The following is a 57,431-nucleotide window of genomic DNA, read 5'->3' as shown; positions in this document are numbered from 1 at the left end:
ATGGAATTCATCGGCAATACCGTTACCACCGTGCATGTCACGGGCAACGCGGGCAATGTCCAAAGCCTTGCCACAGTTATTGCGCTTGATCAATGAAATCATTTCCGGCGCAGCGCGGTCTTCATCCATCAAACGACCCACGCGCAATGAAGCTTGTAGACCTAAAGCGATTTCGGTTTGCATATTCGCCAATTTCAATTGTATCAATTGGTTGGCAGCCAAAGGCTTACCGAATTGTTTGCGGTCCAATGTGTATTGACGTGCGGCAAACCAGCAAGCCTCAGCCGCACCCATCGCGCCCCAAGAAATGCCGTAACGGGCTTTGTTCAAGCAACCGAATGGGCCTTTTAAGCCACGGATGTCTGGGAACGCATTTTCTTCAGGCACAAACACTTCATCCATCACGATTTCGCCAGTCACAGAGGCGCGCAATGAGAATTTGCCGTGGATTTTCGGCGCAGACAAACCTTTCATGCCTTTGTCCAAGATGAAACCGCGGATTTCACCTTCGTCGTCTTTGGCCCAAACCACGAACACATCGGCCACTGGGCTGTTGGTAATCCACATTTTGGTACCCGACAAAGAATAGCCACCGGCCACTTTTTTGGCGCGGGTTTGCATGCCTGCTGGATCAGAACCGGCATTAGGCTCGGTCAAACCGAAACAACCGATGAATTCACCGCTGGCCAATTTTGGCAAGTATTTTTCTTTTTGCGCTTCAGTACCGTAAGCGTAAATAGGATGCATTACCAAGCTGGATTGCACACTCATGGCAGAGCGGTAACCTGAATCCACGCGCTCAATCGCACGACCGATCAAGCCGTAAGCCACACTAGACATACCCGCACAACCGTAACCATCAATGGTCACTCCCAAGAAACCCATTTCGCCCAATTGACGCATGATGTTCACGTCAAAATGCTCATTGCGGTTGGCTTCTAAAATGCCAGGCATCAATTCGTTTTGGAAGAAATCATTGGCACTGTCAAATACCATGCGTTCTTCTTCGGTCAATTGATCTTGCAACAAAAATGGATCTTCCCAGTTAAATGGTGCGCGTGTTTGTCCCATGTTTACCACTCCTCAAATCGTTATGCTGAATTATTGATGTTCTGCAAAACATGTTTCGCTTAACGGAATTATGTTCTACAATATGAAACTATTGTAACAAAAAAATCGGAGTTGTCCAGTGCTGGATTCACTTTTACATGCGATTACCTATGCCGAAGAACACGATGACAAGCAATTTGTCACCGCCTTGGCGCGCGGCATCAGTTTGATGGCGGCTTTTGACGATGAAATGCGCCCTTTAACCCACCAATTACTGTGTGAAAAAACCGGCTTACCCAAAGCCACTGTATCACGCCTTTTGTATACCTTGATGAAATTGGATTTCATACGCCAATTGGGCAATGAATACTATCTCGGTGCCAATTGCTTCAAACTCAGCCACACCGCCGAAGAAAAACGCCAATTTGTGCGCCGCGCCACCCCTTTAATGGTGGAATTTGCGCAAAAACATCAGGTATCGGTGAGTTTGGCTACCGAACGCAGCGGCAAAATGTATTATTTGCAAAGCATACGCAGCCCTGCCAAATTAACCGTGCAATTGAGCATCGGTTCTGAAGTACCGATTTGCAGTACCGCCATAGGCCGCGCATACTTCACCCATCAGACTGCTGCCGAGCAACAGCGCATCATGCAACAGCTGAATTTACCAGCAGCGCAAATCGCACAAGAATGGCAATTGTTTGAAGAAGCCAAAGGCTTTTATGAGGAACACGGCTATACCGTATCTGATGGCGAATTCAGCAGCGAGATTACCGCGATTGCCGTGCCCGTGTGGGACAGTTTTGAAAAATACTATGCTTATTCTCTCAATGCCAGCGTGCCCAGAGCATTGATTACCGAACAAAGCTTGGTGAAATCGACGCTAAAATCCTTGCAACAACTGGCGCAAGCGCTGGCGAAGATTTGAAAATCCATTCAAGCAATAAAAAACCCGCCGAAAGGCGGGTTTTTTTTAAATCAGTATGCTGATTATTTAGCAGCAGAAGCTGAAGATGCAGCAGCTGGAGCTGAAGCAGCAGGTGCAGAAGCAGCAGGAGCAGAAGCGGCTGGAGCAGCAGGTGCTGACGCAGCAGGTGCAGACGCAGCAGGAGCTGACGCAGCAGGAGCTGACGCAGCAGAAGCAGCAGCAGGAGCTTGTTCACCACCACAAGCAGCCAAGAACAAAGACATTACGGCAGCAGCCAACAATGATTTTTTCATTTCATTAAACCTTAATTAAAATTAAATACAACTGTGTTAAAAGTTAAAAAGTTGTTTTGTTCACACATTATTTATTGCTAATGCTGTGCTAAAACCACCTTTTAATTCCTTGCTTTCGAATTGAGATGCATTATGCACCAGAGTTTTTAACATTGCAATTTACCCAAAACTGCCAAAAACCCACCCTTAACAAATTTAATCATTAATATCACTCTGACTTCACATAAGCCTCACACAAGCCACATACAGGCTGAATTTTGCTTACTTTTTAAGCAAACCATCACACATGTCTCACACAGCCTCCGCAAATTATTTCAAAATAGCCACAACATCTACTGGTAAGTGCTGTGACAATTTTGCAACAAGCCTTATTAACAGGCCAAATAGCGTCACGCAGCCCATAAACCGCCTATCGCCACGATAAAAATTTTCGCCGACACAGGTGTGTGCTTCCTTTATAATGGTGGCCAATATTCAATAATCATCAGAGATGCCCCATGCCTATCCAAAAAAACGATGTTGTCAGCTTGCAATATGAGATGTACGACGCCGACAACCAATTAATTGACAAAACCGAACAAGCCATCAGCTATTTGCACGGCGGCTATGACGGCATCTTCCCCTTGGTTGAAGAAGCTTTGCATGGCAAAAATGCCGGTGATGTGGTCGATGTGACTTTAACCCCTGACGATGCCTTCGGTGAACAAGACGAAGAGTTGATTCGCATCGAAGACTTGGAAGCCTTCCCTGTCGATGTCGAAGTGGGCATGATGTTTGAAGCCGATGATCCTGAAAGCGGCGATGTGTTGATTTACCGCGTTACTGAAATTGCCGATGGCAAAGCCGTGGTTGATGCCAACCACCCATTGGCCGGCATGCGCTTGCGTTTTAAAGCCACAGTGACCGACATCCGCCCTGCCACACACGAAGAAATTGAACATGGTCATGCCCACGGTGAGCACGACCACCATCATTAATACACTCATTGGTCGCTAAGCATAAGCGGCCTGTAAAGTATTTCTCCAACCCGTTTTCCCGCAAAACGGGTTTTTCATTTCAAAATTCAGAACATTTATCCAAACAAGATTTCATTTTTCGGAACATTTTCGTTTAATTACCGAAATCAAGACAAGGCTTGCCAAGCTTGCTAGACTCCAGTCCTGTATCCAAATACCCCTAAGTATTATTGATCGTCTACATCAACAGGAGTCAGTACATGGCACAATACCAACAAGCAGCACAATTGCAAGTAGATGAAATTTTGTATCAATTCATCGAACAAACCTTGATTCCCAACCACGCTCATGTGGAATCTGCCAGCTTCTGGCAAGGCTTCAGTGACTTGGTGCACGAATTGGCACCTGTGAACAAAGCCTTATTGGAAAAGCGCGATGTCATCCAAGCCAAAATGGATGAGTGGTGCAAACAACACCCAGGCGCGATTCAAGACCAAACCGCTTACCAAGCCTTCTTAAAAGAAATCGGTTACTTGGTCGAAGCGCCTGCTGACTTCAGCATCGCCACCCAAAACGTCGACGTGGAAATTTCCGAACAAGCAGGCCCACAATTGGTGGTACCAATTAACAATGCCCGTTATGCCATCAATGCTGCCAATGCTCGTTGGGGCAGCTTGTACGATGCTTTGTACGGCACCAATGCCATCAATCAAGACGGCGACTTGGCCGCTGGCCGCGAATACAACAGCAAACGCGGCGCCGCGGTGATTGAATTTGCGCGCAACTTCTTGGACCAAGCCATTCCTTTAAGCACAGGTTCACACAAAGACACCACTGCTTACGCGATTGTGAACGGTGAAGTGGAAGCGACTTTGCAAGACGGCTCTAAAGCTGCGTTGCAAAACCCAGCTTTGTTTGTCGGTTACACCGGTGATACTGCCACTCCTGCTTCATTGTTGTTCTTGCACAATGGCTTGCATTTTGATGTGGTCATCGACAAAACCAGCGCCATTGGTGCGCAAGATCCTGCTGGCATCAAAGACGTGATCATGGAAGCGGCTTTGTCTACCATCATGGACTGTGAAGACTCTGTGGCTGCAGTAGATGGCGAAGACAAAACCTTGGTATACCAAAACTGGTTTGGTTTGATGCAAGGCACTTTGGCCGAAGAAATCAGCAAAGGCGGCAAAACCTTTACCCGTCGCATGAATGCCGACCGTGTTTACACTGGCAAAGATGGCCAAAGCTTCAAATTACCGGGTCGTTCATTGTTGTTCATCCGCAATGTCGGTCATTTGATGACCACTCCAGCGATTTTGGACAAAAACGGCAATGAAATTCCTGAAGGCATCATGGACTGTGTGATGACGGCTTTGATTGCCCATTACGACTTGAGCCGCGGTGAAAACACCAACAGCCGCACTGGTTCGGTTTACATTGTGAAACCGAAGATGCACGGTCCTGAAGAAGTGGCGTTTGCCAACCGCTTGTTTGGCGCCGCCGAGAAATTGGTGAACCTGCCTGCCAATACCTTGAAAATGGGCATCATGGACGAAGAGCGCCGCACTTCTGCCAACTTGAAAGCCTGTATCGCCCAAGCGCAAGAGCGCGTGGTGTTCATCAACACCGGTTTCTTAGACCGCACTGGTGATGAAATGCACACCTCTATGTACCAAGGCGCGGTATTGCGCAAAGGCGACATCAAAAACACCGGTTGGATTAAGGCTTACGAAACCCGCAACGTGCAAATCGGCTTGGCCTGTGGCTTGGCTGGCAAAGCCCAAATCGGTAAAGGCATGTGGGCGATGCCTGACTTGATGGCCGAAATGTTGGAACAAAAAATTGGCCATCCTAAATCTGGCGCCACCACCGCTTGGGTACCATCACCTACTGGCGCGACTTTGCATGCATTGCACTACCACCAAGTGAATGTGTTTGAGGTGCAAAAACAAATCTTGGCAGCGCCACAAGCGTCATTGTTAGACGAATTGTTAACGCCGCCGTTGGCTGAAAACACCGATTGGTCTGCGGCTGACAAACAGCAAGAGTTGGACAACAACTGCCAAGGCATTTTGGGCTATGTGGTGCGTTGGGTTGAGCAAGGCGTGGGCTGTTCTAAAGTACCAGACATCCACAACATTGGCTTGATGGAAGACCGCGCCACCTTGCGCATTTCCAGCCAACACATTGCCAACTGGTTGGTACACGGCATCGTGACCGAAGCCGAAGTGCGTGCCACCTTGGAACGCATGGCGGCAGTGGTCGACAAACAAAACGAAGGCGATGCGGAATACACGCCTATGGTCGGTCGTTTTGACACCTCACCTGCCTTCTTGGCAGCGTGCGACTTGGTATTCAAAGGCACTGCACAGCCAAATGGCTATACCGAGCCTTTGTTACACCACTGGCGCCAAGTAGCCAAAGCACAATAAGCCACGCCTTATTCACAGATAAACACACACATTTGGCAGCGGCCTGTAACATTTACAGGCCGCTTTTTTTTATTTTCACACCACAGGTGTTAGAATTGCTGTGACTTGTTTAGCATATTGGGTCATAAGCCTGTGTGCGACAGCTGCTCCCCCTCACCTCACAAGGAATGCCATGTCAATTGATGCCAACGCACTGATGAACCATTTGCTTAGCAGTTTTGAACACAACACCCCGCCAGAAGGTGGTTGGTACATCGAAGCCGCACTGCGCAAATTGCCTTGGAATCAGCGTTTCAACAGCTTAAAAGCCATCGATGCCTTGATCACTTCACACCGCAAACAGCGCGCCATCACCGATGCGCAAGCATTTTTGGCCGATACCGACAAGCGCAATACCTTATTGTTGTTGGCGGCGTATTTGGGCAAGGTATTGCAACACAGTACCGGTTCACGAGCGACTTGGCATTACCATGCCGATTTTGTCGCCGCCAATCCAGCCGAACACCAACACATTGCCCACTCCTTCAATACCGCTTTGGTGTTGAAACTGGGTGAGCAATGGGTGCTGCCCGTGAGTTTATTGTGTGACCAATTCTTCGATGCCCATGCCCAACAAAGCATCAGCCACCACATCGAAAACATCATCCACCGTGAGCAATATTTCCAAAGCCAAGACCACACCGAATCCATGCACTTATTGCTGCAAATGGTGGCACACCACGCTCACCTACCTGGTGGTTTGGCCCATGCTGAAATATTGGCCACGCAAGAATGGGACTACTCGATTTTCAGTCTAGACCGCTTGGATGCGGTATTGCAGCAAGTGCGCAGCAGCACAACATTTCAGGCCGATACGTGGATTAAAGACAGCAGCGAAGCCAATTTCCTGATGTGGGCCAGCAGTTATTTGGCTGCCACCATTGCCAATATCGCCCAAGCGCCGCTGCGCTGGTGGGGGCATGCCGACACCGAAAAACTGATGCAGCAAGATTTGCCGGAATCCTTGGCCTCCAGCCGCGTCGCCCAAATCGACCAAACCCTGTATTTTGTCATGGGCTACATCAGCGATTATTTGCTTGGCCTTAACGACAAATCCACCAGCCAATACGGCCAATTTGTGTTGGCACAATTGCATAATTTCCCACAAACGCCGTTAAAAGCGCAGACCAAAATGGCACCGAATGTGCCCGCCTTGTGGAAAAATGCCATGATCAATGCCGGCCAAACCGCGGCGCACATGTTCCACCAATTGATCAATAACCCACAACAACAAGCGCTGCTATTGCCGACTTTGTTTGATGGCGGCTTGTTTGTGCAAGCGCTGGACAATGGTGAAACCGTAGAACAGCATTGGCACAACAATCCCAACCAGCGCGCGTATTTGAGCTTGGCCTATGAAGCAGACGCTTTTTTTGCCACCCAGCGCATGGATGCCATCCAAATCGATACCATGGTTGACGATGGTACCGGCAATGAATTCGCCATGGGCATTACTGTGCCGTATTATGCGCACCACGATTACCGCGGCTTCCAAATCCTGCGCCCTTATTTCACCCAATTGCCGGCAGAACAGCGCCACGACTGGGAAAGCTTGGGAGAGTATTTCTTCAACGGTGTGCAACAATTTGAGCAAGCACAAGCGCCGTTCTGGAAAGGCTATTACAGCGGTGTTTTGGTCAGCTAAGTGCTGACTGCGTGTGAATATCTGAATATCAAGCGGCCTGTAATTACTTACAGGCCGCTTTTTTAGGTATTGAGGCGAATATAGTCTTATCTTAAGCTACATGATTATTGCAAATACGATGCAGCAAGCCGTTCAGGGGTGTGGTCTCACTGTACAGAGCATTCCTACCTGCTCACCAGCTTGAGCCCATTTAATCATCCTATTTTGCAAGCTGTTGATGCTCAGAAAGCGGCCTGTAAACTGTTACGGGCCGCTATTGAGGTATTTGCAATAATTAAGAGCCATTATCTCTAAGCTAGCAAGCTGCAATGGTTTGTCACAAGGTTGCTTACTTGTCCTATTGGATGGCAGCGAAATTGCATTCCCTGCACTGGCTTTAACACATTCAACAAGCGGATTATGCAAGTCGCTCATGGCCATATAGCGACCTGTAACAGTTTACAGGCCGATATATAGCTGTATTTACAAACACATAAACATATCTTCTGAATCCACGATGCCTCTATGGCACGACACCAAAACGCGCTCGGGTACGGTCTTGGTTGATACACATCTTGCTTACTCGTTCCAAAACCTTGCCCTATTTATATTGAGTTTGCCCAAGCCAGCCACATAAAAAAGCGGCCTGTAAACATTTACAGGCCGCTTGATACGCTCACTCACGCCAGTTACACGTCTTTGGCTTGAGGTTTGATTTTGTCTTCTGACAAAGCCAAGGCCTCAATTTCCGCGTCGCTCAAGGTTTTATCCGCTTGTGACATCACTTCCGACACCGATGCATCAATCACCACTTCGCGTTCTTGTGCTTCCATTTCGCTGGCCGGCGTGTCCACATCTGCGCTAAGGTCATCAGTATTCAGCGTGACCTTAGGCATGGCCGCTTTTTGCTGCACCGAGCGAGGCACTTCGTCACCATGCACCGCTTCAACTTGGAACTCGTCCAATTCTTGCGCTTCCATTTCACTGGCAGGTGTGTAAGCCGTGGTTGGATTAGCAGCGCCTTCAGGTTGCAGCGCAGCCGCCACCATTTGCGCGGCAATTTGGTCTTCGGCCTGTGCTTGCACATTGGCGTCAACGCGGATCAAATCAATGATTTTCTCAGCCACCACATCGTGGAAGTAAATCACGTCGGTCGCGCCCGCTTCGAGCAGCATTTTTTGCTCTTCCTCGTTTTGTGCGCGCGCAATGATGCGCAGATGCGGATTCAATTGCAGCGCTTGTTTGATGATTTCCACCGCTTCGATGGTGTCGCTGATGGTGACTATCAAGTCGCGGGCGTGTTCCACATACACCGCTTCCAACATGCCTTCGGTCAGCGCATGGCCATAAGCGACAGGCACACCTTCAAAACGCAATTGTGTTGCCACTTCCAAACGGCTTTCCTGCACCAACACGGTTTGCCCTTGTGCCAACAAGGCTTGCAAGACTTTTTTACCGATGACACCATAGCCGATTAACACGCTGTGGTGGTGCGTGGTCGGTACCACCACCATGTCTTCGTCTTCAAACACAATCGACAAAGGCTTGATGGGCGCGGCCACTTTGGCACGCGGTTTGGCATCCAACACCGGGCTGGCGCCATCATCATTGGCATCGGCCTCTGCGCCCACAGCCGCAGGTGCGGCATGGCTTTCATGCGCAGGCACACGGTTTTTCTTCTCTTTGTACTTGTTCAAAGCCACAAACAAGAACGGATTCAAAATAATCGAAATCATGGCTGCGGCCAAAATGGCATCGTTTTGTGCCGGCTCCAAAATCTTGTAGCTCAAGCCCAAAGAGGCAATCATGAACGAAAACTCACCGATTTGCGCCAAAGACACCGCAATGGTCAAAGCGGTAGTTTTCGGATAACCAAACAGCTTCACAATCATGTAAGCCGCCAAAGACTTGCCGACGATGATGATGAATAAGGTGGTCAATACCAACACGATGCCAGAGGCCGTGGTCAATACTTCGGGATTGAACAACATGCCCACCGACACGAAGAACAATACGGTAAAAAAGTCACGCACCGCGCTCGATTCTTCTTCGGCGGCGTGGTTCATCTCGGTTTCGCTCAAAATCATGCCGGCGAAAAACGCGCCCAAGGCAAACGACACATGAAACAAATAGTTCGCGGCAATGGCACAGCCCAAGGCTATCGCCAACACACCCAAGCGGAACAAGTCTTTATTGCCGGTGCGCACCACTTTTTTCAGTAGCCATGGAATCAGCTTGTTGCCACCTACCATCATCACCACGATGAACAAAATCATCCAAAAACAGGTTTTGGCGATTAAAAACGCCACTTCGGTGAAGCCCATGCTTGCACCTTGGCCAGACAACAAACCTGCCAAAGCCGGTATCAATACCAGCACAAACACCATGGCAATGTCTTCTACAATCAACCAACCGATGGCAATGCGGCCTCGATTAGAATCTTTGATGTGCCAACGCTCCAAAGCCGCCATCAACACCACGGTACTGGCACACGACAAGGCCAAACCAAACACCAAGCCAGCGCCCCAACTCCAGCCCATAATGGTAGCCAAACCCATGCCCAAAATAGTGGCAAAACCCATTTGCACGACGGCGCCAGGCAAAGCCACTTTACGCACCGCCAACAAGTCTTTAATCGAAAAATGCAAACCGACGCCAAACATCAGCAAAATCACGCCCAATTCGGCCAATTGGTGTGACAATTCCAAATTGCCTTGCATGCCCGGTATTCCCGGCCCAAATGGACCCACCAAAATACCCGCAAACAAATAGCCTATCAGCGGTGGCATGCGCAGGCGCTGCGCCACCATCCCCAAAATGAAGGCAAACACCAAGCCGCCCACAATGGTTTCAACAAGTGGATAAGAATGCTCCATGGCACTCCTTTATATAGAATAGAGTTAACAGATGACGATGTGAATCGAAGGAGAAAGTGTCAAAACCCACTGATGACGAGGCATCACTGACACACATAAAACGAAAAAGCCGAATATTAAGCGTGTTCACCAGCCGGCGAGACCACTTTAATATATCGGCTTTTACTGACTTTTGGCAACCGTTTTATGCCAATCAGTTCATTTTTAACGCATATTGCCAAAAATCTTAAGCTGCATGCAATATTTTCCACAACATTTGACAAGCGGTGACGGTGAGCATGCATGCAAACGCCAGTTTCAATTTGCGCGGCGGCAATTTGTGCGCCACTTTCACCCCCAACGGTGCAAATGTCACCGTGCCTATGGCCAAACCAATGAGCGCAGGCAGATACACAAATCCCGCCGCTCCGGTAGGCAAATCGGCGACATGCCAACCATTCAACAGATAACCGATGCAGCCCGATAAGGCAATTGGCCAACCCAGTGCCGCAGATGTACCGACCGCATTCACAATCGGCACATTGCAAAACAGCATAAACGGCACCGACAAAGAACCACCGCCTATGCCCACCCACGATGACAACATGCCAATAAAGCTGCCAGAAGCGGCAGAGCCGGTCACACCCGGCATTTGACGGCTGGCTTTGGGCTTAAAGTCCATGAACGTCTGCGCCGCTATCACCAAGGCAAACACCACAAACACCGATTGCAATGTCAGCCCCGGCACATATTTGGCCAAGCTGGCACCGACAAACGTGCCAACTATCATCCACGGCGCCAATTTCCACACCAAATCCCAACGCACAGCCCCACGTTTGTGCTGCGCCAACACGCTGGAAAAACTGGTAAACACCATCACCGCAAACGAAGTACCGATGGCCAAATGTTGGCTGTATTCCGGTCCCACGCCTTGATGCGACAGAATCCACACCATAATCGGCACGATGATCAAGCCACCGCCCACCCCCAATAAACCTGCCCAAAAGCCCGCAAACGCACCTGCACACAACATCACCAGCCACGTGGTGGCATCCAAACCCATCACCATTTTTTGCTACGCCTTACCCGAAAAAATAGGCCGCACATGCGGCCTGTAAATCAAATTATGCTTCTTCCCAACTGCCCGCTTGCTCCACCAAGGCCAAAGCCGCGGCTTGGTGTTGTTCTGCCAATGCCGTTTGCTCAGTCGCTTTAAACACTTTGGCCAAGGCCAAATGTGCTTGTATGGACGGCTGTTGTGACAAACTGGCTTCCAAATAGCTTTGTGCCTTGCCCCACAATTGGCGCTGATACGCAGCCTCACCCAAGGCCAACAGCAAATCGGTGTCTTCGCGGTAAGTCTTTAACCATCCATCGGCCGCTTCAAAAGCCTGTTGTTGCTCTTTGTCAGACAGATTTTCTGCCGATTCAAACAAAACTTTCAACAAAGCCACATCGCGGTTTTGTGGGTAATGGGTTTTCGCCCATTTCACTGCTTGCGCATACAAGCCCAATTGCTGAAAACGTTCGGCAATTTCCACGCTTAAGCCGCCTTTTTGATCGGCATCAGGAATGCGTTTCAAGCAAGTCTTTAAGGCCTTGGCATCATGACATTGCGCCAACAATTGGCGATAAGCCACCCATTGGTATTGCTGCAATTCGGTCGCGCTCAAAGCACCGGCTTTGCTCAATTGTTCGGTCAAGCGCAACACTTTCATTGTGTCTTTTTGGTCAACTGCCATGCGCAATTCCAATTGTAACAAGCGGGTCAGCCCCGGATTGAGTTTGCGTGCAGCATCAATCGAAGTTTGCGCCGCCTCGTAATCATAGCGCTCTAAAGCACTCTCAGCTTCTAACAAATAACGCGACAACTGCATGGACTCAGGCAAAGCCGCCAAACGCTGCAAATAGCCTTGTTTGGCCGCATCGTCATTGGTTTGCTCGGCACTGTAAGCGGCCAACATCAAGGCCAAAGGCGCGGCATCACCGCACTCTTTGTTTTTCAACACCTTATCGGTTTCGCTTTGCGCTTTTTGAAAGCGGCCTTCAAAAAAGGCCTGACCGGCTTCGTTCAACGCATCGGCGACTTTGGCACTGCGACGGCGCTTGCCATAACGGCGCATACCACCTGGAATAGAAACCAAACGTCCCAATAACGACATGAATAAATACAACACCACCACAAACACCACAGTGCTTAGGATAAAGGTGTTGAGCGAGACCCGGCGCAACTCGTCACCGACGATGATGAACACATTGCCTGGATAGGAATGGGTGAGCACCGCTACCGCGGCTGCTCCGGCAAACAAGACCACCAACCAAATTAATGCCTTCATGCGCGCCCTCCTTTGACTTCAGGTTCGGACGCAGCCTTAGGTTTGGCCGGCACGGCAGGCGCACTGGCGGCCGCAGGCGGCGTCGCCGCTTGTGGCGCAGACGCATTCAATGGCATAGTCGGTACGTTGAACACACTGGTTTCGTCTTGCGATTGTTGCTGGAATTGCTGTACCGCGGCCAAGCTGTTTTTCAGACCATCGGCAGCATTGCCACCCAATTGAATTTGTTGTACTTGTGCCAAGTCTGCCAACCACGCTTTGGTCAAAGGATCGTTCATGTCGTAATAGCTGCGCATGGCAGTATCAACGGCCTGTAACTCTGATTTGTACAATTCACTTTGTTGTTGCATCAAGGCAATGCGGGCACTGACCAAATGCAAGCGGATGTTTTCTTTCAAATACTCGCTTTGCTCAGGCGAAATCAACATCGCGTCTTTGTTGTCCAGTTTGCGCACTTCAACCAAACCCTTAAAACTGCCTTTGATGCCATTCCAGACATTTTGCCACCACGACAATTTCGGATTACTGGCCGCTTCTGCAGCTTCGGGCTTGGTTAACACGCCTTCTAACAAGGTTTTCAAACCATCGACACGGCTTTCCAAGCTGCTGATCATCACCGCTGTTGAGGTCACGTTGACATTGGAAGCACCTTGGCTTAAGGCAATCAAATCGGTACTGATGGCTTGTTTTAAAGGCACCAATTCCGGTTTATCAAATTGGTTCAGACGGCTTTCGATGCTTTTCAACGATTTGATGGTGGCTTCTTTATTGCCCGTGAGCAACAATTGCTGCGTGGCCACATTCAAGCTGAACTCGATTTCATCCACCAGCCATTGATGGCGCGATTTCACCAATTGCTGGTAAGCCTGATCGACTTGGTTCAATTGGTTGTTCAAACGCTGATTGTCTTGCTGCAACAATTGCAATTTCTTTTGCAAGTCTTGCTGATCAGCCTGAGTCTTTTTCATGGATTGCATGGCGTCGGCATCGCCAATTTGAGCAGTGTCGATTTTATGACTGACCGAGGTGTCTAAATTTTTGAGGGTATTTTGACCTTGTACAAACAATAAGCCGCTGGCCCCCAATGCAATCAAAGACAAGACCAACGCACCTGCGCCTAAAGCCTTACCACTGCCTTGTTTGATAACGACCGGTTGTTGTGGCGCATAATTGGCCACGGCTTTGGTTTCATTTGAGGCTGTTTGTGATGCTTGTTCTGGTTTTTCTTGAGGTTGCTCTGCCATATGGCCCTCCTAAATAAATAATTGCCTCTTGATGCATTTTTAATACCGAAGTGCACAAATTGACAAACAAATGCTGTTGTTATGATGGTAAGAGATACTCGCGCAACAGTTTCAAAACGCTGCTATGGCCTTGTTTTCCAACCACAACCCGTCCTGCACCCATTGCATTCAATTCATCGGCGATGCGTTGATGGATGGTGAAGTATAACAAGGATTGGAGTTTGGCACGCAAATCTGCCGGTACTTGTTGAAACAAGATGTCGACCGCCTCGCGTGAATACACACACACCACCAATTGATAGCTCTGGCTCAATTGGCGAAACCGTTCCCAGTCCAGAGCTTGTTCAACACGCTGGTATAAAGACACGGTTTGTACCGATTTGCCCATGCCCAACAATTGATTGGTCAGCCAATCCCGCCCACCTTCACCATTGATGATGGTCACATGACGCAAGGCAGAATCCTGCCACAAAGGCATGCGCAATACCGCTTCGCTGTCCAAACCGTCTTGTGGTGCATTGGCAGTGGCTTGCGGGAAATACTGGTAAAAACACCCCAAAGTCCCGCTGCCCACGCACACATTGTGCAACGGTGGATTCACACGCAAGTGGTAAGCACTGATGATGGCATTGGCGCTGACCCAGAATGCCACATCGGTTGCATTCAAGCGCTGCTGCACATCTTCACGGGTGTGTGGCAATAACTTCACATCCATGCTGGAAAACAGCTCGGCCCGCCACCCTTGTTGCTGGCAATAATTCAACAGCGATACAGCTTGTGCCTGTGGTCTGACCACCAATACGCAATGCTCCATGCTTTCTTCCGTTTTATGATTGGGCTAATACGGCCTGTATCAATTGATGGGCGCCATCATCGGCCAATTTTTTGGCCACTGCACGCCCCAAACTGTCGGCATACGCAACTGGCGCTTGCGCTTGCGCCGTTAACACCACCGAACCATCGGGATGGGCCACCAAACCATTCAAGGTCAGCACCCCATCCTCTTCGGTTGCATACGCCGCCAACGGCACTTGGCAACTGCCATTCAAAGCCCGAGCCAATGCCCGTTCTGCAGTCACACAAGCTGTGGTTTGCGCATCGTTCAGCGGTGCCAACAATGCAATCACCTCATCTGCAGCCGCCAAGGTTTCTATACCCAACGCGCCTTGTCCGGCCGCAGGCAAACTCTCTTGTGGCACCAATACCGCACGGATGCGCTCTTCCAATTGCAAGCGTTTTAAACCTGAGGTGGCCAAAATAATGGCATCGTATTGGCCTTCATCCAATTTGCGCAAACGGGTTTGCACATTGCCGCGCAAAGGCTGTACTTGCAAATGTGGGTAGCGTGCGCGCACTTGTGCCTCACGGCGCAAGCTGGCCGTGCCGACGATCGCGCCGACTGGCATTTCCGCCAAACTTTGGTATGCATTGGACACAAACGCATCGCTTGGGTCTTCACGCTCGGTAATCGCCGCCAAGGCAAAGCCTTCAGACAAGACCATGGGCACGTCTTTAATTGAGTGCACGGCCAAATGCGCACGGCCATCCAATAAAGCCTGTTCCAACTCTTTGACAAACAAACCTTTGCCGCCAATTTTCGACAAAGTCTTGTCCAAAATCTGATCGCCTTGGGTGGTCATGCCCAAGATGCTCACTTCGATTTGAGGATACAGCTGCTGCAAGCGTGCCTGTATGTGCTGTGCTTGCCACATCGCCAACACACTCTCACGCGATGCGATAACCAATTTTTGCATAGTGTTGTGAACCATCTAACGAAATAAATGCCAAGCAGTTTACCATAACCATTTTGACTGCATAGCGGCCTGTATCAATGCAATCCCACCCCATTCTTATTGAGCTTTAACTTCATTTTCCACAATTTTGTGTGAACTTAATGACTTAAGCATTCTCACACTGACGCAACAGTCTGTTGAGTGTAAGCCAACACATGGGCATTTTGTACCCGATGTGTTTGACCCTAAAACACCAACCTCAAACGATTCAAGCCATTGTGGCAGATTACGGAGGACATCATGGGTATCATCATCAGTATGATCATTGGCGGCATCATCGGTTGGATTGCCAGCATGATTATGGGCAGCGGCAACGGCATCCTCATCAACATCATCGTCGGTATCGTCGGCTCAGCTTTGGGCAGTTGGCTGTTTGGTGATGTGTTAAAAATTGGTGGCGCCAAACAAGCCGGTAACTTCAATATTCCGGGTTTGCTGTTTGGCGTCTTGGGTGCGGTGGTCTTGCTGTTTATCATCGGTTTGATTTTCTAAAACCAAGTCAAACACACCCTGTTGCAGACCCGCTGCAACAGGGTTTTTACATGAGCGCAGCCGAACAGGTTAAAATGACGGTGTTTTTCATCAATTGATGTCTTCAGGATGTGCCATGCTCCAAACCGATACGCTTTCCAGTCAACCTGAAACCCGGGTCATCACCTCGCAATCTGTGTCCAGCCAAGAGGAATTGCTGGAACGTGCCTTGCGCCCAAAAACATTGGATGATTATGTGGGCCAACACAAGGCGCGTGAACAGCTGCACATCTTCATACAGGCCGCTAAATTGCGTGGTGAAGCCTTGGACCACACTTTGATATTTGGCCCTCCCGGCTTGGGCAAAACCACTTTGGCCCACATCATTGCCAAAGAAATGGGCGTGAATCTGCGCCAAACCTCTGGCCCGGTATTGGAGCGCGCCGGTGACTTGGCGGCATTATTGACCAATTTGGAACCGCACGATGTGTTGTTCATTGATGAGATACACCGTTTAAGCCCCATCGTTGAAGAAATTCTCTACCCAGCTCTTGAAGATTACCAATTAGACATCATGATAGGAGAGGGTCCAGCGGCACGTTCGGTCAAAATCGACTTGCCTCCGTTTACCTTGATTGGTGCGACGACACGCGCTGGCATGTTAACCAATCCTTTGCGCGACCGGTTTGGCATCGTGGCGCGTTTGGAGTTTTACAATACCGAAGACTTGACCAGCATCGTCAGCCGTTCCGCACAATTGTTGAATTTGGAAATCCTGCCCGATGCTGCAGTTGAAATCGCCAAACGCAGCCGTGGCACACCGCGCATTGCCAACCGCTTATTGCGCCGTGTGCGCGACTTTGCCGATGTGAAAAATTCCGGCCAAATTAGCCTCGACATCGCCGATTCGGCACTGCGCATGCTAGATGTCGACCACGTTGGTTTGGACATGCTCGACCGCAAACTGCTGGAAGCGATTATCACCAAGTTTGCCGGTGGACCAGTGGGACTGGACAATGTCGCCGCCGCCATAGGCGAATCGACCGACACCATCGAAGATGTCATTGAGCCGTATTTGATCCAGCAAGGCTTTTTACAGCGCACCCCACGCGGGCGCATGATTACCGAATTAACCCGTTTGCACTTTAATTTAAGTGTGTAAAACGGCAACTTTACCCAACTTGCGTAAAAGTCAGTTAAAGCATGGCTTTTGTAAACAATCATTGGCAGAATAAAGCCACTTTACTATTTGGAGACTACCATGAGCCGTATTTTATTGGTTGATGACGATACAGAATTAACAGAGTTGCTCAGCGACTACTTGAGCGCCGAAGGCTTAGAAGTGAGCATAGAGCACGACGGTCAAGCAGGTCGCGATGCAGCCTTATCGGGCCAATACGATGTGGTGGTACTTGATTCCATGATGCCGGTCATGAACGGCTTGGACGCTTTGAAAGCCATACGCCAACAAAGCAACATCCCTGTCATCATGTTAACCGCCAAAGGCGACGACATAGACCGCATCATTGGTTTGGAAATGGGTGCAGACGACTATGTGCCAAAACCATGCACCCCACGCGAATTGTTGGCACGCATTTACGCCATTTTGCGCCGCACTGAAAACAACCAAAACAAAACCCCTAATTCAGACACTTTGTTTGTCAGCAATGTGAAATTGATTCCGTCCAAACGCCAAGCGACCAAAGACGACCGTTCTTTGGAATTGACCAGCACCGAATTCAATTTATTGGAAGTATTGATGCGCCATGCTGGCCAAGTGGTGAGCAAAGATACCTTGTCGCAAGAGGCTTTGGACCGCAAACTGGCCAAATTCGACCGCAGCATCGATGTGCACATCTCCAGCATACGCCAAAAATTGGGGGATGCGAGCTTGATTCAAACCGTGCGTGGCTTGGGTTATTTGTTTGTGCGTAACTGATTGCTGTAATCCATGAGCCGTTTATTCCTGAAGATTTTTTCCATCTTCTGTTTGGTCATCATCGCCTCCATCGTGATTGCGACTTTTTCATTTTGGGTCGTGCAAACCACGGTGGCAGATGTGCAGTTTCGCCAACAGCGCAACTTCCAAGCATCGATGATTAACACCAGTGTGGACATCTTCAGCAAACGCGGCGAAGAAGAGCTGGTTAACCTGCTCAAAGATTGGCAACACATGAGTGCCATCAGCAATTTGCTGGTGGTGCGCAGTGATGACCACCGCGACATCTTAAACCGGCCTGTAGACGAGCACGAGCTTGAACAAGTCATCGCATTTACCTCACAAAAACAATCCTCACCCTTAATCAGTGTCGCCACCGATGCTTGGGGTCAGGAATACTATTTCTACATCCGCAATTGGCAGCAAAGCACGCCGAATGTGTTGCCCCGCCCGCCGCTTATCCCCGGTTTGCCTTTGGCACCGGTATGGCATGAACTGATCGTCCTCACCTTGATAGTCTTGGCCGGTTTGGCCGCGGCGTATATCTTGGCCAATTACATCTCCAAACCGATACGCATCTTGCAACAAGGCTTTCGTTCTTTGGCTTCGGGCAATTTGGACACCCGCATTCAACGCAATATGGGCAAACGCCAAGATGAATTGGCATTTTTGGCGATAGACTTCGACGAAATGGCAGACCAATTGCAGCAATTGGTCGAAAAAGAACGCCATCTGCTCCACCATGTGTCGCATGAAATGCGCTCACCTTTGGCGCGCATGCAAGCCATTTTGGGCTTGATCCAGCAACAGCCAGCCAAACTCGACAAACACTTGGGCAAACTGGATAACGAATTAAGGCGCATGGACAATTTGGTCGGCGAATTGCTGACTTTGGCGCGTCTGGAAAACAAAACCACCCAAATCCAATACGAAGACTTGTTGTTCAATGATTTTATCGCCAATTTGGTCGCCGATTCGGTGCCTCTGGCAGAAGAAAAACAGCAATTATTGCAATTAAACGCTTGCAGCAAGCCGATTGTCATCAGCGCCAATGAAGGCTATTTGTATCAGGCTTTTGACAATGTTTTGCGCAATGCCATCAAATACAGCCCGCAAGGCAGTGTCATCAACATCTCGTGCAGCTTGAACAAGCAAGAATTGCTGGTGAACATCACCGACAATGGCGTGGGCGTCGATGAAGCGCAATTGCCGCACATCTTCACCGCGTTTTACCGCGCCGACAGCAGCGGCACCAGCAATGGCACGGGTCTTGGCTTGGCCATCGCCAAACATGTTATTGAGCAACACCAAGGCAGCATCACCGCCAAAAACGTGTTGCCACATGGCTTGCAAATGGTGTTCAAACTGCCTGTGCCCAAGGCCAAATCGGCACGTCAGCAAAAACACCAACAAGCGCAAGCCAATGCCATTGATGGCAATACCACTGCTTAACCTTCCTGCTTACTGTCAATAAAAAAGCCGCTTTCCATAAGAAAGCGGCCTGTAAACATGGTGTGGGTGTTTCACACCCACACATCGGCTTATTCTTCGTCCAATAAGCCTTGTACTTCGTCGATGTAAAGTTGCATCGCGGCATCACTGCTGGTGCCTTTGATGTCTTCCCAAGCGGCGTATTTTTTCTTCGCCACCAAGTCAAATGCACCGGGTTTGTCGCCACTGACATCGCCATCAACGGCTTGTTTGTAGTAAGCATACAACTTTAATAACACTGCATTTTGTGGGCGTTCAGCCAAACTCACCACGTCTTTTTGAGCTTGTTCAAAACGTTGTTGCAAGTCACTCATGGTATTCCTTTTGCTGATTGTTGCTGTAACGAAACTCTATTAGTAACACAACTGCCCATACCGTGCAGCAGATTAAATAGAACAATTGCCCGTGATCACGACTGATTTTGCTTCAACGCTGCTTCAAAATCGGCCTTAGGCATGTAGCCTGATTGTATCTTGCCATTTGGATAGACAATGGTCGGCGTGCCATTGAAACCAAAGCTTTCGCTGAGTTTGGCCAATTTCTCTACCGGATTGTCACACACAGGCACTTGCGCCGGCGCCACGCCATCGCGTATCCACTTGGTCCACGCTTCGGTACGGTTAGGTTGGCACCACAATTGGATGGATTTTTCTGTTGCTTGTGGGTGCAAAGAATCAATTGGCATCAAGAAGGTATAAATCGTCACGTCGGTCATTTGCGCGATTTCATGTTCCAATTTCTTACAGAATGGGCAATCTGGATCGCTGAACACCGCCACTTTGTACTGACCATTGCCACGCACTTCTTTGATGGCCGAATCGAATGGCAAGGCTTTGTAATCGATGCGGTTTAAATCTGCGGTTTTTTCTTCGGTTAAATTGACTTTTTTCTTCACGTCTAACAAATTGCCAACAAACATGTAATCGCCGCTGCCATCCATGTACACCACTTGATTCGGGAACACCACCACTTCATACAAACCTGCAACAGGTGAGGCTTCCACGCTTTTAATCTGTACTTTTTGCTCTGGATAAGCTTGCTCTAATGCAGCCTGAATATTCTTTTTAACACTTGTCATATCCCCTGCTACAGCGGGTTTAGCCGTGCTTGTTGAAGAAGCGGCATTGTTCTTGCTGTTTTCCGTTGTGGCTTGGGGCTGACATGCACCCAACACACAAGTAAAGAGGATGGTGGTAATTAATTTAATCTGCATAAATTTCTCTTAAAATTGATTGCTAAAAAATTCAAACATTGGCAATATTGTCAAAATGCCATATGGCATATTGTTTGACTTTGTAATGATTAAGTTTTTCCACCAGCATCGTAACATATCCAAAGATTTAAGTGGTTCACTGTTAACTAATCACTCGTACGGAGGCTCTATGGCTCAAACTCGTTTGGTAGCAACTGGTATTTCTTCTAAAACTGATGCGGACAAAATTGCACAAGCAGGCGAAGCAGTTGAAGGTGTGCGCTTTGTGAATGTCAATATTGATGATGGCGGCATTGTCGTTACCCATTCTGATGCTTTTAATGCAGACTCATTCAAAGCAGCCATACAAGCGATTGGATTCAATTTTTCATAATGTTATCTACGGTATACCCCATTACGTATACCGCTGAGCGTTACACCCGACACTTTAATGCTTGCTTACACGAAGTGTTACATTGGCCGCGACAATCGCGGCCAAAACTTTTGTTGCTGCACGGCTGGATGGACAGCGCCGACAGTTTTCAAGCAGTGGTGGATGCTTTACCAGCGGAATACGACATTTATGCAGTCAGTTGGCGCGGCTTTGGGCGGTCTCAATGGCAAACCAGCGGCTATTACGAACGCATGGTGATGTTGCAAGATTTGCACCAAATCCTCGAACACATCAGCCCCGATGCGCCACTGCATGTGTGCGGTCACAGCATGGGCAGCATGTTGGCCACCCATTATGCATGCTTGTTTCCCGAGCGCATCCAAAGTTTGACCATGGCCGAAGGCTTTGGCATGCCAGTGCTGGACCAAGCCGCCGAATTGCGAGCGCGTGCGCGCCGTTTTATCACCAGTACCGAGCCCAACCCCAGCATGGTGTTGAGCAGCGTTGCCGCCGTGGCGGAGAAATTGCAACGGCGCAATCCAAACATGGCGCTGGATTTGGCCCACTTTATGGCCGAGGCCTTAACCCACACCACTGAGCAAGGCCTGCATTACCGCGCCGACCCCAAACACCATTTGCCGCAAGCCCATCCATATGATTGGCACCGCATCGCGCCGCTGTGGGCGAATTTGCGCATGCCGACTTTGTGGTTACAAGGCGAGAATTTGCCGCACAACCACTATTTGCAACGCGTGGCGGGTTTATTGCCAGAACGCCAAGCACTGTTGCCCCATTTGGTCGACATCGTCACCTTGCAAGGCGCAGGACACATGTTGCAATGGGAAGCGCCACAAGCATTTGCCGCCGCCTTGGACAAATTCTTGCGCCAAGTAGAGGCGAAGTCGGTACAATAAGCGGCCTGTAAGCCCCAAGTGAATGCTCATGACCCCGATACTTGCTTTTGACATTGAAACCATACCTGATGCACATGCCATACGCACACTGCATGAATTCCCGCATGAAATTGCCGATGCCGATGTGGTGGAATATGCGTTGCAAAAACGGCGGGCACAAAATGGCAGCGAATTTTTGCCTTTGCATTTGCATCGGGTGGTGGCGATTTCGTGTTGTTTGCGCTGGTCGCAAGACAAAGTGCACGTCAGCACCATAGGCTCGATAGACGACGATGAAGCCACAGTATTGCGCAAATTCTATGAGCTGATTGAACGCTACACGCCGCAATTGGTGAGCTGGAATGGCGGCGGTTTTGATTTGCCGGTCATGCATTACCGCAGCCTGATACACGGCATCAGCGCCGCCCGCTATTGGGATTTGGGCGATGGCGATTTTGGCGACAGCCGCGATTTCAAATGGAATAACTACATCAGCCGCTACCAAATGCGTCATTGCGATTTGATGGACGTGCTCGCCATGTACAATGGCCGCGCCAACGCCCCACTCGACCAAATGGCCAAACTGTGCGGCTTCCCTGGCAAAATGGGCATGGACGGCTCCAAAGTTTGGAGCGCCTACCAAGACGGGCAATTGCAAGACATACGTGATTATTGCGAAACCGATGCCGCCAATACTTATTTGATGTTTTTGCGTTTTCAATTGCTGCGCGGCGTCTTCAACCCCACTGAATACCAAGCCGAAGTCGACCGTCTGTACCATCACCTAAACGCACAACCACAAGCACATTGGCAGCAGTTCTGCCAATTGTGGCAACGCTAAAGGCGGCCTGTAACGATGGCGGTCTTGTTTAAACAAGTGGTGTTAATCGGTGTCGGTCTGATTGGTGGCTCGCTGATTTTGGATTTGAAGCGCCAACAATTGATTGGCGCAGTACACGGCATAGACTTGGATGCCGACAATTTGCAGCGCGCCTTAGAGCGCAAAGTGGTCGATACGGCGTCCACCCTCATCGACGCCGCGGTCAGCCAAGCCGATTTGGTCATCTTGGCCACGCCAGTGGGCACGGTTGCCAACATCACGCAGGCATTGCAGCCTTATTTACAGGCCGCTTGTGTCATCATTGATGTCGGCAGCACCAAGCAAACCACCATTCAAGCACTGGCACAATACCTACCTGAACACTTCCCGCATTTTGTCGCCACCCACCCCATCGCCGGCTCAGACCGACATGGCGCGATGGCAGCGCAGTTTCGCTTGTTTGAAAACAAAAAGCTGATACTGTGTCCGCATCCCGAGCAAGACGCGGACAGCTACCAAAAAGTGTGGCAATTGTGGCAAGCCACCGGCGCGGTGGTGTCGGAGTTGTCACCATCAGAACACGATGCCATCTTGGCCATGGTCAGCCACTTACCCCACCTCATCGCCTACAGTTATATGCATGCCATCTCCAATCAAGACTTGGGCGCACAAGCGCTGCATTACGCCGGCTCAGGCTTTCGCGACTTTACCCGCATCGCCGCCAGCCATCCCGCCATTTGGACCGATGTCAGCTTTGCCAACCAAGCCAGCTTGCTGCAATTGATTGATGCGCAACAACAAGAGTTGCAACGCCTAAAAGACTTAATCCTCGCCGGCGACGCCACCGCCTTGTACGCCTATTACGACCAAGCGCAACAACAACGCGATGCTTGGCCACCTGAACAATAATGAATGCATGGGTAAGAGTTTTAAATGCAGATACGTTACATCACAGAATCTGAATTTGCTGCCTTAGCCCTACCCATATTGTTTCATGAGCCACTCTATGCACATGTGTACTGCGTATTGATGCAAGATGATGCCACGCCGGTATGCAAATTTACGGCGCGCAGCACCTTGGTTCAACCCATTATCAAGCGGTTTAATCGATTCATTGCGATTGGCATTGATGAAACCATCGGATTTTGGGATTTTGAGGCTGCAAAAATTGCCAAACAATTGGCATTGCCCTACCCGTTTTATGATTTTTACCTCTCGGCAAACTATTTGTTTATTGTGTTTGAACTGGGGATTTTAATTTTGCATGCAAGCACATTAAGTGTATGCGGTGAGCTGATTTATCCGAATTTTATTCAGAGCATTGAGGCTGATGACCAGCAAATCAAAGTGTTATTTTTAGATGGCAAGATAGCCATAGTGAATATTAAAGACATCATACTGTCTCATTCCAATTTAAAGACATAACTTCCCACTCATCCTAAATACATGGCACACAATCAAGCGGCCTGTAAACCTCAATTCAGAGTTTACAGGCCGCTTATCAATGCTGATGACTTCTGGCTTAAGCCTTGGCTTGCGTTTCCAATTGTTGCAACAAGCCGGCGGCATTGCTGACATCGCGGCCGGTTTTGCTTACCGCGGCTTGCGCCTCAGCGGCACTGATTTTGCCGGCGGCCACTTGGCTTAAGGCCCACAACAAGCTGCTGCGAGTGCCGCTGCGGCAATAGGCGGCTTTGGGTGCGGCGTCTTGCGCATACCAAGCGCCAAACGCCTCTACATCATCCATGCTCAATGAATTCATGGTAATCGGCACATAAGCCACGTCCATGCCATGCTCAGCGGCGATGGCTTCGATGTCGGCCAGATTCAACTGCCCCATTTCCTCATTGTCGGGACGGTTGCAAATCAGGTGTTTCACTCCCAAACCGGCCAACTCTGCCACATCAGCGGCCTGTAACTGCGCCGCCACATACAAATCATCGGTTAATGTTGCCAAATTCATTTGCTTTCCTTTTCTTCATTTAAAACGCGGTGCTGTCTCAGCCTTATTGCCATTGTGGCAGCCAATACGACAGCAATTGTTCGTCTTCGGTGTGCAGCAACACCGTGGTTGCGGCTTGCGCCAGCACCGGCATTTGCGTGTGGTATAACACGCCTTGGCGGAAATAATGCACGCCGACACTGTCGCCCACTTGCAAGCTGTGCCACACCGCATCGAATTGGCTGGTGCTCAAATTGGCCACCGCCACCACCACATCGCCCACGGTCAAACCCGCTTTTTCGGCGCTGCCGCCATTACTGACGCTGTTAATTTTCAGGCCGCTGGCGTCCACGCTGTATTTGGCACCGAACGCGGTTTCCACCATCATGTGGTGTGGTGGCAAAGTCGCCACCCAGCCAGCTTCTTTGTCTGAGCGCGCCACGCGGTGCAAACTCAAACCAAAATCCACCAACACCTCGGCCAAAGGCAAGGCGTCGGTGCGGTCTATCATGCGGCGCAACAAATCTTGCACATCGACACCGGTGACCTCACACGCCAAGGCGCGCCAATCTTGTTCGCTGATGCCGCGGCCGTCTTGCAAATAACGGCGGTACAGCGCCCGCATCACATCGTCGAGGCTGAATTCGCCATCGGTTTCGCGGCGCAAATACAAGTCCAACACCAAGGCCGCCAAGGCGCCTTTTTGATAATAGCTGACGATGGCATTGGCCGAGTTTTCGTTTTGTTTGTAATACTTGGTCCAAGCATCGAAGCTCGATTGCGCCAAACTTTGCTTGTGGCTGCCGGCGCCTTGTTCGACACGGGTAATGGTTTTGGCCAATTGGCTCAAGTATTGCGGCGTCGACATCACGCCTGAGCGCTGCAACATCAAATCATCGTAATACGAGGTAATGCCTTCAAACGCCCACAATTGCTCGGTGTGTTGCTCATGGTGCAATTCATACGGGTCAAACGCCGCTGGTTTGATCGATTTCACATTCCAGGCATGGAAATACTCGTGGCTGAACAAGCCCAGTAATTGCAAATACTCATCGCCGCGCTCTTTCGCACCCAAGCGCGGCAAACTCCAACGGTCGGCCATCAAAGCGGTAGAAGCGCGGTGCTCCAAGCCGCCATAGATGTGGTCGCCAATGTAGAGCATGAACACATAATGGCCAAACGGCGCAACGCCAAACAATTCTATTTGCGCTTCACAGATTTTTTCCACATCGGCCAGCAAGCGGTCTTCGTCAAAAGGCAAGGTTTGGCCGCTGAGGATGATGTGGTGCGGAATGCCTGCGGCTTCAAAATCGTATTGACGGAACAAACCCAAGGTAAAGGGATGGTCTATCGCTTCCCAGTAAGAAGCGGCCTGAAAGCGGTTGGCAGCGATAGGTTGCATGGCCGTGGCAATCTGCCATTGTTGCGCGCGGCCCCATTCACCCAAGTCCACATGTATTTGATAGGCCTCGTGTTGACGACCGTCTAGCCACGGAAACAAACAGGCGCCATCAAAAAACGCGCCGCGTTCGTCCAAATAACTGGCGCGCACCGACCAATCATAGGCATACACCTCATATTCCACCCGATACTCACCTGATGCGGCCTGTAAGGCCCAACGGCTTTTGTCCAGTGCTTGCAGCGCAATGGCTGTTTCGTTGTGAAAAGCCTGCATGCGGATGATGTGGCGTGAAAAATCCCGAATCATGTAACTGCCGGGTACCCAATCGGCCAAATTCAATGTTTGCTGCGGACTGGCCACGGCCACGTTCCATGCACAACTCACGTGCCACAGATGTGCGGCTGCGTCTTGTAAACGTACGCTGATATTCAACATATGGTTTTTACCTTTGATGCCTGTGTCTTGGGGCTTACAGTTAATATCTTTACGGTTTTTTGCACTCTCTTGACCGCAATCAAGGTGGTGCAAAACAGCTTTCTATAAGCTTTGAAGCCAAAATATTGTCAGTGTATGCCACTTTTGTAAATGTTGCATCCATGCGTTTTACAGGGTCTGCGTTAAGGTTTGCCAACCTGCATGCACCAAGGTGACCGCACTGACAACCATACTTTGATGTAAACCATCCCCTTGAACGTGGAGAACCCTCATGGAAACGCAAACTTATAACTACAAAGTCGTGCGGCAATTTGCCGTCATGACCGTAGTTTGGGGTATTGTCGGAATGTTGGTTGGCGTGATCATTGCCGCCCAACTGGTCTGGCCCGCCTTAAACCTATCAGAAATCGGACCTTGGTTCAGCTTCGGACGCTTGCGTCCGTTGCACACCAATGCCGTGATTTTTGCCTTTGGCGGCTGTGGCTTGTTTGCCACCTCGTATTATTGCGTTCAGCGCACCTGTAATACCCGTCTTTTTGGTGGCAAATTGGCTGCCTTCACATTCTGGGGTTGGCAAGCGGTCATCGTATTGGCAGCGATTACCCTGCCTTTGGGTTTGACCACGGGCAAGGAATACGCCGAATTGGAATGGCCCATCGACATCTTGATTACCTTGGTATGGGTGTCTTATGCGGTGGTGTTCTTCGGCACCATTGCCACGCGCAAGGTAAAACACATTTATGTGGCCAACTGGTTCTATGGTGCGTTCATCTTAGCGGTGGCCTTGTTACACGTGGTGAACAGCATTGAAATCCCTGTGGGTTTGTTCAAGTCTTATCCTGTTTACGCCGGTGCGGTTGATGCGATGGTGCAATGGTGGTACGGCCACAATGCCGTGGGCTTCTTCTTGACCACAGGTTTCTTGGGCATGATGTATTACTTCGTACCTAAGCAAGCCGGTCGTCCGGTTTATTCTTACCGCTTGTCTGTGGTGCACTTTTGGGCCTTGATTTTCACCTATATGTGGGCCGGCCCGCACCACTTGCATTACACCGCTTTGCCTGACTGGACTCAGTCTATTGGCATGGTGTTCTCTTTGATTTTGTTTGCACCTAGCTGGGGCGGCATGATTAACGGCATCATGACTTTGTCGGGCGCTTGGCACAAATTACGCACCGATCCCATCTTGAAATTCTTGATTGTGTCTTTGTCTTTCTACGGCATGTCGACGTTTGAAGGCCCAATGATGTCGATTAAAACCGTCAACGCCTTGAGCCATTACACCGACTGGACGGTGGGTCACGTGCACTCTGGTGCTTTGGGTTGGGTAGGCTTCATCACCATCGGTTCGATTTACTACTTATTGCCACGCTTGTTTGGTCGTCCACAAATGTACAGCATCAAATTGATTGAGGCGCATTTCTGGGTAGCCACCATAGGCATCGTTTTGTACATCGCGGCTTTGTGGGTTGCTGGCGTACAACAAGGCTTGATGTGGCGCCAAATCAATCCAGACGGCACTTTAACCCATGCCTTTATCGACAGTGTTTCGGCTTCTATGCATTTGTACATGATTCGTGTGTTGGGCGGAACTTTGTACTTAGTGGGCATGTTGCTGATGGCTTACAACACTTACCGCACCATTATTGCCGGTAAGCCCGTCGATGCCACCATCCCTGCCGTGTCACAAGTACACCACGAAGCTTAAGGAAGACAGTTATGAGTTTACAAAAATTAGCGGAAGAAAAAGTCGGCTTTCTCATAGTCTTTGTGCTGCTGGTCATCAGTTTTGGTTTGTTGATTGAGATAGTGCCCTTGTTCTTCTCCAAATCGGTCACTGAGCCAGCACCGGGCGTGAAACCGTATACACCCTTACAAATTGCCGGTCGCGATGTGTATTTGCGTGAAGGCTGTTACACCTGCCACTCACAAATGATCCGTCCATTCCGTGCCGAAACCGAACGCTATGGCCATTACTCAGTGGCCGGTGAATCGGTATACGACCACCCGTTCCAATGGGGCTCAAAACGCATGGGTCCTGATTTGGCCCGTGTTGGCGGTCGTTACTCGGATGAATGGCACCGTTTGCATTTGTTGAATCCACGCCAAGTGGTGCCTGAATCAAATATGCCAGCCTTCCCGCACCTGACCCGCAATGCGGTCGATGCAGCGATAGTAGAACGCAATATGCGTGGCTTGGCCAAAGTGGGCGTGCCTTACACAGATGCCGATTACAAATCGGTAGCTGAAGAGGTCAATGGCAAATCCGAAATGGAAGCCGTCATCGCCTACTTGCAAGGTTTGGGTCTCGCTTTGAAAAACGTAAGGTAAAACATCATGGATGTCACTTGGGCACGTATCTCCTTCACTTTTTTAATCATCATCAGCTTCTTTCTGGTGGTTTGGGTTGCCTGTGGTAAGCAATCAAAACAACGCTACAGCGACATCGCCCGCCAGATTGTCGATGACGATGATTCAGTCGCCACCGATGTGCCTAAGTCGCATCCTGATGCTACGGAGCAAAAACAATGAATAATTCAGATTTCACCAGCGGATTTTGGCATTACTACATCGCTTTCATTATTGTCTTGGCCATGATAGGTTTGGTATGGCTGTTGTGGTCACAAAAAGCCGCCAAGACCAACAAACCCGATGAAAGCGACACCACCACTGGCCACAATTGGGATGGCATCGAGGAATACAACAACCCCATGCCCAAATGGTGGTTTTACATGTTCGTGTTGACCATGATTTGGGGCGTCGCCTATTTTGTTGCCTACCCAGGTTTCGGTGAATCCAAAGGCATGTTGGCTTGGAGCAGCAAAGGCCAATACCAACAAGAAATTAAAAAAGCCGATGACGAATTTGGCGTTATTTACAAAAAATACGCCAATATGCCCATCGAACAAGTGGCCGACAATCCTGAAGCACGCAAAATCGGTCAAAACCTGTTCAACACCTATTGCATTCAATGCCATGGCTCGGATGCCAAAGGCTCTAAAGGCTTTCCGAATCTGACCGACAACGATTGGTTGTGGGGCGGCGATCCAGCCACCATCCACCAAACCATCAAAGACGGTCGCATTGGCGTGATGGCACCTTGGGGTCCGGTATTGGGTGAGGAGCGTGTGAAAGACGCCGCCCACTATGTGATGTCTTTGTCGCGTGACAAAGGTTTCGATGAAGGTCGTGCGCAGCGCGGTCAAGTGGTGTTCAACAGCTTGCCAGCCAACTGTGCTTCGTGTCATGGCGAAGATGGCAAAGGCACTTTGGGCATGGCGCCTAACCTCACCGACGATGTGTGGTTGTGGGGCAACAGCGAGAAAAACATCATCGACACCATCACCAATGGCCACACCAATGAAATGCCTGCTTGGAACACCTTCTTGGATGAAGACAAGTTGCATTTGATGACGGCTTATGTGTGGGGCTTGGCACCGAAAGAACAACGTGTGAAAACCGTTGCCAAAACCGACACGCCTACCGCAGCTTCAGCAGCACAATAAGCGGCCTGTAAACCTGTGACACTCAAACCGCATGCCAAAGCATGCGGTTTTTGCACATCTGTTGACGCAAACTAAAGAAGCGGCCTGTAAATCTCGGGATAATTGCCTCAAAACACATTCACCTCATACAAAAGGAAGCACACATGGCTAAAACCAATGAACCACAAGAAGAAGTGGTTCAATTTTATGCCTCCAGCAAACGCATCCACCCCAAATTGGCCAAAGGGCGTTTCAGCAATTGGCGCATCATCGCGGTGCTGATGACACAACTGGTGTTTTACGTCTTGCCGTGGTTGCAATGGAATGGGCGTCAAGCGGTGTTGTTTGACATCGCCGCACGCAAATTCTACATCTTTGGCATCACCCTCTTGCCCAGCGAATTGATTTTTCTCACCGGCATCATGTTGGTCAGCGCGTTTGGTTTGTTTTGGTGGACGACGATTGCAGGGCGCTTGTGGTGTGGCTATGCCTGCCCACAAACGGTGTATACCGAAATCATGTTGTGGTTCGACCATTTCTTTGAAGGCGACCGCAACAAGCGCATGAAGCTGGAAAAAGAAGGCTGGACGGCGCACAAAATCCGCGTCAAAGCACCGAAATACTTGGTCATCTTGCTGTTTTGCTTCTGGACAGGCTTCACCTTTGCCGGCTGGTTCACCCCGATACGCCCGCAATGGTTAGACTTGTTTGCGTTTGGCCTCAGCACCACGCAGTGGTTTGCCATCGGTTTTTACGGTTTTGCCACTTGGTTTATGGCGCACATCATGCGCGAACAAGTGTGTTTTTACATGTGTCCTTACGCCCGTTTCCAAAGCGCGATGTTTGACAAAGACACGTTGCTGGTGTCTTACGATGCCGAGCGCGGTGAGCCACGCGGTGTGCGCAAGAAAAACCAAGACAACGCCAACTTGGGTGATTGCATCAACTGTACTTTGTGTGTGCAGGTGTGCCCCACGGGCATAGACATCCGCAATGGCCTGCAATACCAATGCATAGGCTGTGGCGCTTGCATCGATGCCTGTGACGAGGTAATGGACAAAATTGGCAGCCCACGCGGCTTGGTGCGCTATACCACTGAAGCAGTCTTACAACACGAGTATGCCGACAGCGACATCAAAAAACGCTTGCTCCGTCCACGTGTGGTCGGTTATGGCATGATTTTGTTTTTGGTCGCTTGTGGCTTGGTATACGGCATTTTCTCACGCGACTTGATGAACATCGACATCATCAAAGACCGCGGCATGATGGTCAGACAAAACAACGAGGGCTTATTGGAAAACACCTACAATTTGCGCTTGAGCAATGCCTCGGAAGAAACCCTGTATTTACAGGCCGCTGTTAAGGGGTTTGATCACATCGAATTGACTGGTTTACCCCCCACCTTGGAAATCAAAGCTGGCGACATCATCAACGTACCGGTACAAGTCGCGACCTACCCTGAGTATGCCGACAAAGGCAGCCATCCGATTGAGTTTGAATTCAGGTATCACACTGAAGGCAATCAAGAATGGCGCATCATTCATGAAAATTCCAATTTTATTGGGGAATAACAATGGCGGTTTTGAAACTCAAATCGACAGCCAAACCTTGGTATAAAGAAGCTTGGGCTTGGGGCATTTTGGCCGGCCCTATCTTGGTCATTCCGGCCGGATTAATCACATATTATCTGGCCGCCAGCGGCGCCGATCCGCTGGTGTCGGATGACTATTACAAAGAAGGCAAAAACATCCACTTGCAACTGAATCGTGACACCGCCGCAACCAGTCACCACATCCAAGCGCAAGTGATGTTCAGTCCCGATGGCAGCAAGGTCAGGGTGTTTTTAAATGGCGATTACAATCCCCAGCAAGCGCTGCATTTTAGCTTGCAACATCCGACCATGGCACAATATGATCAGTCTGTGGCATTGACACTTGTGAATGCTGATGCCAAGCTGTATGAGGCCCAGCTTAAACCATTGCCCCCAATGAACAGTTGGTATGTTAGAATCGAAAACGATCAAGCGACTTGGCGTGTACAAGAAAAGTGGCTGGTGCAAAATGGTAACAGTCTGTTGCTGACACCTAAGTACGCTGGTAATACTGCCTCGTCACCTAAGTAGCACACATTAGATTTTGGAGAAATGCTTTATGGATGAGTTGCTCAAAGAAGCCGCGCTCAATTTTCATGAATACCCTAATCCGGGTAAGATACAAATCACCCCTACCAAGCCTTTGGCAACCCAATATGATTTGTCTTTGGCTTATTCCCCTGGTGTGGCAGCACCGTGTATGGAAATCTACAACGATCCGTTGGCTTCTTACAAATACACCGCACGCGGTAATTTGGTGGCAGTGATTTCCAATGGTACGGCGGTATTGGGTTTGGGCAATATCGGTGCCTTGGCAGGTAAACCTGTGATGGAAGGCAAAGGGGTATTGTTCAAGAAATTTGCCGGCATCGACGTGTTCGACATCGAAATCAATGAAACCGACCCTGACAAATTGGTCGACATCATTGCGTCGCTTGAGCCGACTTTTGGTGGCATCAACTTAGAAGACATCAAAGCGCCAGAGTGTTTTTACATTGAGAAAAAACTGCGCGAACGCACCAACATCCCAGTATTCCACGACGACCAACACGGTACCGCCATCATCACTGCAGCAGCAGTATTGAACGGCTTGCGCGTGATTGAAAAAGACATCAAAGAAGTGAAATTGGTGTGCTCTGGCGCCGGTGCGGCAGCGATTGCCTGTTTGGATTTGTTGGTGGCTTTGGGCATGACACGTGAAAACATCACCGTGTGCGATTCCAAAGGCGTGATTTACAAAGACCGCGACGACAAAATGGATGTGTCCAAACAGCGTTACGCCATTGAGGACAATGGCCAACGTGTGTTGGGCGATGCCGTGGTCGACAAAGACATCTTCTTGGGTGTGTCTGGCCCGAATGTGTTGAGCGTGGACATGCTCAAAACCATGAAAGAAAATCCGATTGTCTTGGCTTTGGCCAACCCACAACCGGAAATTTGGCCACCTGAAGCGATTGCTGCCCGTCCTGATGTCATCATCGGTACAGGCCGCTCAGACTTCCCTAACCAAGTGAACAACGTATTGTGCTTCCCATTCATCTTCCGTGGTGCTTTGGATGTGGGCGCGACCACCATCAATGAAGAGATGAAAGTCGCTTGCGTGTTGGCGATTGCCGACTTGGCTTTGGCCGAGCAAAACGACCGTGTCGCTTCCGCTTATGGCACCACTGGCTTGTCTTTTGGCCGTGAATACCTGATTCCGAAACCGTTTGACCCACGCTTGATTGTGAAAATTGCGCCAGCCGTGGCCAAAGCCGCGATGGAGTCTGGTGTGGCTACCCGCCCTATCGAAGACTTCGATGCTTACGTGGAAAAATTGGAACAATTCGTTTACAAGTCTAACTTGTTCATGAAACCGGTATTCACCAAAGCCAAAGCGCAATTGAAACGCGTGGTATTGTGTGAAGGTGAAGACCAACGTGTGTTGCATGCTACCCAACACATCGTGTCGCAAAAATTGGCGTTCCCGGTATTGATTGGCCGTCCTGAAGTGATAGAACGCCGCATCAAAGACTTGGGCTTGACCATACAACCGGGCAAAGACTTTGAATTGGTGAACAACCAACGCGACCCACGTTACCGCGAATACTGGGGCGAGTATTACCAATCCATGAAACGCAAAGGCATTACCGAAGAAATGGCACGTCGCCGTGTCATCGGTAACACCACTTTGATTGGTGCGTTGATGGTCAACCGTGGCGATGCCGATGCGATGATTTGTGGTACGTTTGGCCGTTACAAAGAGCATTTGGACACCATTTTGCCAGTGATTGGTTATAACAATCCTGAAAAAGTGGCCGGTGCGATGAATGCCTTGATTTTGCCTCGTGGCAATGTCTTCATCACCGACACTTATGTGAATGCGGCGCCTAATGCTGAACAATTGGCAAAATTAACCGAAATGGCGTCTACCGACATGCGCCGCTTTGGTATTGAGCCTAAAGTGGCTTTGTTGTCTAACTCTAACTTCGGCTCGATTGAAAACGATACTTCCAAACTGATGCAAGAAACCTTGGCCTTGGTGCGTGAACGTTATCCAGAATTGGAAGTGGATGGCGAAATGCAAGGCGACGTGGCCTTGATGGAAGAAATGCGTCACTCCATCTTGCCAGACAGCACCTTGGCCGGTGCGGCCAATTTATTGGTAATGCCTAACGTTGAAGCGGCCAACATCAGCTACAATTTGTTGCGTGTGTCTGCTGCCGATGGCGTGACCATAGGCCCTATCTTGATGGGTTTGAACAAGCCAGTACATATCTTGACACCGATTTCTTCGGTACGCCGCATCATCAATATGGTGGCTGTGGCAGCGGTAGAAGCACAACGCCAAGACGAAGAAGCTTAAACGCTTATAACGGGTTTACAGGCCGCTCTTTTAAGAGCGGCTTTTTTCATTGCTTAACCCAACAGCATGAGTGCCATTGTTATAATAAGACTCTTTTATCTACAGAGCATGCCATGTTGAATTGTCCGTTGTGTGAGCCACAAACTGAAACCGTGTTGTATCAAAATGAACAACTGCGGGTGATTTTGGTCACAGACCAAGTATTGGCACCAGCATATTGCCGCGTGATTTGGCAACAACATGTGGCCGAAATGACCGATTTATCGGAGGCAGAGCGCCAACAATTGATGGACATGGTGTATTTGGTAGAGCATCACATGCGCGAGATATTACAGCCTAAAAAAATCAATTTGGCCAGTTTTGGTACCATGGTGCCCCATCAACATTGGCATGTGATTGCACGTTTTGAGGATGATGCTTATTATCCTGATTCGATTTGGTCGAACGCACACCACCACCACACCTCGACTTTGCCCGATGATTGGGTACAGCGCTTGCAAACAGCGTTGCAAACACATTAAGGAGCAGTTGTATGTTGGATAACACCTTAAGCCGCCGCCAATTGATGCGCATCGGCGGCGCTGGACTTGGCGCTGCGGTCTTGACTGCGTGTGGCTCTACCCAAACCCCTGTCGTGGTCGATCCTGTGAAAACCCGACCCACCAAACCCCAACCTGGCCGTGGAGGCAATACCTTGTTACGCATTTTCGCCTGCTCAGGCTTCTTGGACAAAACCGAACGCGTCAATACTGGCGTTAACCGCTTAAATGCTTGCGGCTTTCAAGTGAACAATGCCGAAGCCGCTTACCGTCGCTACCAACGCTTTGCCGGCGCCGATTACCAACGGGTGCAAGACTTGCAGGATGTGGCCACAGGCCGCGTGGCCACACCAAAAGTGTTGCTGGGCGCGCGCGGAGGCTATGGTGCGATACGCTTATTGCCACAAATCAATTGGGATGGCTTGGGCGGGCGCATGCGCGAACAAGGCACACTGTTAATGGGCTATAGCGACGTCTGCGCCATCCAATTGGCCTTGTTGGCACAAACAGGCGTACCGAGCTTTGCCGGCCCCATGCTCTACAGCGAGTTTGGCAGCCCCAATCCCAGCACGTTTACCATGCAAAACTTCATCGACGGCACCACCCAAGCCGAGCACACTGTCAGCGTGGGCCAAATCCAAGCCCGCGATGTCAACATCAGCGGCCAATTTTGGGGCGGCAATTTGAGCGTGTTGCAATCTTTGGCCGGCACACCATATATGCCCAACATCAACGGCGGCATTTTGTTCATTGAAGATGTGAACGAGCAGCCTTATCGCATCGAGCGCGCCTTGCAAACCTTGCATTTGGCCGGGATTTTGAAAAAGCAACAAGCCATCGTGTTTGGTGACTTCCGCATGGGCAATATCCGCGATGCTTACGACTCCAGCTACACCTTGTCCAGCGTGATGCAAACCGTGCAAAGCGCCACCAAAGTACCGGTTTTAACCGGCTTCCCATTTGGTCACATCAGCAATAAAGTCACCATGCCTTTGGGTGCGCAAGCGCAAATCCGCTCTACCCCCAATGGCGGTTACCAAGTGCGTTTCAGCGATTATCCGGTCTTGAATGCCCAAGGCTTGAACTTGGCACAATTGCTGCCACAACCGTCGTTTGACGGCTTGGACTTCATCGGTGGCCATGCTGCCGGTGCAGCGCAAGACTCGCAAATCATCGAAGCCGAATAAGCACCTGAGCAGACAATGAAAGCGGCCTGTAAACATTTACAGGCCGCTTTTTGATGGGTAACAGCTTAAGGACAGGTGATTTTGACTTTTTGCTGGTATTGCAAACAACGCTGCTTGGCTACCGGCACCAAATCGGTGTACCACAGCGATTTTTGCATTGCATTGACATTGCCCGCAATCGAAGCTGGGTAATACAACCAAATTTCCTCCAACCATTTTTTCGCCGCTGCCTCTTGGCCACTGCGGTATTGGTACATGCCCCAGCGTATGGCATAGGAATTATAAGGTCGGTATTCGGCCACCAAACGTGCGTTTTCCACCTCATCTGCCACTTCTGTGCCTTGGTAAGCATCGAAACTGCGCTCGATTAAGGCCATGCGCGCATAATAATTCAGCAAGTATTCATGCTCGATTAAGGCATGTATTTTGGCTTTTTTCTCGGCGGCGATGGCAGGGGTTTCATTCTTGGCCACACCGTATACCGCCATGATGGCGTTATAGGCAAACAACAAACGGATAACCATGGCCAAAGCCACCACCGTCAACACACTTGCAGCGAGATTCAAACGTGGGCAGCCACTGTGTTCTCGCAGCGTATGCACGGCTGTGCGTGGCACCAAGGCCCAAAACAAGGCAAACGGCAATAAGAAATACACATACCACAATGGGTATTCCAGCAAGCTGTGACACACGGTTATCGTGGCCAAAGCCAAGATGAAAAAGCTTTCAGGCCGCTTGGCGTATTTAAAACACGCCCACACCAGTACCAAAAAGCCACCGGCCAACCACAAAGTGCCCAGTAAACCCACCTCAGACAGCAATTGCAACAGCGAATTGTGGCAATGGGTAAACAATACCCCCACGGTGCGCAAGCCAGACAAATCGGGCAAGGCGCCATGCAGCAACACACTTTGCGAGGATGAACTGCCCCAACCATGCCCTGTCCACGGACTGTTTAAAAACGACAGCCAGGCTTTGTGCCATTCGACACTGCGAGCTGTATCAACCACATGGACAGAATTAACCAAACGATCCAAACCTGTATTGGTCTCAGAATGCAAAAATACACTCAATGCTTTCTTCAAACCATATTGAGCTGTAAAAACCCAAAACAAAGTACCCAATATCTTTAACAACAATGATTGATATTCACGACCTGCCCACATTCGCCACACAATTGCCAATAAACTAATGGCAATTAAATAGACGATTAAAGTACGTGAGCTGATTAGGCCCATACATATACCCAACCACACCACCAAAAGAAATGGCAACACTCTAGGTAACACTTTTGTATGACTCAGATAAAGAATACTGACCATACCCCACATCAAATAATGACCCAAATGGTTACGCTGTCCTAATTGCCCCATGATGTTTTCAGTTGCTGAATAAGAAACCAGGCCATGGAACTGTTTGGTCAAGCCCAAGTATTGCATCCACATTACCAGCGTTTGTAGCAATACACCCATTAATAGACCTAAAGCAATCCAACGCAATAATGGTGTTTCACTCTCTTGCTGCCAACTGGCCAAAGCCCAAGTACTGAGCGCCACCACCAGCAATACCACTGCAGTCAAATCCACTTGTGAGACCCAACTGATGTCCATCAGCCTCGCCTGTAGCGCAATTAAGGCAGCAAACACCGCAAACATCACGCTGATAACAGGAGGTTTGTGGGTGAATTTGCCCATTAAGGTCACACCCAAAACCATGCACAAGGCCAAAATGGTCGAGGTTGATTCAATGATAAAACCACCTTGCGGCCCCACGCGCACATTCATTAAAAAAGGCACGCTCATCAAACACATCAAAGCAGCCACAGCCAAGGCTTGACCTAGGGATTTTCGGTAAAAAGCAAACACATTATTCATTGGGACACACGGGAGTTGCGGCAAAAGATTAAGCACGCGATAAAGAAAACAAGACTGAACACCACTTCCAGGGCCGCACACACGCGGCTTAAAGGATCGGCATCAAACAGGCGCATCACGCCTTCGGCGAAGTAAAACAAGATTAACATGCTGCTGTATTGGTAGGTATAGCGGCGGCCTTTGACGATGCTGGGCAAGATGGCCAGCAAAGGCAAGGCCTTGAGCACCATCCATGAACCACCGCTGCGCAGCGGTGCCAAAAACCATTCCCACGCCACACACACCGCCAACAACAATACCAAACTGGCGATGCACAGCAAACGCGCTCTTTGTATGTGGGGATTGGTTGCCAATACCATGTCAATACTCATCCATTACCTCTGCCAACGCTGTTGATTTAGGCCGCACAAACCGGCACACCTGCAAACCGGCTTCATACAAAATCACAATCGGTACTGCCAACATGATTTGTGAAATCACATCCGGTGGCGTCACAATGGCCGCCACCACAAACGCGCCGACAATCACGTAAGCACGAGCGGCTTTTAATTGCGCCAAACTGACCACACCCATGCGACACAGCAATACCACGATTACCGGCGTTTCAAACGTGATGCCAAAAGCGACAAACATGCCCAAGATAAACGACAAATACTTATCGATATCGGTGGCCATGCTCACGCCTTCCGGCGTCACATGTGCCAAGAATTTGAACATGGTCGGAAACACCAAGTAATACGCGAAGGCCATGCCAGCAAAAAACAGCAATACCGTTGAAATCACCAAGGGCAACACCAGTTTTTTTTCATTTTGGTACAAAGCCGGCGCGACAAATGCCCACACCTGCCACAAGGTATTGGGCAAACTGGCCAAGAAAGCCAGCATCAACGTCACTTTCATCGGCACAAAAAACGGCGCAATCACATCGGTGGCGATCATTTGATTGCCGGTTGGCAAGCTGCTCATTAAAGGCTGTGCGACAAAGGTATACAGCTGTTCTGAAAACGGCACCAAGGCCACGAAACACAGTAGCAAGCCGACCAAAGTGCGGATTAAGCGGCTTCTGAGTTCGATTAAATGTTCGATTAAGGGTTGGGTATCATCCATGACGGCTCTGCTTCAGTTGCCGGCGCGCACCGATGCGCTGCGCCTGCCGATTGATGTGTTGGTAAGGACGCACGTCTTTGCGGCGGCGACGGCTTTGCTGCGCTAAAGCGACATGTTGGCCACTGTGATATGCCGCCTCTTGCGCGGCCGCTGTCCATGCCCGCTCTGCGGCCATATCGTCATCGTCGCTGCTCAAACCAAAGTCTTCAGGCCGCCTTTGTGGTGGCAATTTGTCCCAATATGGGATGTCATCCACCTCTTGTTTGACTTGCTGCAATTGCGCCGCTTGCGCGCGTATATCCTCGCGTATGGTCTGTGCCGACGCCTGAAACTCATCGCGCATTTGCTTCAAATCGTCGACCGCAATTTCGGCGCTGATTTCGGCTTTGACGTTGTGCACCAAGTTTTGTATCTTGGCCATCCAACGCCCCAAAAAACGCGCTAAGGCCGGCAAACGCTCCGGCCCTAACACGATTAATGCCACGATGGTGAACAGCAGTATTTCACCAAAACTCAATTCAAACATGAATTACACGTCTTTTTTCTCGTGTTCTATCACATCGTCTTTGGCTTTTTTGGCGGCCTCAATTTCGGCATTGCCTTCGTTCATGCCTTTTTTAAAGTCATGTACGGCGCCGCCGATGTCACGACCGGCATTGCGCAATTTTTTGGTGCCAAATATCAATACCACCACAACCAAAACGATGATCCAATGCCAAATAGACAAACCACCCATGATGCTTCCTTTACTGATGTGTGCTTACTGTGGCTGCAAAGCTTGTTTGCAGCGATTATTTCAAACTGGGTCGGCCTGTAAGGTGGATGTGCAAATGCGGCACTTCTTGTCCTCCAGCCCGACCCGTATTAATGCGGGTTTTAAAGCCTTGTGCCATGCCTTTTTGCAAGGCCAGCTCAGGGATTTTCAACATCAATTGCGCCATTACGGCCGCATCATCGGCCTGTAAATGTGCCAAAGAGGCAATGTGTTTCTTAGGAATGAGCAACAGATGCACCGGTGCTTCAGGATGCAAGTCTTCAAACGCCATGATGGCATCGTCTTCATACACCACTTTTGCAGGCAGCTCGCCTGCCACGATGCGACAAAACACACAGTTATCCATAGCCACTCCCAATGTGCGCCGTATTATAAGCGCATTTTGCCCTCAATTCGCCAACAAACCACCTGTTTTAACAAAGCTACCAAGTGGTTTGCTTATCAATGCGGCGAAATCATGTCTTCAGGCCGCACCCACGCATCGTATTGCTCAGCACTGACCAAACCGCTGGCCAAGGCTTCTTCGCGCAAAGTCGTGCCATGATGGTGGGCGGTTTTGGCAATTTTTGCAGCCGCATCGTAACCAATGTGCGGTGCCAATGCTGTGACCAACATCAATGAATTTTCCATCAATTGCTGGATGTGCGCCTCATTGGCCTGTATGCCCACCACACAATGTTCGGCAAACGACACCATCGCATCGGCCAGCAAGCGAATGGATTGCAACACATTGTAAGCAATCACCGGCTTGTACACGTTCAATTCAAAATGGCCTTGGCTCGCCGCCACGCTGACCGTGACATGGTTGCCCATCACTTGTGTCGCCACCATGGTCAAGGCTTCGCATTGGGTCGGGTTGACTTTGCCCGGCATGATGGATGAACCGGGTTCATTTTCAGGCAGACTCAATTCGCCCAAACCCGAACGCGGGCCTGAACCCAAGAAACGAATGTCGTTGGCGATTTTGAGCAAGTCTGCCGCCAACGCATTCAAGCTGCCATGAAACTGGTTTAAAGCACCATGACTGGCCAAGGCTTCAAATTTATTCGCCGCGGTTTTAAACGGCAACGCGGTCAATGCTGCCACTTTGGCGGCAAAATCAGCGGCAAAATCAGGGGTGGAATTCAAGCCCGTGCCCACTGCGGTGCCGCCTTGCGCCAAGTAACACACATCGACCAAGTTTTTCTGTATGCGCGCTTTGCCATATTCCAGCGCCGCGCGGTAACCAGAAAACTCTTGCCCCAAGGTAATCGGCGTCGCATCTTGGGTATGGGTACGGCCAATTTTGATGATGTGGGCAAACTCGTCTTCCTTCGCTTGCAATGCGGCCTGTAACACATTCAAAGCAGGCAAAAGCAAGCGTTCGGTTTCGATGACGGTGGCGATGTGCATGGCAGTAGGGAAAGAATCGTTAGACGATTGGCCCATATTGACGTGGTCGTTCGGGTGTACTGGTTTTTTGCTGCCTTTTTCGCCGCCCAACAATTCAATGGCGCGGTTGGAAATCACCTCGTTCACGTTCATATTGGTTTGCGTGCCCGAACCGGTTTGCCACACCACCAACGGAAATTGGTCGTCCCACTTACCGGCTTGGATTTCTTGCGCAGCAGTGATAATGGCCTCAGCCAAGGTCGCGTCCAGCTTGCCCACGTGGTGGTTGACCGCAGCAGCCGCTTGCTTGACCAGCGCCAAGGCATGAATCAAGGGCAAGGGTTGGGTTTCGCCGCCGATTTTAAAATTGTGGCGCGAACGCTCGGTTTGCGCGCCCCAATACTTGTCCGCTGGCACTGCTATGGCGCCAAAGCTGTCGGTTTCTGTGCGTACTTCAGACATGGTTGTTTTCCTCAGAGTGATGGTTTACTGGTTTATGAGGGTAATCCACGCAATGAGTTTGTTTTTTATTTGGCGCGCGACGCTTTTTCGTCTATGCCCGAGATGTTTTGACGGCGTTGTAATTCCATCAACACATCTTCGGCGCGCAAGCCATGGTAACCCAACAACACCATAGAGTGAAACCACACATCGGCCACTTCTTTGATGATGTGCAATTTGTCGCCATCTTTAGACGCCATCAACACTTCGCCGGCTTCTTCGATGACTTTTTTCAAAATCGCGTCTTCGCCTTTGTGCATCAATTGCGACACATACGAGCTTTCGGCCGCTGCTTGCTTGCGCACTTCGATGACATCAGAGATTTCTTTCAATACTTCATAGTTTTGCATATCGCTTATTCCTTGTTGCCGCCATAAATGTCGGCTTCATTCTTTAACACTGGGTCTACCGTGTGCCATGCACCATCGCGCCACACTTGGTAAAAACAGCTTTGCCGGCCGGTATGACAGGCAATGCCGCCTTTTTGCTCGATGTGCATCACGATGGCATCGCCATCACAGTCCAAACGCAATTCATGCACCGCTTGGGTATGGCCCGATTCTTCGCCCTTCATCCACTGTTTTTGGCGCGAACGGCTGTAGTAATGGGCAAAACCGGTATTCACGGTTTGTTCTAAGGCTTCGGCATTCATCCATGCCACCATCAACACGCGTTCGGTAATATGGTCTTGTGCAATCGCACACACCAAGCCATTCGCGTCCCATTTTACTGCGTTTAATAAAGCGTTCTTTTGCGTTGTGTCCATATTTGCGTTTACAGGCCGCATTTAAAGCGGCCTTAACCTCATTGAATTTTGTGTTTGTCAGCGCCGATTACAAGCGCACTTCGATGCCCGCTTGTTGCATCGCCAATTTGGCTTCGCGTATCGACACCTCGCCAAAGTGAAAAATGCTCGCAGCCAAGACCGCATCGGCCTTGCCTTGTTTCACGCCTTCGACCAAATGCTGCACATTGCCCACACCGCCAGACGCGATAACAGGAATGTCTACCGCTTCACTGATGGCGCGGGTCAAGGGCAGGTTAAAGCCGATTTTGGTGCCGTCTCGGTCCATGCTGGTGAGCAAAATCTCGCCAGCGCCGCGCGCTTGCATATTGCGCGCCCACTCTACCGCATCCAAACCGGTTTCTTTGCGACCGCCGTGGGTAAACACTTCCCAACGCGTGTTGTCGGCATTCACCGCCTTGGCATCTATCGCCACGACAATGGCTTGCGAACCAAAGAAACTGCTGGCTTCGTTCACCAAATCAGGATTGGTCACAGCGGCGGTATTGATGCTGGCTTTGTCCGCACCCGCATTCAATAAGCGGCGCACATCGGCAACCGAGCGCACGCCACCACCAACAGTCAACGGAATAAACACCTGACTGGCCACGCGCTCAATCACATGCAAAATGGTGTCGCGATTGTCAGAACTGGCGGTAATGTCCAAAAAGGTAATTTCATCCGCACCCTCATCGTTATAGCGTTTGGCAACTTCTACAGGGTCACCCGCGTCGCGCAAAGACAGAAAATTCACGCCTTTGACCACACGACCGTTGTCCACATCCAAACAAGGGATAATGCGTTTTGCTAACATGCATACTCATTTCTTGCCGTTTTGTTTCGGCACTCGCGCCACGCGCGCACTCAAACCATGAAAGATGGCGATGCCAAACATCACCGTGCTGAAGACCAACCACCACAGCCACACCTGATTGGTGGTGCTCATTAAGCCTATGGTGGCGATGACAGGGGCAAACAGCCAATTGACCAGCAACAGGCCACGCCCACGCACACTTTGCCGTGGCTGACTGAGCAAAGCCAAGATGGGCGCCAATAACATAAACGCCAACACCCCCCATGACAAGGGGTCCATATTGCTTTGCCAGTAGGCGTAGCCTGTAGACAGATTGTTGGGTTCAGCAACAGAATCCCGCGTTTGTTGCCACCACAAAGCGATAAAAACCACACCGTGTAACAACACGGTTAACAACACTCGTAACATGAATCAGGCGTCTACTAACTCGTCAGCCAATTCTTGAGCTGGTTTGAAATCAATCGCGCCTTCGTATATCGCACGACCGGTCACCGCGCCTTCAACGCCGCTGCTTTCCACTTCACACAAGGCGCGAATGTCGTCCAAATTGGTCAAGCCACCCGACGCAATCACTGGCACAGACACGGCTTCGGCCAATTTCACCGTCGCTTCAATGTTCACGCCTGACAACATGCCGTCGCGGCCGATGTCGGTGTAAATGATGCTGTTAACGCCGTAATCGGCAAAGCGTTGGCCCACTTCGGTCACATGGTATTTGGTCACTTTGGCCCAACCATCGGTGGCCACCAAGCCATCTTTGGCATCCAAGCCGACAATGATTTGATTCGGGAAGGCATCGCAAGCATCGCGCAAGAATTGCGGATTTTTAATCGCCGCAGTGCCGATGATGACGTAGCTCAAACCCAAGTCCAAGTATTTTTCGATGGTGTCCAAATCACGGATGCCGCCGCCCAATTGCACCGGTACATCGTCAGACACGGCTTCCAATATGCTTTTAATCGCACCCAAATTTTGAGGTTTGCCCGCAAACGCCCCGTTCAAATCCACCAAATGCAAACGACGCGCACCTTGTTTTACCCAGTGCACCGCCATATCAACTGGCTTATCAGAAAACACCGTTGCGTCTTCCATCAAACCTTGGCGCAAACGCACACATTGACCGTCTTTCAAATCGATGGCAGGAATCAATAACATAGTCGTACTCGAATATCACAATAAAAGAGATTAAAAATCGCTGTGCCCGTGCGCCCGTGCGCGCTGGCAAAGCCTGTTGTGTCAGTGGCCATCCGGCCTGTAAAAAAACAGCGCGAATGATTCTACCGCTATTTTGCCCAATGTGCGTGCGCTTCACTGGCATTTTTTCATAAATGCAGCATCGTCACGACACCATCAAACTTATTTACTTAGAATAATCAACGACATTGAGTTTACAGGCCGCTTGCAAATTGCACAATACTGCTGAGCACTTAAGCTTGTCCATCCCAAGCCATGAAGTTTTGCAGCAATTGCAAACCGGCATCGTGGCTTTTTTCGGTGTGAAATTGGGTGGCAAACACATTGTCACGCCCTACCACACAGGCAAACGCCTCAGGATAATCGCTGCGACCCAAGACGATATTGTCATCGCTGGGGGCAAAATAATAGCTGTGCACAAAGTAAAAACGCGCGTCTTGCGCCACACCGGCAAACAATGGATGCGCACGCGTTTGGTGCACTTGATTCCAGCCCATGTGCGGCACTTTCAATTTGTCGCCATGCGCGTCTTGCAAACCGGTGGCAAAGCGTTTGACCGAGCCTTGAAACCAACCCAAGCCAGCGGTATCGCCCTCTTCGCTCACATCAAACAACAATTGTGCGCCAACACAAATGCCAAAAAACGGCTTGTTATTCAAACCATCAGCCACCGCCTCACCCAAGCCGCTTTGTTGCAAAGCCGCCATGCAGTCTGGCATCGCGCCTTGACCGGGGAAAATCACTTTGTCTGCTTGGTACACAATGTCAGGGTCTGCGGTCAACACAATGTCAGCAGCGACACCGGCGCGCTGTTGCGCTGCCTGCGCCGATTTCAACACGGAATGCAAATTCCCCATGCCATAATCCACAATGGCAATTTTCATGATATTCAAATCCTTAAACGTAAGAATAAAAAGCGGCCTGTAAGGTTTACAGGCCGCTTGGATCAAGCTTAAGCGGTTAACGTGCCTTTGGTGGAAGGCATGACACCGGCCATGCGCTCATCGAATTCAACCGCCATTCTGAGTGCACGTCCAAACGCTTTGAAGATGGTTTCGGCTTGGTGGTGGGCATTGATGCCACGCAATTGATCGATGTGTACCGTCATCATGGCGTGGTTAATCAAGCCATGGAAAAACTCACTGAACAAATCCACATCAAAACGACCGATGACCGCACGGGTGAATTCGACGTTGTAAGTCAAACCCGGACGACCGGACAAATCCAACACCACGCGGCTCAACGCCTCGTCCAAAGGCACATAGCTGTGGCCATAGCGGCGGATGCCGACTTTGTCGCCTATCGCTTGCTTTAAGGCTTGGCCCAAGGTGATGCCGATGTCTTCGACGGTATGGTGGTCGTCGATGTGCAAATCGCCTTTACAGGTGATGTCCATGTCTATCATGCCGTGGCGGCAGATTTGATCCAACATGTGTTCCAAAAACGGGACGCCGGTATCGAAACGACCGACGCCTTTGCCATCCAAATTGATGCTAACGCTGATTTGGGTTTCCGAGGTATTGCGACTGACGCTGGCGGTACGCATATTAAGCTTTTGTTCCATACAGTTTCTGCATGACACCTAAGACTTGTTGATTTTGCTCAGGCTTACCGACGGTAATGCGCACACATTGGTCTAACAAGGGATGCACACCATGCAGGTTTTTAATCAAAATATTTGCATCCAGCAAGGCTTGATGCAAAGCTTGGGCATCGGGTACACGCATGGTGATGAAATTGCCTTCGGAGGGGAAGACGTGAATTTGTGACCAGGCTTTGAGCATGGTGCGCATGCGTTCGCGTTCCGATTTTTGCTTATTAATGTGTTCATCAATAAACTGATGGTATTGTAAAGCAAATTTGGCCGCCGTGAGGCTTAATTGATTCATATTATAAGGCGGGGTGATTTTTCTGAGTTCGTGCATCACGCTCGGATGACCGACGGCATAGCCTACACGTATGCCAGCAAAGCCTATTTTGCTCAAAGTGCGCAAAACCACCACGTTTTCGATGCTGCCCGCTTGCGACAAAAACGTGTGCGATGAGAAGGCGCCATAGGCTTCATCTATCACCACCAGACCGGGCGCTGCGGCAATAATGCGATTGACATCATCGACGCTGAACGGCACGCCGGTAGGATTGTTCGGGTAAGCAATGAAAATCAACTGCGGTTGGTGCTCGGCGATGGCCGCCAATACCGCTTCCACATTCATCGTAAAATCGTCATTCAACGGTACGCCCACGTATTTCATGCCAAAAAATTCGGCATTGACGCGGTACATCACAAACGACGGCTCCAAGGCCAACATGGTACTGCCCGCTTGGCCGGTGAGCATGGTCAACAAGCGGATTAACTCGTCTGAGCCTGTGCCCAATAAAATATCCGCGCCAGCATCAATTTTGTGCAAGGCGCGGATGGCGTCGGGCAAACCTCGTGCATACGGTGTCGGGTAAAGACGCAACGGCGTATTGGTCAATTCTTTCGCCAACTCGGCTTTTAAATCGTCGGCGTATTCGTAAGGGCTTTCCATCGCATCCAGTTTGATGCAATCAGCTGGCACTTCAGTCACTTTGTAAGCCGTCATGGCCAAAATATCAGCACGGATAATTTGATTCAGCTGCATGGTTTCGCCTTTGTTTGTGTTTTTGATGGGTATCATGATTGAAACATTGCCAGTCATGCTGGTTTTCACTCTAGCATAGTTTGGAATCAACCGGATTGCGCTAAGTGCAAACTTTTTATGCTGTATTGCAATATATTCTGCGCATTTCCATGCCCATCTCACCGCAACACCTTGCTTTACATTGCCATTATGCAAACAGGGTATCTTGTCGCAACTGGACGCAAAAAACCCGCCTGTGCTAAGCTGGACGCTTGTTTAAGCCTAGATTTCATCCCCTTGAACGCATTTTCCCGCCCATTTGCCTCTGTATTGCACCGCCACTTGTGGCTGTGGGTTAGCCTATGGGCAGTATTATTGGGTAGCATGGTGTGGTTAGGCAGTATGGTCTTGGCCGTCCAGTCTCTGCCCCATGCGGCGATGCTGGCCAATATGCATCCACACTCAGCTGTATCTATATCATCACCAACCCATGTCTCTGCACACGGTGCATCCCACCTGTCCAAGGGACACAACCCAACTTTACCCACACACATGGCTAGTGCATCTGCCAGCGCGGCGCATTGTGCCAATGCTGACAGTGCTTGCACCACCCAGCCGCATCACAGCAGCGATTGTTTGTGGCAATGCCTGATGTTGTGCATGGCACATGTGTTGTTGTTCGTATTGGGCTGGTTAAGCGGCCTGAAAATCCAGCCTGTGGCCTATGCAGCGCTGTGTTTGCGTTTCAAATCGTCCTCCTTAAAACGCCTGTTAAAACCTCCTAAAACACGGTGTGTGCCCGCATAAACCGACCCACTTTATTTTTTTAGGAGTTTTACGATGATCAATCGACGCCGATTTTTAACTTATGGCATAGGCGTGAGCGCCGCCAGTTTGGCCATGGCTTGCAACAAAAGCGCCGCCAACAGCGATGGCCATGCCATGCACGGCCAAGCTGCCTCTCCAGCTGCGAATGCCATGTCGCACCAAAATATGGACCACAGCGGCCACCAAATGGGCGGCATGAATGGCATGAACCACGCCACCAACCCCGACGATTTGCTGCCAGTACAAGCCTTGCCTGTGGGTGCAGCCTTGGCCGCTTTGCCACTGTTGGCGAATGAATCCAAACAAGCCGGCAAATTTACAGGCCGCTTAACAGCCAAAGCACACACACTGTCTTTGGCCAAAGGCGTGCAATCGGAATTTTGGTTGTACAACGGCGTCTTGGGTGGCCCCCAAATCGTTGTGTATGAAGGCGATGAGGTCAGCATCCATTTCACCAATGAATTAAAGCAAGAAACCACCGTGCATTGGCATGGATTGCCTGTGCCCCCAGAACAAGATGGCAACCCACACGACCCAGTCAAACCTGGTCAAAGCCTCACCTATACCTTCAAACTGCCGCAAGGCTGCGCTGGCACCTATTGGTACCACACCCATGCGCATGAATTGTCGGCCGAACAAGCGTTTCGCGGCTTGGCTGGCACGTTTATCGTCAAAAGCCGCCAAGACCCAATGGCCGATTGGCCTGAGCAACATTGGTTGTTCACCGATTTGCGTTTGGACAAAAACGGCAAGATTCCTGACAACAATATGATGGACTGGATGAACGGGCGTGAAGGCCAGTTTGTGCTGTTGAATGGTCAGTTGCAGCCGAAAATCAGCATCAAAACCGCCACGCGCATCCGCGTGTGGAATGCCTGCAATGCGCGCTATTTGAAGCTGCACATTCCCGATTGCGACATCATCGTCATCGGCACCGACGGCGGCTTATTGGAGCGCCCGCAAGCACCGGTATCGGAATTGCTGATTGTGCCAGCCGAGCGCTATGAAATCGTGCTTAAGCCACGCAAAACGGGTATGTTAAGCCTGCAAAACCTGCCGTATAACCGTGAAAAAATGATGGAGAAATTCCATCCCGTCACCACTCCTTTGGCGCAAATCGTCTATACCGCCAGCGATAAGGCTTTGCCCAAACATTTGCGCAGCCTGCCCTCATTTGGCAAGGCCACGGCCGAACACACCGTGGGTTTTAGCGAGGAAATGGGCGCGGGTTTGAAACAAATGTTCAAGGTCAATGGCAAGACTTTCGACATGCAGCGCATCGATGCCACCAGCAAACTCGGTGCTACTGAGGATTGGCTGGTCAGCAATGCCTCGCACATGGACCATCCGTTTCATTTGCACGGCACCCAGTTTGAAATCATCGAGTTCATCGACAGCGCCGAATCGAGCAAACCGGCCTACCGCAGCCTCAAAGACACGGTCAACCTCAAGCCTTACCAAAGCGTGCGCGTGCGCTGCCGCCAAGACTTTGCCGGCTTGCGCATGTTCCATTGCCATATTTTGGAACACGAGTCTTTGGGCATGATGGGGCAAGTGATGGTCAAAGCCTAAGTTTGCTGGCATTAACTTAAACAAAAAGCGTGTTGCGACAACACGCTTTTTTTGTTTTACAGGCCGCTGTATTTGCGTTAATGCGGCATGGCTTGTAAAGCCATACTGTCCACTCTCAATCTATCAACTTTACCGCTTGTTTCTCTTAATATAAGCGGCCTGTAAACGGTGTAAGTAATGATAGGAATTCATTGATGCTAATGCAGCACAGCAAACCCTAGGTTTTACAGGCCGCATTTATTCACGTTTATTGATGAAAACACAAATGCTCTTAGCACTGCTGCGCCGCTTAGGCCAACTCAGCCGTAAAAGACAACCAAGCCCTACTCGCCATTGCACAGCCAACACATTGCCCGCTCATTGCCACACAAAATTGCCCAATAAAAAAAGCGTGCCTTTGGGCACGCTTTCATCAGTTACAGGCCGCTTGCATGGGGTTGCCCACTTGCAAGCAAGCGCATCTTAGTAACGGTAATGATTCGGTTTGTACGGGCCTTCTTTAGGCACGTTGATGTAAGTGGCTTGCTCATCCGACAACACGGTCAATTTCGCGCCGATGCGTTCCAAATGCAAACGTGCCACCATTTCGTCCAAGTGTTTAGGCAACACATACACTTCGTTTTGGTAGTCTGCGCCGCGCACGTACAACTCGATTTGACCCAATACTTGGTTGGTGAAGCTGTTGCTCATCACAAACGATGGGTGACCTGTTGCACAACCCAAGTTCACCAAGCGGCCTTCGGCCAATAAGATGATGCGTTTGCCGTCTGGGAATTCGATGTGGTCGACTTGTGGTTTGATGTTGTCCCAGTTGTAAGCGCGCAAGCTGGCGACTTCGATTTCGCTGTCAAAGTGACCGATGTTGCACACAATCGCTTGGTCGCGCATCGCTTGCATGTGGTCGTGGGTAATCACGTTCACATTGCCAGTGGTAGTCACGAAAATGTCGGCTTGGTCAGCCACATCGTCCATGCGCACCACACGGTAGCCTTCCATAGCGGCCTGTAAAGCACAAATCGGGTCGATTTCAGTCACCCACACGGTCGCGCCCAAGCCGCGCAAGCTTTGTGCGCAGCCTTTGCCCACGTCGCCATAACCAGCAACCACGGCAATTTTACCGGCAATCATCACGTCAGTAGCGCGTTTGATGCCGTCTACCAAGCTTTCGCGGCAGCCGTACAAATTGTCGAATTTAGACTTGGTCACTGAATCGTTGACGTTAATCGCAGGGAATGGCAATTCGCCACGCTCTTGCATTTGGTACAAGCGGTGTACGCCTGTGGTGGTTTCTTCGGTCACGCCTTGGATGTGTTTCAAGCGTTTAGAATACCAGTTGGCGTCTTGCGCCAAATGCGCTTTGATTGAAGCGAACAACACGGTTTCTTCTTCATTGCCCGGTTTGGCCAACACAGAAATGTCGGTTTCGGCTTTGCTGCCCAAAATCAACAACAAAGTCGCGTCGCCACCGTCGTCCAAAATCATGTTGGCTTCAGAGCCTTCAGGCCAGTTGAAGATTTCGTGCGCGTATTCCCAATAGTCTTCCAAGCTTTCGCCTTTGTAAGCGAATACCGGAATGCCAGCTTCAGCCACCACAGCAGCAGCGTGGTCTTGGGTCGAGAAAATATTGCACGAAGCCCAGCGCAATTCCGCGCCCAAAGCCACCAAGGTTTCCATCAACACGCCGGTTTGCACCGTCATGTGCAAAGAGCCGGCAATGCGCGCGCCTTTCAATGGTTTTTCTTCGCCATATTTTTTGCGCAAGGCCATCAAGCCTGGCATTTCGGTTTCGGCGATGTTGAATTCTTTGCGTCCCCAAGCGGCGAGACCGATATCAGCAATTTTGTAATCTGACACGAGTGTGTCCTTTCCACGGTTTGAATGAATGAGTGCCGTTGTATTGCGAGCCTGAGGTGTTCCCTGCAGCACTCCTCGCACGAAGCGGCCATTATAAAAGAGATGGGTTTAAAACCCAAGTTAAGAAGCGTTGCGGTGCGCAAGCGCCAAAGCCGTGTTCAATCCAACCAATGCGGCCGGTAATGCGAGATGGCCATGTATTCGGAGCCGACCAAGCTCGCGCACAAGATAAGAAACAAATAGATGCGGTTGCTGTCAAAACCGGCCACCCAATAATCCCAGCTGCACGCGCTGGCGAACGTGTCCAAAAACTTGTCCCAATTGCCAAAGAAGATGTAAAACAAGCCCCAGAAAAAGGGCAAATTGACGATGAATAAGATAATGAGTATTTTCAAATCCCGCCTCCTGTGCACCGTTGCTGACCAAACTGCGAACGCGGCTTAAAACAACACATGGTATTCCGATGCCAACAAAGACAGCGCCAACACCGCATACCACAGCGCACGTGTGGGCACAAAATACGTGTGTTCTGAGGCGAAAATGCCTTCGACCGAATCGATAAAGTCATCGACATCGCGAAACATCACCCATGCCAAGCCCCACAAGGCCAAGCCATTGAGCACCACCAAGCCGAGTATTTTCAACCAGAGCCACACAACGCTTCATCCTGTTGCCCGTAAAAAAACCGATGGCTGTAAGCCACACAGCCGCTTATGCCACAGTATAACGCGCTGCTTGCCTAAGCCATTGCGCCAAATCAGTTTACAGGCCGCATATTGGATGCTGACCACTTAAAGGAAGTGCTGAACGTTCAGTTGCGCATGCTTCCATCAAACCCACAGCTGCACGCTTAGCGAAAGAACAGAAAATACTCCGACACCACCAAACTCAAACACAGTAGCAACCATAGCAAGCCTTTGAATTCAGACCATTCCACATCCACTGAATCATGGCGAAAAATCGACACAATATCGGGCGTCAAAATATGGCGAAAGGATTCAACAAAATCGTCCCAGTCCTTGAACATCACATACCACAAGCCCCAAAACGCCAACACGTCGACCACAATCAACACCAGTAATAAGCCCATCATTCACCTTTCGTCATGGTTTATTTGGACAATAAGCTTTACAGGCCGCTGTATAAGTCATGATGGCATCACGGCGTCAGCATCAGTCTTGTCTAGGCTTCGGCGCGGCTGTTGGTACAGGGTTTGCGGCGGCATCGTCAGCGTCGGCGGTGTCCAAACCCTCTTGCGCACGCAATTCTTGTTCCAATTGGCTGAACGCGTCTTCAACCTCATCCCAATGCGCATTGCTGGCGTCGGCATCCACGCCTTGCACTTTTTTCATCAGGTTCAATACCTGTTTCATGTCCATTTCGCCCGCGTCGTCAAACACGGCCTGTAAGGACTGTTCCATCTCGGCTTGGGTGTGTTGCCATTTGTCGCGCAAGGCCAAGTCTTCAGGCGACAGACTGCGCTCTTCTTCCTCGGCAAACAGGATTTCGGCGTCGATGATGGCATTGTATTCGGGCGCAAACACAAAATCGCTCTCCTCCAAGGCCTCGACGTATTCTTCCAGCCATTCGCCAAAAGACGCGGCTTTCAGTTCGATTAAGGCGTCGTCGTGGTAATAATGGATGACTTGGCCGGCCGTGCCGTCGGCGCTGGGGTCAAAATCCCAACACAGGTGATTACCAGCGCCATCGTGACCAAACGGTATCCATTTCGGCGACCACCACAGCGAGCGCACCGCTTCATCATCCGGCGCGCTCTGACCTTCTTCATCGTTGGGAAAGTCGCCACTGTCGTACAAGCCTTTCCACACGCCCCATTCTTCGGCAATGCGCGCCAAGCTCAGCCACTCTTGCCCTGCAAACACATAGGCGCTGTCCTCGTTTTGACCATTGCAGACGCGGTACACCGCTTTGATGTCTTCCGGCAATTGCAACCACAGCGCCGCTTCCAGCTCGCTGAAATCGGCCTCGCTCGCGCCCTCGTTCAATTGCAAGATGGCGTCTGGATGTTGTTTTTGGATTTTTTGGATGGCTTTTTGCAAGCGTTGCGCCAAGGCTTGTGACATGGTTTTCCCTTAATGTGTATTGGCCATCTATGGCTGTATTGAATCTGTCGCATCTTATCACAAGCGTGTGGGCAAACTAAAAGCGGCCTGTAAACCTGTGTATTGTGTTTACAGGCTGCTTGTTTGGCTTATTGCAACACGCTGCGCGTTTGTGTCGGCGTGTGGCCGAATTGGCTGCGGTAAGCCTTGCTGAAGCTGGAGGCATTGGCAAAACCACAGGCCAAAGCCACGTCCATGATGGATTTGTGTGTTTGTTTGAGCAGGCGCTTGGCGTGTTGCAAACGCACTTCGGCATAGTATTGCTGCGGCGATTTGTTGAAATACGTCTTGAACCAGCGCTCCAATTGCCGCACCGAGATGCCCAACAATTGCGCCAATTCGTATATCGGTAATGGGTCTTCCAGATTTTTGTCCATCAACACCAAGGCTTCAACCACATAGTTGTAACCGCTGTTTTGCTGTTGCGGCAGCGGGATGTGTTGCGGCTCGTCTTGGCTGCGCAACACCGACAGCGTGAATTGTTCGGCGATGGCTTCGGAGAGCTTGCGGTCGTGGTGCAAACGGATGATGTTAATGCACAAATCCAGCGGCGCCGAGCCGCCCGAGCAGGTATAGCGCTGGCGGTCTAAGGTGTAAATGGTGGGATTGAACTGCACCTGAGGAAACGCTTCTTTGGCCGCCAACATGTTTTCCCAATGGATGCTGGCTTGGTAATCGTCCATCAAACCGGCATCGGCCAAGGCATAAGCGCCGGTGCAGATGCCGCCCAAAGCCATGTTTTGCTGTCCCAAACGCTGCAGCCACGAACGCAAGGCGGCATTGTCCATCTTGCTCAAATCAAAACCACCACAAACAAACACCATGTCGCATGAGAGCAAGTCGGCCATGCTGGCGGTGTGGTTAACCGAAATGTGGTTGCTGGCGGTGGTGTGACCATTGACCAAACCGGCCACCGAAAAGCGATACAAGTCTTGTTTGCTGACGTAATTGGCCATGCGAAATGCTTCGATGGCATTGGCAAAGGCAATCATGGTAAAGCCTTCTACCATGAGAAAACCGATGTGACGGGGGATAAATTGCACTTGCATGATGACGATTGCTCCTTGTAGGCGGCGCTAAGTCAGACACGATTGTGTCGCATTGAACACACAGCCGTCTGCCTGCGCTTTTTATGATGTGGCTCAGATGATGGGTAAACACCCACACCTTGTCAATTGGCACTGAGCCCAATAATACCTACAAAGGAGAAACACCATGATGACCCAAACCGATTTGCCGAGCTTGATTACCATCGAAAACGGCCACAAAGCCACCCCAACCTTCAGCTTGGCCGAATACCAACGCCGCCAAGGTTTGTTGCGCCAAAAAATGGCCGAATTGCAAATCGACGGCGTGTTGTTCACCTCGTATCACAACATCAATTATTACGGCGACTTTTTGTATTGCTCGTTTGGCCGCTTCTACGGCTTGGTGGTCACTCCTGCCAAAGTGGTGTCGATTTCCGCCAATATCGACGGTGGCCAACCATGGCGCCGTACCGTCGGCGATTACAACGTGGTGTATACCGACTGGCAACGTGACAATTATTTCAAAGCCTGCGCACAAGAATTGCCGAACAAAGGCCGCATCGGCATTGAGATGGACAACTTGCCTTTGGAACGCTTTGCCAAATTACAGGCCGCCATGCCACAAGTAGAGTTTGTCGACATCAGCGCCGCGTGCATGCGCATGCGCATGGTCAAATCGGCTGAGGAAATTGAATTCATTAAAAACGGTGCCAATGTCTGCGACATCGGTGGCTTTGCCTTGCGCGACGCCGTGGCCGAAGGCGTGCCTGAGCACGAAGTGGCTTTGGCCTCTACTCAAGCGATGATCCGCGAAATCGCCCGCCGTTATCCTGACAGCGAATTGATGGATACTTGGACCTGGTTCCAATCTGGCATTAACACCGACGGCGCGCACAACCCTGTGACCACGCGCAAAGTGCAAAAAGGCGATATCTTGAGCCTCAATTGCTTCTCGATGATTTCCGGTTATTACACCGCCTTAGAGCGCACCATGTTCTTCAATCACGTTGACGATGCTTCATTGAAATTGTGGGAAGTGAACGTGGCAGTGCATGAAGCAGGCTTGGCCTTGGTGAAACCAGGCATACGCTGCTGCGACATTGCGCATGAATTGAACAAAATCTACGAAGCGCATGATTTGTTACAATACCGCACTTTTGGTTATGGCCACTCGTTTGGCGTGTTGTCTCACTATTATGGCCGCGAAGCTGGTTTGGAATTGCGTGAAGACATAGACACGGTATTGGAGCCGGGCATGGTGATTTCCATTGAGCCAATGATCATGCTGCCAGAGGGCATGCCAGGCGCCGGTGGTTACCGTGAACACGACATCTTGGTGGTAGGCGAAAGCGGTGCCGAAAACATCACCAAATTCCCATACGGCCCAGAACACAACATCATCAGCCAATAATAAAAAGGCCAACACCTGACAACAAGCATTTCTCTGGCCCGCTCGCAAGGGCGGGTTTTTGTCTACAAGGAGAAACAACCATGCAAGTCTCTATCCCTGCCGACAGCACTGCTGCGGCTGCGCAGGCGCGCACCCAAAACCTAAAAAAAGCCGCCTCCGCTTGTTTCATCGGCAATTTTGTCGAATGGTTTGACTATGCCGCCTATGGCTATTTGGCCACCGTCATCGCGGTGGTGTTTTTTCCCACTGAAAACGCCTTGGTCGGCCTGATGTCAGCATATGCAGTGTTTGCGCTGTCGTTTATGGTGCGGCCTGTTGGTGGCGTGTTTTGGGGCTATATCGGCGACAAATATGGCCGCCGCCCTGCCTTGTCGTGGTCGATACTCATCATGACCATGTCTACTGTGTGCATCGCCTTATTGCCCGGTTACGCCAGCATCGGTTATGCCGCACCAGTAGCTTTGCTGCTATTGCGCTTAGTACAAGGCTTTTCGGCTTCGGGCGAATACGCGGGCGCTTCGGCGTTTTTGGCCGAATACGCGCCCAAACACCAACGCGGCTTTTACACCAGCCTCGTGCCGGCCAGTACCTCGGCAGGTTTGTTATTGGGCTCGTTAATGGTCGCCGGCATGTATGCGTTTATGAGCAGCGAGCATTTGCATGAATGGGGTTGGCGCATTCCGTTTTTGCTCGCCGCACCCTTGGGTTTAATCGGTCGCTACATCCGTTTGCGCTTGCAAGAAACGCCGGAATTTGCGGCGCAACAAGCGGCGCATGTGGAAAAAAACACGCCGATATTTGAATTGTTCAAACACCACCGCAAAGCGATGCTGATTGCGTTTTGTGTGGCGTGTTTGAATGCGGTGGCGTTTTACATGATTTTGAGCTATATGCCGACTTATTTGTCGACCGAATTGGGCATGGGCAAGACCGAATCGTTTGTGTCGGCCACTTTGTCGCTGCTCACTTATATCGGCTTTATCTTCTTCATGGGCAAGCTGTCGGACAAATTTGGCCGCAAAACCATGTTGATTACCGCCTCCATCGTTTTCATCGCCGCCACCGTGCCTTTGTTCAGCGCCTTACAAGGTGCGGGCTTCTGGGCCATCGTCGCCATCCAAATCGCTTTTGGCTTTATGCTGGCGATGAACGACGGCAGTTTGCCGGCCTTATTGAGCGAATTGTTCCCCACCGATGTGCGCTATTCAGGTTTTGCCTTCACCTTTAACTGCGCCAATGCCTTGCTCGGCGGCACCGCCCCTTTGTTCGCCACTTGGCTCATCCAACAAAGCGGCAGCGCCATGGCACCCGCATGGTATTTGATCGCCATCGCCGGCGTGTCTTTACTGGCCTTGTTCAGCATTAAGAAATTGCATTAAGCCAGCTTTGGGCAAAACAAGCGGCCTGTAAACCCTC

At 50.3% G+C, this 57,431-nt stretch carries 57 protein-coding genes, 2 pseudogenes and 1 riboswitch (1 of these 60 cut by a window edge); of the genes and pseudogenes, 27 read left to right on the top strand and 32 right to left on the bottom strand.

Translation table 11 applies throughout. The features are described from left to right. Positions 1-1,071, bottom strand: the 5' portion of a protein-coding gene (locus tag BN3003_RS08620; RefSeq protein WP_058356218.1) for an acyl-CoA dehydrogenase. 111 nt of this gene lie to the left of the window's left edge; 1,071 of the gene's 1,182 nt are visible here — the first part of the coding sequence; the start codon lies at positions 1,069-1,071; its stop codon lies beyond the left edge, outside the window. Positions 1,072-1,189: 118 nt separating this feature from the next. Here BN3003_RS08620 and BN3003_RS08615 point away from each other — a divergent pair, with 118 nt between their 5' ends. From BN3003_RS08615 to BN3003_RS08595, 5 genes are all read left to right on the top strand, one after another. Next, positions 1,190-1,978, top strand: a complete 789-nt coding sequence (locus tag BN3003_RS08615; protein WP_058356217.1) for an IclR family transcriptional regulator — start codon at positions 1,190-1,192, stop codon at positions 1,976-1,978. An 85-nt stretch (positions 1,979-2,063) separates the two neighbouring features. Next, positions 2,064-2,279, top strand: a complete 216-nt coding sequence (locus tag BN3003_RS18835; protein ID WP_058356216.1) for a hypothetical protein — start codon at positions 2,064-2,066, stop codon at positions 2,277-2,279. A 489-nt stretch (positions 2,280-2,768) separates the two neighbouring features. After that, positions 2,769-3,248, top strand: a complete 480-nt coding sequence (locus BN3003_RS08605) for an FKBP-type peptidyl-prolyl cis-trans isomerase (protein WP_058356215.1) — start codon at positions 2,769-2,771, stop codon at positions 3,246-3,248. Between the two features lie 239 nt (positions 3,249-3,487). Beyond that, complete coding sequence (locus BN3003_RS08600) at positions 3,488-5,659, top strand: malate synthase G (protein WP_058356214.1); 2,172 nt, start codon at positions 3,488-3,490, stop codon at positions 5,657-5,659. A 172-nt stretch (positions 5,660-5,831) separates the two neighbouring features. Further along, on the top strand, positions 5,832-7,343 hold the full coding sequence (locus tag BN3003_RS08595) for a hypothetical protein (protein ID WP_058356213.1): 1,512 nt from the start codon (positions 5,832-5,834) through the stop codon (positions 7,341-7,343). A 668-nt stretch (positions 7,344-8,011) separates the two neighbouring features. Here the strand turns inward: BN3003_RS08595 and BN3003_RS18830 are convergent. The 6 genes from BN3003_RS18830 to hemC form a co-directional block, all read right to left on the bottom strand. Beyond that, on the bottom strand, positions 8,012-10,198 hold the full coding sequence (locus BN3003_RS18830; RefSeq protein ID WP_082625609.1) for a cation:proton antiporter domain-containing protein: 2,187 nt from the start codon (positions 10,196-10,198) through the stop codon (positions 8,012-8,014). 226 nt (positions 10,199-10,424) lie between these two features. Further along, a complete protein-coding gene (locus BN3003_RS08585) occupies positions 10,425-11,240 on the bottom strand; it encodes a sulfite exporter TauE/SafE family protein (protein ID WP_058356292.1) in 816 nt (271 codons plus the stop codon). Between the two features lie 61 nt (positions 11,241-11,301). Continuing rightward, on the bottom strand, positions 11,302-12,513 hold the full coding sequence (locus BN3003_RS08580) for a heme biosynthesis HemY N-terminal domain-containing protein (protein WP_058356212.1): 1,212 nt from the start codon (positions 12,511-12,513) through the stop codon (positions 11,302-11,304). Next, positions 12,510-13,757, bottom strand: coding sequence for a uroporphyrinogen-III C-methyltransferase (locus BN3003_RS08575; protein ID WP_058356211.1), 1,248 nt, complete (start codon positions 13,755-13,757; stop codon positions 12,510-12,512). Before BN3003_RS08575 ends, BN3003_RS08580 begins: the two co-directional genes overlap by 4 nt. Positions 13,758-13,836: 79 nt before the next feature. Then, positions 13,837-14,571, bottom strand: a complete 735-nt coding sequence (locus tag BN3003_RS08570; protein ID WP_058356210.1) for a uroporphyrinogen-III synthase — start codon at positions 14,569-14,571, stop codon at positions 13,837-13,839. Between the two features lie 13 nt (positions 14,572-14,584). Further along, positions 14,585-15,511, bottom strand: a complete 927-nt coding sequence (gene hemC, locus BN3003_RS08565) for a hydroxymethylbilane synthase (protein WP_058356209.1) — start codon at positions 15,509-15,511, stop codon at positions 14,585-14,587. A gap of 279 nt (positions 15,512-15,790) precedes the next feature. Between hemC and BN3003_RS08560 the strand changes: the two genes are divergently transcribed. The 4 genes from BN3003_RS08560 (at position 15,791) to BN3003_RS08545 (ending at position 19,412) form a co-directional block, all read left to right on the top strand. After that, the gene (locus tag BN3003_RS08560) at positions 15,791-16,042 is read left to right on the top strand and encodes a GlsB/YeaQ/YmgE family stress response membrane protein (protein ID WP_058356208.1); all 252 of its coding nucleotides are present in this window, start codon (positions 15,791-15,793) and stop codon (positions 16,040-16,042) included. Between the two features lie 115 nt (positions 16,043-16,157). Further along, on the top strand, positions 16,158-17,183 hold the full coding sequence (gene ruvB, locus BN3003_RS08555; RefSeq protein ID WP_058356207.1) for a Holliday junction branch migration DNA helicase RuvB: 1,026 nt from the start codon (positions 16,158-16,160) through the stop codon (positions 17,181-17,183). A gap of 99 nt (positions 17,184-17,282) precedes the next feature. Next, positions 17,283-17,960 carry a response regulator transcription factor gene (locus BN3003_RS08550; RefSeq protein WP_058356206.1) on the top strand — a complete coding sequence of 226 codons (678 nt, stop codon included), beginning with the start codon at positions 17,283-17,285 and terminating at the stop codon, positions 17,958-17,960. 12 nt (positions 17,961-17,972) lie between these two features. Then, positions 17,973-19,412: a sensor histidine kinase gene (locus BN3003_RS08545; RefSeq protein ID WP_058356205.1), complete on the top strand. Its 1,440-nt coding sequence runs from the start codon at positions 17,973-17,975 to the stop codon at positions 19,410-19,412. A gap of 89 nt (positions 19,413-19,501) precedes the next feature. Here BN3003_RS08545 and BN3003_RS08540 read toward each other — a convergent pair whose 3' ends face one another. Both BN3003_RS08540 and BN3003_RS08535 read right to left on the bottom strand, forming a co-directional pair. Further along, the gene (locus BN3003_RS08540) at positions 19,502-19,765 is read right to left on the bottom strand and encodes an acyl-CoA-binding protein (protein ID WP_058356204.1); all 264 of its coding nucleotides are present in this window, start codon (positions 19,763-19,765) and stop codon (positions 19,502-19,504) included. A gap of 95 nt (positions 19,766-19,860) precedes the next feature. Beyond that, the gene (locus tag BN3003_RS08535; RefSeq protein ID WP_058356203.1) at positions 19,861-20,664 is read right to left on the bottom strand and encodes a DsbC family protein; all 804 of its coding nucleotides are present in this window, start codon (positions 20,662-20,664) and stop codon (positions 19,861-19,863) included. 169 nt (positions 20,665-20,833) lie between these two features. Here BN3003_RS08535 and BN3003_RS08530 point away from each other — a divergent pair, with 169 nt between their 5' ends. The 5 genes from BN3003_RS08530 to BN3003_RS08510 are packed head-to-tail and all read left to right on the top strand — an operon-like array spanning position 20,834 to position 24,175. Continuing rightward, positions 20,834-21,037 carry a heavy-metal-associated domain-containing protein gene (locus tag BN3003_RS08530; RefSeq protein WP_058356202.1) on the top strand — a complete coding sequence of 68 codons (204 nt, stop codon included), beginning with the start codon at positions 20,834-20,836 and terminating at the stop codon, positions 21,035-21,037. After that, on the top strand, positions 21,037-21,951 hold the full coding sequence (locus BN3003_RS08525; protein WP_058356201.1) for an alpha/beta fold hydrolase: 915 nt from the start codon (positions 21,037-21,039) through the stop codon (positions 21,949-21,951). The genes BN3003_RS08530 and BN3003_RS08525 overlap by 1 nt, the downstream gene beginning before the upstream one ends. Before the next feature lie 28 nt (positions 21,952-21,979). Continuing rightward, positions 21,980-22,771, top strand: coding sequence for a 3'-5' exonuclease (locus BN3003_RS08520; RefSeq protein ID WP_058356291.1), 792 nt, complete (start codon positions 21,980-21,982; stop codon positions 22,769-22,771). Between the two features lie 15 nt (positions 22,772-22,786). Beyond that, positions 22,787-23,659, top strand: a complete 873-nt coding sequence (locus tag BN3003_RS08515; RefSeq protein WP_058356200.1) for a prephenate dehydrogenase — start codon at positions 22,787-22,789, stop codon at positions 23,657-23,659. A 24-nt stretch (positions 23,660-23,683) separates the two neighbouring features. After that, positions 23,684-24,175, top strand: coding sequence for a tudor domain-containing protein (locus tag BN3003_RS08510; protein ID WP_058356199.1), 492 nt, complete (start codon positions 23,684-23,686; stop codon positions 24,173-24,175). A gap of 97 nt (positions 24,176-24,272) precedes the next feature. Here the strand turns inward: BN3003_RS08510 and BN3003_RS08505 are convergent, their stop codons facing one another. Together BN3003_RS08505 and BN3003_RS08500 are read right to left on the bottom strand one after the other, a co-directional pair. Beyond that, positions 24,273-24,713, bottom strand: coding sequence for a protein tyrosine phosphatase family protein (locus BN3003_RS08505; protein ID WP_058356198.1), 441 nt, complete (start codon positions 24,711-24,713; stop codon positions 24,273-24,275). Between the two features lie 43 nt (positions 24,714-24,756). Beyond that, the gene (locus tag BN3003_RS08500; protein ID WP_058356197.1) at positions 24,757-26,529 is read right to left on the bottom strand and encodes a M61 family metallopeptidase; all 1,773 of its coding nucleotides are present in this window, start codon (positions 26,527-26,529) and stop codon (positions 24,757-24,759) included. A gap of 271 nt (positions 26,530-26,800) precedes the next feature. Here BN3003_RS08500 and ccoN point away from each other — a divergent pair, with 271 nt between their 5' ends. The 9 genes and pseudogenes from ccoN (at position 26,801) to BN3003_RS08455 (ending at position 36,176) form a co-directional block, all read left to right on the top strand. Next, the gene (gene ccoN, locus BN3003_RS08495) at positions 26,801-28,237 is read left to right on the top strand and encodes a cytochrome-c oxidase, cbb3-type subunit I (RefSeq protein WP_058356196.1); all 1,437 of its coding nucleotides are present in this window, start codon (positions 26,801-26,803) and stop codon (positions 28,235-28,237) included. An 11-nt stretch (positions 28,238-28,248) separates the two neighbouring features. Then, positions 28,249-28,860 carry a cytochrome-c oxidase, cbb3-type subunit II gene (ccoO, locus tag BN3003_RS08490; RefSeq protein WP_058356195.1) on the top strand — a complete coding sequence of 204 codons (612 nt, stop codon included), beginning with the start codon at positions 28,249-28,251 and terminating at the stop codon, positions 28,858-28,860. Between the two features lie 6 nt (positions 28,861-28,866). Continuing rightward, positions 28,867-29,061 (top strand): cbb3-type cytochrome oxidase subunit 3, encoded by a 195-nt coding sequence (locus BN3003_RS08485; RefSeq protein WP_058356194.1) that lies wholly within the window; start codon positions 28,867-28,869, stop codon positions 29,059-29,061. Further along, a pseudogene (gene ccoP, locus BN3003_RS08480) lies at positions 29,058-30,029 on the top strand (cytochrome-c oxidase, cbb3-type subunit III); the annotation flags it as partial. The gene BN3003_RS08485 and the pseudogene ccoP, both read left to right, overlap by 4 nt. Positions 30,030-30,178: 149 nt before the next feature. Continuing rightward, positions 30,179-31,585: a cytochrome c oxidase accessory protein CcoG gene (gene ccoG, locus BN3003_RS08475; protein WP_108721508.1), complete on the top strand. Its 1,407-nt coding sequence runs from the start codon at positions 30,179-30,181 to the stop codon at positions 31,583-31,585. 2 nt (positions 31,586-31,587) lie between these two features. After that, positions 31,588-32,136 (top strand): FixH family protein, encoded by a 549-nt coding sequence (locus BN3003_RS08470; protein WP_058356191.1) that lies wholly within the window; start codon positions 31,588-31,590, stop codon positions 32,134-32,136. Positions 32,137-32,164: 28 nt separating this feature from the next. Beyond that, positions 32,165-34,450, top strand: coding sequence for an NADP-dependent malic enzyme (locus BN3003_RS08465; protein WP_058356190.1), 2,286 nt, complete (start codon positions 32,165-32,167; stop codon positions 34,448-34,450). Positions 34,451-34,563: 113 nt separating this feature from the next. After that, positions 34,564-34,971, top strand: coding sequence for an HIT family protein (locus tag BN3003_RS08460; RefSeq protein ID WP_082625608.1), 408 nt, complete (start codon positions 34,564-34,566; stop codon positions 34,969-34,971). Between the two features lie 11 nt (positions 34,972-34,982). Continuing rightward, positions 34,983-36,176 carry an LD-carboxypeptidase gene (locus BN3003_RS08455; protein WP_058356189.1) on the top strand — a complete coding sequence of 398 codons (1,194 nt, stop codon included), beginning with the start codon at positions 34,983-34,985 and terminating at the stop codon, positions 36,174-36,176. 65 nt (positions 36,177-36,241) lie between these two features. Here the strand turns inward: BN3003_RS08455 and BN3003_RS08450 are convergent, their stop codons facing one another. The 15 genes and pseudogenes from BN3003_RS08450 to hisC all read right to left on the bottom strand — a co-directional run bounded on the left by BN3003_RS08450 (position 36,242) and on the right by hisC (position 47,220). Further along, positions 36,242-38,050: a PglL family O-oligosaccharyltransferase gene (locus BN3003_RS08450; RefSeq protein ID WP_058356188.1), complete on the bottom strand. Its 1,809-nt coding sequence runs from the start codon at positions 38,048-38,050 to the stop codon at positions 36,242-36,244. Then, on the bottom strand, positions 38,047-38,421 hold the full coding sequence (locus BN3003_RS08445) for a DUF2069 domain-containing protein (RefSeq protein ID WP_407701096.1): 375 nt from the start codon (positions 38,419-38,421) through the stop codon (positions 38,047-38,049). Before BN3003_RS08445 ends, BN3003_RS08450 begins: the two co-directional genes overlap by 4 nt. Then, positions 38,411-39,157 (bottom strand): twin-arginine translocase subunit TatC, encoded by a 747-nt coding sequence (tatC, locus tag BN3003_RS08440; protein WP_058356186.1) that lies wholly within the window; start codon positions 39,155-39,157, stop codon positions 38,411-38,413. Before tatC ends, BN3003_RS08445 begins: the two co-directional genes overlap by 11 nt. Then, complete coding sequence (tatB, locus tag BN3003_RS08435) at positions 39,150-39,683, bottom strand: Sec-independent protein translocase protein TatB (protein ID WP_058356185.1); 534 nt, start codon at positions 39,681-39,683, stop codon at positions 39,150-39,152. Before tatB ends, tatC begins: the two co-directional genes overlap by 8 nt. A gap of 3 nt (positions 39,684-39,686) precedes the next feature. Next, the gene (gene tatA, locus BN3003_RS08430; protein ID WP_058356184.1) at positions 39,687-39,893 is read right to left on the bottom strand and encodes a Sec-independent protein translocase subunit TatA; all 207 of its coding nucleotides are present in this window, start codon (positions 39,891-39,893) and stop codon (positions 39,687-39,689) included. A 55-nt stretch (positions 39,894-39,948) separates the two neighbouring features. Beyond that, positions 39,949-40,278, bottom strand: coding sequence for a histidine triad nucleotide-binding protein (locus tag BN3003_RS08425; protein WP_058356183.1), 330 nt, complete (start codon positions 40,276-40,278; stop codon positions 39,949-39,951). Between the two features lie 95 nt (positions 40,279-40,373). Continuing rightward, positions 40,374-41,765: a class II fumarate hydratase gene (gene fumC / locus BN3003_RS08420; RefSeq protein ID WP_058356182.1), complete on the bottom strand. Its 1,392-nt coding sequence runs from the start codon at positions 41,763-41,765 to the stop codon at positions 40,374-40,376. A gap of 65 nt (positions 41,766-41,830) precedes the next feature. Next, a complete protein-coding gene (locus tag BN3003_RS08415; RefSeq protein WP_058356181.1) occupies positions 41,831-42,154 on the bottom strand; it encodes a phosphoribosyl-ATP diphosphatase in 324 nt (107 codons plus the stop codon). 5 nt (positions 42,155-42,159) lie between these two features. Continuing rightward, positions 42,160-42,570: a phosphoribosyl-AMP cyclohydrolase gene (gene hisI, locus BN3003_RS08410; RefSeq protein ID WP_082625607.1), complete on the bottom strand. Its 411-nt coding sequence runs from the start codon at positions 42,568-42,570 to the stop codon at positions 42,160-42,162. 67 nt (positions 42,571-42,637) lie between these two features. Continuing rightward, positions 42,638-43,402 (bottom strand): imidazole glycerol phosphate synthase subunit HisF, encoded by a 765-nt coding sequence (hisF, locus tag BN3003_RS08405; RefSeq protein WP_058356179.1) that lies wholly within the window; start codon positions 43,400-43,402, stop codon positions 42,638-42,640. Between the two features lie 6 nt (positions 43,403-43,408). Next, positions 43,409-43,810 carry a hypothetical protein gene (locus BN3003_RS08400; protein WP_058356178.1) on the bottom strand — a complete coding sequence of 134 codons (402 nt, stop codon included), beginning with the start codon at positions 43,808-43,810 and terminating at the stop codon, positions 43,409-43,411. Positions 43,811-43,813: 3 nt separating this feature from the next. Next, a complete protein-coding gene (hisA, locus tag BN3003_RS08395; protein ID WP_058356177.1) occupies positions 43,814-44,557 on the bottom strand; it encodes a 1-(5-phosphoribosyl)-5-[(5-phosphoribosylamino)methylideneamino]imidazole-4-carboxamide isomerase in 744 nt (247 codons plus the stop codon). 272 nt (positions 44,558-44,829) lie between these two features. Further along, a complete protein-coding gene (gene hisH / locus BN3003_RS08390; RefSeq protein WP_058356176.1) occupies positions 44,830-45,480 on the bottom strand; it encodes an imidazole glycerol phosphate synthase subunit HisH in 651 nt (216 codons plus the stop codon). A gap of 68 nt (positions 45,481-45,548) precedes the next feature. Next, a pseudogene (hisB, locus tag BN3003_RS08385) lies at positions 45,549-46,139 on the bottom strand (imidazoleglycerol-phosphate dehydratase HisB); the annotation flags it as partial. Between the two features lie 4 nt (positions 46,140-46,143). After that, positions 46,144-47,220, bottom strand: a complete 1,077-nt coding sequence (gene hisC / locus BN3003_RS08380) for a histidinol-phosphate transaminase (protein WP_058356289.1) — start codon at positions 47,218-47,220, stop codon at positions 46,144-46,146. Positions 47,221-47,751: 531 nt separating this feature from the next. Here hisC and BN3003_RS08370 point away from each other — a divergent pair. Next, a complete protein-coding gene (locus BN3003_RS08370) occupies positions 47,752-48,006 on the top strand; it encodes a hypothetical protein (protein ID WP_058356173.1) in 255 nt (84 codons plus the stop codon). A 33-nt stretch (positions 48,007-48,039) separates the two neighbouring features. Next, entirely contained in the window at positions 48,040-49,599 is a 1,560-nt protein-coding gene (locus tag BN3003_RS08365) for a multicopper oxidase family protein (RefSeq protein ID WP_234333044.1), read from the top strand. A gap of 462 nt (positions 49,600-50,061) precedes the next feature. On the opposite strand, the gene ahcY is transcribed toward BN3003_RS08365, so the two are convergent. The 6 genes from ahcY to BN3003_RS08335 all read right to left on the bottom strand — a co-directional run bounded on the left by ahcY (position 50,062) and on the right by BN3003_RS08335 (position 54,625). Further along, positions 50,062-51,453 (bottom strand): adenosylhomocysteinase, encoded by a 1,392-nt coding sequence (gene ahcY / locus BN3003_RS08360; protein WP_199822568.1) that lies wholly within the window; start codon positions 51,451-51,453, stop codon positions 50,062-50,064. A 23-nt stretch (positions 51,454-51,476) separates the two neighbouring features. After that, a riboswitch (S-adenosyl-L-homocysteine riboswitch) is annotated at positions 51,477-51,534 on the bottom strand. A 77-nt stretch (positions 51,535-51,611) separates the two neighbouring features. Beyond that, on the bottom strand, positions 51,612-51,848 hold the full coding sequence (locus tag BN3003_RS08355; RefSeq protein WP_058356172.1) for a hypothetical protein: 237 nt from the start codon (positions 51,846-51,848) through the stop codon (positions 51,612-51,614). A 45-nt stretch (positions 51,849-51,893) separates the two neighbouring features. After that, positions 51,894-52,109 carry a hypothetical protein gene (locus tag BN3003_RS08350; RefSeq protein ID WP_058356171.1) on the bottom strand — a complete coding sequence of 72 codons (216 nt, stop codon included), beginning with the start codon at positions 52,107-52,109 and terminating at the stop codon, positions 51,894-51,896. Positions 52,110-52,303: 194 nt separating this feature from the next. Beyond that, on the bottom strand, positions 52,304-52,546 hold the full coding sequence (locus BN3003_RS08345; protein ID WP_147645396.1) for a hypothetical protein: 243 nt from the start codon (positions 52,544-52,546) through the stop codon (positions 52,304-52,306). 79 nt (positions 52,547-52,625) lie between these two features. Next, positions 52,626-53,537 carry an SMI1/KNR4 family protein gene (locus BN3003_RS08340; RefSeq protein WP_058356169.1) on the bottom strand — a complete coding sequence of 304 codons (912 nt, stop codon included), beginning with the start codon at positions 53,535-53,537 and terminating at the stop codon, positions 52,626-52,628. A gap of 128 nt (positions 53,538-53,665) precedes the next feature. After that, the gene (locus BN3003_RS08335) at positions 53,666-54,625 is read right to left on the bottom strand and encodes a GlxA family transcriptional regulator (RefSeq protein ID WP_058356168.1); all 960 of its coding nucleotides are present in this window, start codon (positions 54,623-54,625) and stop codon (positions 53,666-53,668) included. 166 nt (positions 54,626-54,791) lie between these two features. On the opposite strand from BN3003_RS08335, the gene BN3003_RS08330 reads away from it, so the two are divergent. Beyond that, positions 54,792-56,015 carry a M24 family metallopeptidase gene (locus BN3003_RS08330; RefSeq protein ID WP_187119852.1) on the top strand — a complete coding sequence of 408 codons (1,224 nt, stop codon included), beginning with the start codon at positions 54,792-54,794 and terminating at the stop codon, positions 56,013-56,015. 80 nt (positions 56,016-56,095) lie between these two features. Next, a complete protein-coding gene (locus BN3003_RS08325; RefSeq protein WP_058356167.1) occupies positions 56,096-57,394 on the top strand; it encodes an MFS transporter in 1,299 nt (432 codons plus the stop codon). The last annotated feature ends 37 nt before the right edge of the window (positions 57,395-57,431 follow it).

Origin of the sequence: Vitreoscilla massiliensis (genome assembly GCF_001457815.1) — a bacterium.
Classification (GTDB): domain Bacteria; phylum Pseudomonadota; class Gammaproteobacteria; order Burkholderiales; family Neisseriaceae; genus Vitreoscilla; species Vitreoscilla massiliensis.
This window is presented reverse-complemented; position numbering and strand designations above follow the sequence as displayed.

Excerpts from the sequence above, each read along its gene's own strand:
- BN3003_RS18835 (WP_058356216.1), top strand. The coding sequence starts at position 2,064 with ATGCAGCAGCTGGAGCTGAAGCAGCAGGTGCAGAAGCAGCAGGAGCAG.
- BN3003_RS08605 (WP_058356215.1), top strand. The coding sequence starts at position 2,769 with ATGCCTATCCAAAAAAACGATGTTGTCAGCTTGCAATATGAGATGTAC.
- BN3003_RS08600 (WP_058356214.1), top strand. The coding sequence starts at position 3,488 with ATGGCACAATACCAACAAGCAGCACAATTGCAAGTAGATGAAATTTTG.
- BN3003_RS08595 (WP_058356213.1), top strand. The coding sequence starts at position 5,832 with ATGTCAATTGATGCCAACGCACTGATGAACCATTTGCTTAGCAGTTTT.
- BN3003_RS18830 (WP_082625609.1), bottom strand. The coding sequence starts at position 10,198 with ATGGAGCATTCTTATCCACTTGTTGAAACCATTGTGGGCGGCTTGGTG.
- BN3003_RS08585 (WP_058356292.1), bottom strand. The coding sequence starts at position 11,240 with ATGGGTTTGGATGCCACCACGTGGCTGGTGATGTTGTGTGCAGGTGCG.
- BN3003_RS08580 (WP_058356212.1), bottom strand. The coding sequence starts at position 12,513 with ATGAAGGCATTAATTTGGTTGGTGGTCTTGTTTGCCGGAGCAGCCGCG.
- BN3003_RS08575 (WP_058356211.1), bottom strand. The coding sequence starts at position 13,757 with ATGGCAGAGCAACCTCAAGAAAAACCAGAACAAGCATCACAAACAGCC.
- BN3003_RS08570 (WP_058356210.1), bottom strand. The coding sequence starts at position 14,571 with ATGGAGCATTGCGTATTGGTGGTCAGACCACAGGCACAAGCTGTATCG.
- hemC (WP_058356209.1), bottom strand. The coding sequence starts at position 15,511 with ATGCAAAAATTGGTTATCGCATCGCGTGAGAGTGTGTTGGCGATGTGG.
- BN3003_RS08560 (WP_058356208.1), top strand. The coding sequence starts at position 15,791 with ATGGGTATCATCATCAGTATGATCATTGGCGGCATCATCGGTTGGATT.
- ruvB (WP_058356207.1), top strand. The coding sequence starts at position 16,158 with ATGCTCCAAACCGATACGCTTTCCAGTCAACCTGAAACCCGGGTCATC.
- BN3003_RS08550 (WP_058356206.1), top strand. The coding sequence starts at position 17,283 with ATGAGCCGTATTTTATTGGTTGATGACGATACAGAATTAACAGAGTTG.
- BN3003_RS08545 (WP_058356205.1), top strand. The coding sequence starts at position 17,973 with ATGAGCCGTTTATTCCTGAAGATTTTTTCCATCTTCTGTTTGGTCATC.
- BN3003_RS08540 (WP_058356204.1), bottom strand. The coding sequence starts at position 19,765 with ATGAGTGACTTGCAACAACGTTTTGAACAAGCTCAAAAAGACGTGGTG.
- BN3003_RS08535 (WP_058356203.1), bottom strand. The coding sequence starts at position 20,664 with ATGCAGATTAAATTAATTACCACCATCCTCTTTACTTGTGTGTTGGGT.
- BN3003_RS08530 (WP_058356202.1), top strand. The coding sequence starts at position 20,834 with ATGGCTCAAACTCGTTTGGTAGCAACTGGTATTTCTTCTAAAACTGAT.
- BN3003_RS08525 (WP_058356201.1), top strand. The coding sequence starts at position 21,037 with ATGTTATCTACGGTATACCCCATTACGTATACCGCTGAGCGTTACACC.
- BN3003_RS08520 (WP_058356291.1), top strand. The coding sequence starts at position 21,980 with ATGACCCCGATACTTGCTTTTGACATTGAAACCATACCTGATGCACAT.
- BN3003_RS08515 (WP_058356200.1), top strand. The coding sequence starts at position 22,787 with ATGGCGGTCTTGTTTAAACAAGTGGTGTTAATCGGTGTCGGTCTGATT.
- BN3003_RS08510 (WP_058356199.1), top strand. The coding sequence starts at position 23,684 with ATGCAGATACGTTACATCACAGAATCTGAATTTGCTGCCTTAGCCCTA.
- BN3003_RS08505 (WP_058356198.1), bottom strand. The coding sequence starts at position 24,713 with ATGAATTTGGCAACATTAACCGATGATTTGTATGTGGCGGCGCAGTTA.
- BN3003_RS08500 (WP_058356197.1), bottom strand. The coding sequence starts at position 26,529 with ATGTTGAATATCAGCGTACGTTTACAAGACGCAGCCGCACATCTGTGG.
- ccoN (WP_058356196.1), top strand. The coding sequence starts at position 26,801 with ATGGAAACGCAAACTTATAACTACAAAGTCGTGCGGCAATTTGCCGTC.
- ccoO (WP_058356195.1), top strand. The coding sequence starts at position 28,249 with ATGAGTTTACAAAAATTAGCGGAAGAAAAAGTCGGCTTTCTCATAGTC.
- BN3003_RS08485 (WP_058356194.1), top strand. The coding sequence starts at position 28,867 with ATGGATGTCACTTGGGCACGTATCTCCTTCACTTTTTTAATCATCATC.
- ccoG (WP_108721508.1), top strand. The coding sequence starts at position 30,179 with ATGGCTAAAACCAATGAACCACAAGAAGAAGTGGTTCAATTTTATGCC.
- BN3003_RS08470 (WP_058356191.1), top strand. The coding sequence starts at position 31,588 with ATGGCGGTTTTGAAACTCAAATCGACAGCCAAACCTTGGTATAAAGAA.
- BN3003_RS08465 (WP_058356190.1), top strand. The coding sequence starts at position 32,165 with ATGGATGAGTTGCTCAAAGAAGCCGCGCTCAATTTTCATGAATACCCT.
- BN3003_RS08460 (WP_082625608.1), top strand. The coding sequence starts at position 34,564 with ATGTTGAATTGTCCGTTGTGTGAGCCACAAACTGAAACCGTGTTGTAT.
- BN3003_RS08455 (WP_058356189.1), top strand. The coding sequence starts at position 34,983 with ATGTTGGATAACACCTTAAGCCGCCGCCAATTGATGCGCATCGGCGGC.
- BN3003_RS08450 (WP_058356188.1), bottom strand. The coding sequence starts at position 38,050 with ATGAATAATGTGTTTGCTTTTTACCGAAAATCCCTAGGTCAAGCCTTG.
- BN3003_RS08445 (WP_407701096.1), bottom strand. The coding sequence starts at position 38,421 with ATGAGTATTGACATGGTATTGGCAACCAATCCCCACATACAAAGAGCG.
- tatC (WP_058356186.1), bottom strand. The coding sequence starts at position 39,157 with ATGGATGATACCCAACCCTTAATCGAACATTTAATCGAACTCAGAAGC.
- tatB (WP_058356185.1), bottom strand. The coding sequence starts at position 39,683 with ATGTTTGAATTGAGTTTTGGTGAAATACTGCTGTTCACCATCGTGGCA.
- tatA (WP_058356184.1), bottom strand. The coding sequence starts at position 39,893 with ATGGGTGGTTTGTCTATTTGGCATTGGATCATCGTTTTGGTTGTGGTG.
- BN3003_RS08425 (WP_058356183.1), bottom strand. The coding sequence starts at position 40,278 with ATGGATAACTGTGTGTTTTGTCGCATCGTGGCAGGCGAGCTGCCTGCA.
- fumC (WP_058356182.1), bottom strand. The coding sequence starts at position 41,765 with ATGTCTGAAGTACGCACAGAAACCGACAGCTTTGGCGCCATAGCAGTG.
- BN3003_RS08415 (WP_058356181.1), bottom strand. The coding sequence starts at position 42,154 with ATGCAAAACTATGAAGTATTGAAAGAAATCTCTGATGTCATCGAAGTG.
- hisI (WP_082625607.1), bottom strand. The coding sequence starts at position 42,570 with ATGGACACAACGCAAAAGAACGCTTTATTAAACGCAGTAAAATGGGAC.
- hisF (WP_058356179.1), bottom strand. The coding sequence starts at position 43,402 with ATGTTAGCAAAACGCATTATCCCTTGTTTGGATGTGGACAACGGTCGT.
- BN3003_RS08400 (WP_058356178.1), bottom strand. The coding sequence starts at position 43,810 with ATGTTACGAGTGTTGTTAACCGTGTTGTTACACGGTGTGGTTTTTATC.
- hisA (WP_058356177.1), bottom strand. The coding sequence starts at position 44,557 with ATGTTATTGATTCCTGCCATCGATTTGAAAGACGGTCAATGTGTGCGT.
- hisH (WP_058356176.1), bottom strand. The coding sequence starts at position 45,480 with ATGAAAATTGCCATTGTGGATTATGGCATGGGGAATTTGCATTCCGTG.
- hisC (WP_058356289.1), bottom strand. The coding sequence starts at position 47,220 with ATGCAGCTGAATCAAATTATCCGTGCTGATATTTTGGCCATGACGGCT.
- BN3003_RS08370 (WP_058356173.1), top strand. The coding sequence starts at position 47,752 with ATGGCTAGTGCATCTGCCAGCGCGGCGCATTGTGCCAATGCTGACAGT.
- BN3003_RS08365 (WP_234333044.1), top strand. The coding sequence starts at position 48,040 with ATGATCAATCGACGCCGATTTTTAACTTATGGCATAGGCGTGAGCGCC.
- BN3003_RS08345 (WP_147645396.1), bottom strand. The coding sequence starts at position 52,546 with ATGATGGGCTTATTACTGGTGTTGATTGTGGTCGACGTGTTGGCGTTT.
- BN3003_RS08340 (WP_058356169.1), bottom strand. The coding sequence starts at position 53,537 with ATGTCACAAGCCTTGGCGCAACGCTTGCAAAAAGCCATCCAAAAAATC.
- BN3003_RS08335 (WP_058356168.1), bottom strand. The coding sequence starts at position 54,625 with ATGCAAGTGCAATTTATCCCCCGTCACATCGGTTTTCTCATGGTAGAA.
- BN3003_RS08330 (WP_187119852.1), top strand. The coding sequence starts at position 54,792 with ATGATGACCCAAACCGATTTGCCGAGCTTGATTACCATCGAAAACGGC.
- BN3003_RS08325 (WP_058356167.1), top strand. The coding sequence starts at position 56,096 with ATGCAAGTCTCTATCCCTGCCGACAGCACTGCTGCGGCTGCGCAGGCG.